This is a genomic window from Lewinella sp. JB7 (assembly GCF_024297185.1).
Classification (GTDB): Bacteria; Bacteroidota; Bacteroidia; order Chitinophagales; family Saprospiraceae; genus Neolewinella.
In genome coordinates this window covers 230,687-288,357 of sequence record NZ_JANCTD010000006.1, presented here as the reverse complement: position 1 = coordinate 288,357, position 57,671 = coordinate 230,687, and the positions used below count along the sequence as shown (strand labels likewise).

Genomic DNA, 57,671 nt, shown 5'->3' with positions numbered 1-57,671 from the left:
GGGGACGCCCCGGGAGAAAGCTTTGATCGCGGCACTCAGCAAACGGTACACGGCCGAAGCGCCGGAAGACCGCAGCCACCTCGATGAGGCCTACGCCGAAGCCATGCGTGGAGTATACGCCGACTATCCCGACGACCCGGACGTCGGTACGCTCTTCGTGGAATCCCTGATGGACCTCCACCCCTGGGACCTCTGGGACTCTACCGGGCAGTCGCGCCCCTGGACGCCCGAGATCCTGAGCAACCTCGACCGGGTACTGGAGCGCTACCCGGATCACTCCGGCGCCAACCACCTGTACATCCACGCCATCGAAGCTTCCCGTACTCCGGAAAAGGGCCTCGCCAGCGCGCGACGGCTGGACGGTGGCCTCGTACCGGGTTCCGGACATCTGGTCCACATGCCTTCCCACATCTATATCCGTACCGGGGACTACCACGAGGGTTCCCTGGCCAACATTGCCGCCGTGCGGGTAGACAGCAGCTACATCACCGCCTGTCGGGCACAGGGAGCGTATCCGCTCATGTACCACCCGCACAACTATCACTTTCTGGCCGCTACCGCTACCCTGGAGGGTAAAAGCGAGTGGGCCCTGGACGCCGCCCAGCGGACGGCCCGCCACGCGGATAACGATCTGATCGCGGTCCCCGCACTCGGGCTGCTGCAACATTTTTACACCATTCCCGACTACGTACGGGTCAAATTCGGGCGGTGGAACGACATCCTGCAGGCCATCGACGGGCGTCGTGATTTGCCGTACCCGAAGATCATCCGGAGCTACGCCCGGGGTATGGCATACCTCGGTAAGGAGGATCTCCCGCGTGCAAGGGAGGAGTTGCTGCAACTTCGCTCCTTTGCCGCCGATCCGGCCGTAGACTCGCTGATGATCGGGGTCAATTCCGCCCGCGCGGTATCCGGGATCGCCGAGGGAGTACTGGCCGGGGAGATTGCCGCCTCCGAGGAGCGCTACGCGGATGCGATCCGACTGCTCCGGGAGGCGGTAGCCGCCGAGGATGCACTGGCCTACATCGAGCCGCCCGATTGGTTCTTCTCGGTGCGCCACCACCTGGGGGCGGTACTGCTGGAGTCCGGACAATTTGCCGAAGCCGCGGAAGTATACCGGCAGGATCTGCTGACTTACCCCAAAAATGGGTGGGCCCTGCACGGGCTGCGTACCGCGTACCGGGAGTTGGGGGACCGGGCCAGGGAGGCCGACGTAGCCGGCCAACTGGACATAGCGTGGGCGGAAGCCGACATTGACCTGACGACATCCCGTATTAAGTAAGGGTGGTTGCCGCAGGACACGGCATTCCTGATGTACCCCAAAGGAAGAAGTACTCCTTCGGCTACACGTGAAGGTTAGGGGTCACCACCAATGTTCCGGTCAACCTGACGACGCGGCACCTGCGCCCCGCCGCCCCCGTTCAGTACGATAGGCGGTCGTGGCGAAGCCGCATTTCCCGCTCAAGGAAGTAGCGCCAACCCACCAGAATGAGGAAGTTGAAGCAGTGGAGCGGTAGGGTGATCAGCAGGGTCCAACGGATCCAGGCATGATCCCACAGCAGGAAATAGATGGCGGCAACGCACAACGTCCGGAGGACGAACAACGCATACTTCCGGTACCGGTAGGCCGGGGAAAGCATGGGGTGATCACCCGACGCCCAGGGCGCGCGGACAAAGCGTTGGCTATGATCGTGGAGGTTTGTATCTGGGTTCAAGACGAGAGAGCTAGAAAGCGTGTAAAAATGCGTGCAAAACAATAGGGTAGTAAAATCTGACCGAATATCGGGGTATTTCTGGAATAATCTTCGGTTTTTAACATTTAATGTTCGTCCACCTACATTGGTTGCCGGTAAAGTTGGGTAAATAATACTCAAGTTTACCGGTTATGCCAGGCGGGGCGGGGCGGTGGCTAAGGAACGATCGCCCTATCTTCGCCGCCGCTAAGCACCGATAATATGGCCGGCCGGAACAAGCTGCAGAAATTCGCCGAGAACCTCACTTTCCCCAACGTTTACGAAAGTTTCGAGCCCACTAAGCCGGAACTGACCGGACTAAACGGCGCCCTCGTAGACCTGCGGGGGCGGTGGGCCGACGAACACTTCCGCAACGATCACCCCATCACGCTGGAACTTGCCTGCGGCCGGGGAGAGTACACCCTGGACCTGGCCCGTCAGTACCCTGACCGTAATTTCATCGGCGTCGACGTCAAGGGCGCCCGCATCTGGAAGGGAGCTAAAACCGCCCTGGCCGAAGGATTGGGCAATGCCGCCTTCCTGCGTACCCGGATCGAAGTGATCAGTCATTTCTTCGCGCCCGGGGAGATCAGTGAGATCTGGATCACCTTTCCCGATCCTTTCCTCAAGAAGGGAAAGGAAAATCGCCGCCTGACCGCCCCCCAGTTCCTGCAACAGTACCGGCGTATTCTGTCGCCCGGCGGGCTCGTACACCTCAAGACCGACAGTCGCGAGCTCTACGACTGGACCCTGGAAACCTTTGCCGAGCAGCCGGCCGTGGAAATTCTGTACCACGATCACGACATCGATGCCCGCCCCTATCCGCTTCCGGAACTAGCTACCCGCACCTATTACGAAAAGATGCACCGAAACCTGGGCAAAACGATTACCTACACCCGCTTTCGCATCTGCGATGGGCAGATCTTCGGGGACAAGGGCATGCCGGTGAAGTAGTCCATCCGCGCTCCTAAAACTGGGCCGTGACCTGCGCCCGCCCTACGTGCACCACGTCCGCGGTGCCGGTCTGCCGGCCATCGTAGAGGAGGTTGAGTTGGAGGTATTCCCCTAGTTGCTGGGTCAGACTGGCTTTCCAGAGCAGGTTTCGGCCGGGCTGCAGGCCCTGCAGCAGCGCGAAGCCGACCGGGCTTCCCGAAATTCCGTTTTCGTAGTCGATCTCGATCCACTGGAAACCGACGTCGATCCAGTTCCGGTAATTGCCCTCGAAGCGGGCCTCGCGGCGCAGGGTAAACTCCCCGTCGGTCGCCGGCAGGGTGTTCTCTTCCCGGCCTACGACCAGGGTGGTGTTGAGGCTGAAGGCCCCGGGTTGCCAGTTTACGCTCGGCTCCAGGCGGTGGAAGACGAGTTTGTAGTCCTTTTCGTTGAAGCGCTCGGAATCCGACTCCCGCCGCCCGGTGATGCCGGCAGTTTCCAGACTTAGCTGGTCGTTGGGGCGGTAGCGGAAGCGCAGCTCCCATTCCTCCCGCCGGCTGCTCTCAAAACCGGTGGTGAGTACGCGGCGGTTGCGCTGCTCGTCGTTGCTCAGCTGAATATCGTATCGCGGGTTAGCCCGGTTGAAGAACAGCCCGTGACGGCGGCGGACGCTGAGGGCCACCAGGTTAGTATCGGCAACGGCCAACTGGAAAGGATTCCAGGGTTGAATGTCGTCGGCCTGCCGAGTCTTCCGGTCGATGTTAATGGCGGTGTTCAGCGCGATCCGGCGCAGGAACCCCCGCACGCCGGTCGTGCCGCGCCAGAGCCGGTCCGGATCCCAGTTGAAGCGCTGGTTGATGCCGGCGTTGTCGGTCCGGATAAAATTGTTGTTGAATACACTGACCCGAATGTAGTCGGCGATGTCGGGGAAGGGCGAAAGCTCGATCTCGTTGGGCTGGATGCGCCCGTCGTTGTTGTAGAGGCTGTCCTGCCAGATGTACTGCCCGAGGCCGGGGCCCACGTACAGGTACTGGAACTCGACCCGGGGCTCCTGACCGCTGCCGACCTGGTAAGTGGTCTGGCTGGTGAAGGCACGCTTCAGGGCATCGGCCCGCACGTCGAGGCGACCCAGGAAGGTGGCTCCGGGACGGTCTTCCACAAGCTCCTGCCCGGGTACGTCGAGCTCGCGGTAAGTGAAGTTGCCCCCGAACTGTAAATTTTGGGCGGCCTGATACTTGCCTTCCGCGGTGATCTCCCGGGCGGAGGTGCTGGGTTGTAATTCGCTGCCGTCGGGCAATTTATCGTCGCGCTGACTGGCGCTCAGGGAGAAGGTGTACCGCTCGGTCGCGGGGGCTTCGATCCCGATCACGTACTTGTCGTACTGAAAGGAGAGGGCGGAAAGGCTGTCGGTCGCCAGGGCACGCCGGACACTGCGCTCTCCCGCGTATGCCGCGCTGATTTTCCACCCCCCCAGCGTGCGAAAATTTTTGCTGATGGTGAGGCTGGGTCGCCGGAAGTTGCCGCGACTAAGGGTATCCTCATTATTCAATTGGCTGAAGACTCCGGTTACCCGCCAGTCCTCCGTATCCAGTTGGAGGAGCGCCTCGTGTCGCCGGCCCCGGTAATCGTCGCTGCGGGTGAACTGCTCGTAGTCGTAGTCGATACGCCCGACCCCCTGACGAAGCAGGCCGATACCGCCGCCCGCCAGCTGTTCCGTAGCCGCTTCGGGCCGGATGGTGCTGAGGCGATTACTCAGGTTCCAGTTGCGGTAGAATTCCGGGGAGCGGTAGGGGTTGATGAAGTTGAAGGTCTTCTCCACGATCTCGTAGCGTCCCCGCCCCGCCACGGCCCATCCGCTGCTGTCGATTCCGATGGGCAGTGTTCGGTCGGCATCGATGCGCAGGGCGTGACCAACGTCATCGCTGCTGTTGAGCCGGCTGAAGCGATTTAGATCGAGTTTGCTGCGACTACCCTCCACCCGGATGCTTCCCTCCCCCCCGAAGCGGTACTCCCCCCCCGCGGTGAAGAGTTGCTGCTGTTGGGGGGCGACCAGGTCGATCTCGGGGGCGAAACGGCCGAGGGGCACGCAGTTTTCGTCGTAGCCCACGAAGACGTAGATCCGTTCGTTAGCCGGTCGCTCGGGGTCGAGTCGGTAGGCCCCGCCCCCCTGCCCCCGGTCGGTGAAGGTGGCCACGTAGCGCCCCCGCACGGGATCGGTGGTGCTCAGCAGGTAGGTCTGGTCGACCGCGCAACCGGTGGTGGTATCCCGCAGTTCGTAGGTGGCCCGCAGTTCTTCCCGCCCGTCGAGGGTATCGATACTCGGTACGGCGATACCGCCGGGGGCGTCTCCCTCCAGGCTGAGAGCCTCGCGTTGGGCGGTCGTGAGTTCGAGGTCGCCGGTGGCCGTCTTACTGTCCTGCTGGGTGTAGAGATTCACGTAGGCCGTCATCCGGCCCCGTTCGTAGCGGCTGCTGCCGGCGGCGAGGGTGCGTAGGTAGCGCTGGTCGGCGTACTCGTATTCGGCTACGATGCGTACGTCACGGGTAATCAGGCGGCGGGTCGTGAAGGTGAGTTCCGCCAGGTTGTAGTCGATTACGTAGTCGGCGTCGAGCCCGCGCTGCAGCAACTCTCCGTCGAGGTAGATGCGTTCCGTGCCCGCCAGGACGATCAGGAAGCGCTGGGCACCGTCGCCCGTCAGTTTGTACGGTCCCTGGTTACCTTCTCCCGGCGTGATGTTCTGGCGGATGAACTGGCCGCGCGCCACGGCAATGCTGGCGCTGTTTTGCCAGGTTCCCGCGTCCCCGTCTGCTCCGGCAACGGTCGTGAAGGTGGCCCCTTCGAGCTTTTTGTAGTAGCGCATGAAGTAGCCCTCGGGGTTGCGCAGTTCGTAATCGCCGGCGGTGAGTTGGGATCGGTCCTTACGCAACTGAATAAAGATGCGGTCGAACTCCCGCAGTTGTTGGGTCGTGCCCTCGGGCTGTACGGGGAGGTTCTCGTCGGTGATGGCGGCGGCCACTTCGATGCCGTTGCCCAGTTCACCGTTAAGCTGCAGATTGAAGGCGGAGTTGAGCACCAGATCCTGGCGGTTGCCGAAGCTGACGGCCCGACTGAAACTGCCGCGCGTCTGCACCTTCGTGTCGTTATCGAGAAGTCCGGAGCGCACGTAGGGGTCGTAGGCGCCGATGACCAGACCGGCTTCCTCCCGCCGCAGCTGCGTCGAGTCGATGAGGCGCATGCGTTCGTCCAGGGTAAAGGGGAGGGCGCGGTAGCGCAGGAGCAGTGAGTCGGGAAGTTCGGTACTGAGCCAGCGCAGGTAGCGTCCGTTCAAGAGGTATGCGCTCTTCGGCACCCGTTGACCGTCAAGAGCGGTGATTTCCAAACTTTCCGGTACGACCGTCAACGAATCCACCAACTGACCGGCCGGATTTACCGCGATGATGCGCTGCCGCAGGGTCGATAAATTTTGCGCAGAGAGGTAGCCCGTCGCCAGAAAGCAAAGCAGTAACCAGTGCGTCTTTGGAATCACGTGGGGGTAACGTAGGAGGGGAAGGGGTTAGTCTCGCTCGCGGTGCTCGCTGTTAGTTGGTTAGTCTCGCTCGCGGGGCTCGCTGTTAGTCGGTTAGGACGCTCGTGGGGCTCGCTGTTAGTCGCCTTTGGCAGTTAGGGCGCTCACTGCGTTCGCTGTTAGTTGGTTAGGGCACTCGCGGGGCTCGCTGTTAGTCGGTTAGGACGCTCGTGGGGCTCGTTGTTAGTCGCCTTTGGCGGTTAGGGCGCTCACTGCGTTCGCTGTTAGTCGGTTAGGATGCTCGCGGTGCTCGCTGTTAGTCTCGCTCACTGCGTTCGCTGTTAGTTGGTTAGGGTGCTCGCTGTTAGTCGAATGCCGGCAAAATCAGGTGGCTTTCCAAGCTATTATCGGTCACTGATGTACTACAAACCACCTAACTGCCTAAACTACTAACTGCCTAACTGCCTAACCTACTAACTGCCTAACCTACTACCCGCCTACAACACCCCCTTCGTACTCGGCAACCGCATATTCTCTACGTCGCGGCGCTTGGCCATTTTGATGCTCTTGGCGAACGCTTTGAAGGTGGCTTCGATCTTGTGGTGCTCGTTATCTCCTTCGACCTTGACGTTGAGATTGCAGCGGGCACCGTCGGTGAAGGACTTGAAGAAGTGGTAGAACATCTCGGTGGGCATGTCGCCGATCTTTTCGCGGCGGTAGGTGCAGTCCCAAACCAGCCAGGGGCGACCGCCGAAGTCGATGCCTACCTGGGCCAGGGAATCGTCCATGGGTAAGTACCAGCCGTAGCGCTCGATGCCAAGCTTGTCGCCGAGCGCCTGGGCGAACGCCTCCCCCAGAGCGATGGCCGTGTCTTCAATGGTGTGGTGTTCGTCGATGTCGAGATCACCCTTCACCTTTACGGTCAGATCGCAGCCCGAGTGACGGCCAAGCTGATCGAGCATGTGATCGAAGAAACCGAGTCCGGTGTCAATGGTAGTCTGGCCGGTGCCGTCCAGGTCGAGCTCGATGAGGATGTCCGTTTCCTTGGTCGTGCGGCGAACGGTCGCGGTACGGTTTTTGAGTCGTAAGTGATGGTAGATGTCTTCCCAGTCGGTAGTGCGTAGGGCGATGGTGTCGTCAAGGTCGCCGAGTTCTCCGGAACTGAGCTCATCGTTGCCGAGTTCCGGGTCGGTGGCAATCCAGATTCCCCGGGCGCCGATATTCTTGGCGAGCTGCATGTCGGTCAGCCGGTCTCCGATGACGTAGCTGTTGGCTAGGTCATAATCTCCGGAGAGGTAGGTGGTAAGTAAACCGGGATTAGGCTTACGGGTGGGGGCGTTATCCCTGGCGTAGGTACGGTCGATGAGTTCTTCCGTGAACGCTATGCCCTCGGCGGCCAGAGCACGGCGCATAAGTTCGTGGGTGGGCCAGAACGTCGCCTCGGGATAGTCGTCGGTACCCAGACCATCCTGATTGGTGACCATTACAAATTTGTAATCCAGCTCGCGTGCGATACGTCCGAGCCAGCGAAATACTCCGGGATAAAAATTTAATTTATCGATGGAGTCTACCTGATAATCTTCGGGTTCGAGGATCAGGGTGCCGTCGCGGTCGAGAAACAGGATCTTTTGGGCCATGTGGCAAAGTTAAACACGGGGGTGCGGTGAAGGGAAACCGCCATACGTATTCGTGAAGAATGATACCAGTAAAGTGGAAGCTGTAAATAGTCCTGCTTTTTCCTCCCTTCAGGGGGGGCACCAGGGATTCTTCCGATAGAGCTATCCGGCGGCGCCTCCGCGGTACTACAATTCCCGGAGAGCGGCCAGTAACTGATCGTTTTCCTCCGGCAGCCCGGCCGTAATGCGCAGGCAATTCTTGGCGTTCGGCTGGTAACTTTGGTTGCGGACGACGATCCCGCGATCGAGGAGGTGGCGATATACCCTGTCCGAGTCCGAGAAGCGTACCAGCAGGAAGTTGGTCACCGAGGGGAAGATATAATCTACCAGGTCAGAGGTGAGGAGATCCCGTTCCAGCCGTTTCCGTTCGGAGACCAGGGTGTTTACCCGCTCGCGCATGACTTCCGGCTGCCGCAGGGCTGCCAGGGCGGTGGCCTGAGTTAGCACGTTGATGTTGTACGGCATCTTGATCGTCCGCAGCATCGTAACGATGAATTCGCTGGCGTAGGCCGCGCCGAGCCGCACACCGGCCATTCCCCAACCCTTCGACAACGTTTGGGTAATGATCAAATTAGGAAATTCATCCAGGCGGGGGAGGAAACTGGCCTCCGGAATAAAGTCGATGTACGCTTCATCCAGCACCACGATGCCGGGAAAACTGCGGATCAACTCTTCCACCACCGCGGCATCCATCAGGTTCCCACTCGGATTGTTGGGGCTGCAGAGCCAGAGAATCTTGGAGTTTTCGTCCCAGCTTTCCTTCAACTTACCGACGGGGATGGAGAAATCCGGCAACAAGGTCACGGCCCTAAACTCGGCGTCGTTGATGCCGGCGGCCACCTTGTACATCCCGAAGGTTGGCGGAAGGGCCACGACATTGTCCTTCCCCGGAATACAGAAGATCCGCGTCACCTGATCCACGATCTCATCCGATCCGTTGCCGATGAAAATCTTGTCGGGATCCACTCCCCGGATTTCCGCCAGCGCCATCCGGATATCGGTCGACAGCGGTTCCGGATACCGATTGTGCCCGTTGTCGAAGGGACTTTCGTTCGCGTCCAGCAGAATGTCCGCCCGCCCCTTGAACTCCGAACGTGCGCTCGAGTAGGGGGTGAGGTGGAGGATATTGGGACGAACGAGTGACTTGATGTCGGTGGTAGTGGTGGTGGTCATCGGGGGAGGGATGAGGGGTTAGGGGATGAGTGGATTAGTCCAGATCCGCGAGCCTTAGGCTGACGGCATTGCGGTGGGCCCGGAGGTGCTCGGCTTCGGCCATAACTTCGACGGTGGGGCCGAGATTGCGTAGTCCGGCGGGGGTGAGTTCCTGAAAGGTGATCTTTTTGGTGAAAGAATCCAGGCTGACACCGCTGTACTGGCGGGCGTAGCCGTAGGTGGGGAGGGTATGGTTGGTGCCGCTGGCGTAATCGCCCACGCTTTCCGGTGTGTGGTAGCCGAGGAAGATGGAGCCGGCGTTGCGGATACGATGCGCGAACTCCCGGGCATTTTCCATACTAAGGATCAGGTGCTCCGGCGCGTATAGGTTGACGTACTCGGCGGCTTCGTCCCAGTCACCGAACACCAGGCTGAGGCTGTTGGCAATACTCCGCGCGGCCAAGTCCTTGCGGGGTAGTTGGGCCAGTTGGGCTTCGACTTGCAGCCAGACGTCCTTTGCTCTCTCCTCGCTGTCGGTTACGAGAACTACCTGGCTATCGTGGCCATGCTCGGCCTGACTGAGCAGGTCGGCGGCAACGTGACTGGACCTTGCTCCCGCGTCCGCGCAAACAAGTACTTCCGAGGGGCCGGCGGGCATGTCAATGGCCAGTCCTTCGAGCTGAGCGAGCTGTTTGGCGACCGTCACGAAAGCATTGCCCGGGCCGAAGATCTTGTACACTTTTGGTACCGAGGTAGTGCCGAAGGTCATGGCGGCAATCGCCTGCGCGCCTCCGAGGCGGAAGATTTTGGTCACTCCGCAGAGGCCGGCGGCGAATAGGATGGCGGGGTGAATATTCCCCTCCCGATCCGGTGGAGAACAGAGCACGACTTCCCGGCACCCGGCAATTTGGGCGGGTACGGCCAGCATCAGGACGGTACTGAAGAGGGGTGCGGTGCCGCCGGGGATGTACAGACCTACCTTGTCGATGGCCCGGCTTTCCCGCCAGCACCGCACGCCGGGCATGGTCTCGATTTCTTCTCGCAAGCCTTGCTGGCTGCGGTGAAACGTTTCGATGTTTCGTTTGGCTACCCGGATCGCCTGCTGAAGATCCTCGGGCACCCGGGCGGCTGCCGCGGCAATGGCATCCTCGGGTACGGCAAGATCATCCAGCTCCACGTGGTCGAAGCGGGCGGTAAAGTCACGCAGCGCGGCGTCCCCTTCGTCCCGGACCCGGTGCATCACTTCCCGGACGGTCGCCTGGAGACTCTCCAGATCCTGCACGGGGCGGCGGGTGAGGGCTTCCCATTCCCCCCGGTTGGGCTCGACGAAAGTTTTCATCAGACGATCATTTTGGCAATGGGGACCACGAGGATGCCTTCCGCTCCGGTGGCGCGCAGGCGATCGATGATGTCCCAGAAGCGGTCTTCGGTGATCACGGTGTGCACGCTCGACCAGCCTTCCTCCGCTAGGGGCAGGACGGTGGGGGAGCGCATGCCGGGCAGTAAGGCGATGACCTCCCCGATGCGGTCGTTGGGCACGTTCATGAGGACGTACTTCTGGTTGCGGGCCGCCAGTACCGACTTGATGCGGAATATCAGCTGATCGAGGATTTGGCGACGCCCGGCATCGATGCGTGGGCTAGCGGCGATCACGGCCTCCGACTTCAGGATAACGTCCTGCTCCTCCAACCCGTTCTTGAAGAGGGTGCTGCCCGTACTGACCAGATCGCAGATGGCATCAGCGAGACCGATATTGGGGGCAATCTCCACCGAGCCGCTGATCTCGTGAATTTCGGCGTCGATCCCTTTTTGCCGCAGGTAGCCCCGCAGGCTGTTCGGGTAGCTGGTGGCGATGCGCTGTCCGTCGAGACTGTGGATTCCACCGTATGTCTTGCCCCGGGGGGTGGCCAGGCTGAGGCGGCACTTCGAGAAGCCCAGTTTGAGGACTACCTCCGCGTCTTTCTCCTTCTCGATGAGGGTGTTCTCGCCGATGATGCCGATGTCGGCGACGCCGTCCTGGATGTACTGGGGGATGTCGCTGTTGCGTAGGTAGAGGACCTCGGCGTTGAAATTGCGGGCGGGTGCTTTGAGCTGATCGCGGCCGTTATCGATCCGGATACCGCATTCCTTGAGGAGCTCGATGGACTCGTCGAGCAGGCGGCCTGATTTCTGGACGGCGATGCGGAGGGGGGGCGTTGTCGCTGGCATTGGGGAGATTGGCTAAAATGCAAAAAGGCCCACCGGGTATTTCCGGCGGACCTCTGAGCAATACGTTTGTGGAGCAGTTGGTTTATCGCACTAAACTATTACTCGCCGACGGGGCAAGACGCAGTAAAGTGATGATGATGTACTCCAAGAATCATGTGGTGTGGGGCGGAATCGAACCGCCGACACATGGATTTTCAGTCCATTGCTCTACCAACTGAGCTACCGCACCATTTGCCGTATTCTCGGGCGTTCCCGATTAAAGCGGACGCAAAGGTAATTATAAGCAGATAGAAATTGCAAGCTCTTAGCGGAAAAGTTTGGGTGCCTAGCCGTTGGACCGCTATAGCCGTTGGACGGTCCCCCACCGTCCAACGGCTATAGCGGTCCAACGGGGTGCCCGGGGGGGGGACTGCCCACTGCGGAACATCACCGGCTTATCACTCCACCTCCGGCCGCCGACCCGGTTTGAATTTTTCCCCGAAGCCGGAGTTATTTGGTGCGTATTCCCCCACGATGGTCGCATCCACCCCCGTCGCGGGGATATCCCCCTCCCGTCCCAGTGCCCAGTAGATACCGTTCAGGGCCAGCTTACGCATCGGCTCTTCCCGAAAATCGAAGGGGTGTCCCAAAGTCGTGAAGAATACCCGCGCGGGTACACCATTACTGCCGGTATAGGTTTTGGTCCAGGCTACGGGATTATCGAGGGGGAATTCATCCAGCCTTCCCTTTTCTTCGTGGTTGGAACGTAAACTATGGCCCATCAGGAGGGGGGCGCTGTCGCCGCTCAGTTTCCAGTCGCCGCCGTCCACGTGGTAAAGCCAGGAGTAAGCCTCAAAGGGCTGCACGCCACGCAAGACGGGGTGGTCCGCCTTTTTCGCCACCGGCGTTACGGACGTGAGTTTTCCGCTGCCGTCGTCGAAGTGACCGTGGTGGGTGATCCACTGCTGCCCGAACACCTTTGTCGGCCAGTCATCGTTCAGCGACATCAGGGCGCTGTCTTTCGGTTCCACGTACTTAAACGCGTGGGTGGAAGTGCGGAATCCGACGATGGGTCGACCGCTCTCGGCGTAGTCAGTAATTTTTCGGGCCAGGTCGGCGGGCAATTGCCGGTAGCGGGTGAATATGACCATCAGGTCTGCGTCCGCTAACTGGTCGAGTTGACTGATGTGGTACACGTTATTGGGGTCGATGTATCCGGCCGAATCCAGCGCGTAGCCCACGACGGTTTCCGCGCCCAGGTTACGCTCGAGGATGCGCGCCAGCATGGGCATGCTTTCCTCGGAGCGGTACTCCTCGTCGCCGGTAACGAACACGATTTTCGGGGCGGCGGAAGTCTTCGCGGCGGCTTCCGTGACGTCCGTTGTTTCGGGGGCGGGGCCGCAGGAGCCAAGCAGGCAGGCCAGGAGCAATGGAATCAGGTATAAACGCAGATTGTGGGTCACTTCTTCACTTTTAGGGGATGTTCTTCCAGCAACTCGTCGGCGCGGTACATAGCCTTCCGCCCGGCGGTGACGGTGCGTACGGCGTCGATTTGCTCGGGCTTAATCATGCTAGCCGTATTCCCGAAGGAATTACGCACGTAGGTCAGCACCGCTGCCATCTCCTCGTCGCTCATCAAGCCTCCGTAGGCCGTCATCGGTACCTGACCTTCGTAGTGCTTGCCGAGTACGTCAATGGGGCCGTACATGCCATGCATCACGAGTTTGATGAGTCGTTCGGGTGACCCGGTTACCCAGGGGGACCCGGCCAGGGGAGGATAACCAGTCGCCGCCAGGCCCTTACCGTTCTCCTGATGACAGGTCCCGCAGTAGCCCTCCTGACCGTAGATTTCCTCGCCGAGCGCGTAAGCCCGGGCGATGGGGCTATCGGGATTCTCGGCAATCTCCGCTACCGGCTCTACGTAGGGCTCTCCCCGCAGGTGGGCCCGGGCGCTGTTGAGTACCTGCCGACTGATCTCGTCGAGTTCCTGATCGGCAACGATGTCGAGAATATCGTCACCCTCCTCCGGATCCAACCACGAGGCGGCCACCATCGCTTCCATCCGCACCCGGGAGTTTGGGTCGGCGGCAAAGTTGGCCAGTCGTGTAGGCACGTCGTCCAGGCGGTGACCCAGGTAGCGGACTACCCGCGCGGCCACGGCCCGTAAGCGATAGTCACGAGCTTCACTGGCGGCATCCAGTATTTCCGCGTCCGGGGTTCCGGAACCCCAGCTTACGTAGAGGGCTTCGCGCAAGTACTGTTCGTAATTGGGATCCTGCTTATCCAGCGCGGCGACCCAGTCCCGGGTAGCCGCCATGACTTCCTCCGCCGGGTGACCACGCAGCACGCGTCGACTGCGGTAGCGCGCCCGGTACTCCGGCAACTTCAGGTTATCCAGCAGTTCGGGGATGGTGGCATCCGCTACGTTCGGCTCCGGCACCAGGGGGCGGCCCGGGTAGGTAATGCGGTAGATACGCCCGTGAACGTGGTCGCGCAGAGGGTCGCGGGCATTGTGCTGCATGTGCCCGACCAATACGTTGTGCCAGTCAACTATATAGAGGCTTCCGTCGGGCGCAAACTCCATATCCACCGGTCGGAAGTTGGGGTCGCTGCTGGTGACCAGGTCCTGGCGCCAGCGGGTGTCGAAACCGGTACCGTTGTCGAAGAGGCGGTGCTGCTTCGTACCGCGGAAGCCGATCGTGTTATTAATGAGCAGATCACCCTGCACTTCGGGGGGGAAGTGGCGACTGGAGACGATCTCCAAACCGGAGGTTGGACGCACCCGGTGAGCTTCCTCGATGAGGTCGTCGGCCATGGGACTGTTGACGCCGTAGACGTTGCGGATGGTCGACGGGAGCATCCACTGCACCCGGGGACCGCTCGTATGGGCGAAGATGGGCTGCCCCCAGTCGTCGAAAATAATGCCCCAGGGGTTCGGGATCGCGATCTGGGCGGTACGCTCCAGGTGACGGCGATCCGGGTCGAAACGGTAAAATCCGCCATTCGTCGCTCGTACTGGTCCGTAGGGTGTTTCCACGTTGGTGTGCAGGAACAGGCCCTCGCCCATGTAAATGCCACCCCCGGGGTCGGCCTCGTAGGCGCTGATGTTGTGGTGAGTATCGTGATCGTCAAAACCGCTCATGACGATCTCGCGGGTATCGGCTACGTCGTCCCCGTTAGTGTCCTGCAGGAAGATCAGGTTCGTGCCCTGGGAGACGTACACGCCCCCCCGCGCGAATTCGAAGCCGACGGGAAGGTGAAGGCTGTCGGCCCATATCTTGAGTACGTCCGCCCGCCCGTCGTCATCGGTATCCTCGAGGATGACCAATTTGTCGTTCGGCAGGGCATCCCCGGGGCGGTAGTGCGGGTAGCTGGGCATCAGGCTTACCCACAGGCGTCCCCGGTCATCCCAGTTCATTTGGGTGGGGTTGGCTAACTCCGGGAAGTCTTCCTCCGAGGCGAAGAGCTCGATGCGGTAGCCGGGGGCGGTGGTGAAGCTTTCCATCAATTCGTCGCCGTAGAGGTAGCGTACGTCTTCCGAATCCTGGAGGGCATAATTGGTCTTTACCGGAGGCAGGGGCAGGGTACGCTGGTCGGCGGCGGCCACGTCGAATTCCTCTCCGGCCAGATAGGCCCAGATGGCGGCGTCGCGGTTGCGCGTCATCTGCCGCACCTTCTTGATCTCGTATGGGTAATTATCGGGGCCGTAGGGATTATACCGACGGCCGTAGGCGTGCACCCCGTTAGGCATCTTGAAGTCAAGCAGCCAAAAGTAATTCTTTTCGTCTACCGCGGCCCGCAGCCGGGCGTCGGGTTCCGGTGCCGACTTGCCGAAGAGCTGGCGCGAGAGGTAGTCGCTTAGTTTTCGGTACCCCGCCTCATTGAGGCTGATCCCATCCGTCGTAAGGCGCTCATCTTCCATCCACTCCCGGGAGGGGGTGTAAAGATCGATGAAGGGAATGCCGTTGTCGGCCGCCATATCGCGCATGGCCTGAGTGTACCTTTCGATGTTGCGATTCTCCGCTTCGCCGTCCGGTAAGCCGAGCATACTGGAATTTTCGTAGGCCAGGGGAGATAGGAGGACGAGTTGGGGAGGAGTCGTCCCGTTGTAGCGCTGGTTTTGGGTGTACCGGATAAAACTGTCGATCTCCAGGGCGAAATTGGTCAGTCCCTCCGGACCGGCATAACTTTCGTTGAGGCCGAAGAAGGCCATCACGATATCGGCATCCAGGGAATCCAACCAATGGTCCTCCGTCGGAAAGTGGCCTTCGCTGCGGCTGTCGCGGTCTACGTCGGGATTGTAATCCTCCGCTCCCGGAAAGGCCCACGGTGATTTACGGCTGGCGTGGGGCCTGAATCCGGCCGTATTTCCCGGGTCGCACATATTTCGAATGGTGAGCTCAGCCGTCGGAAACTGCTGGTAAATAGCGGTTTCGAAGTATCCGAAATGCGCCATCCGGCTACAGAGATTATTGCCGATGAGAACGATGTTGTCGCCCGGCTGAACGGATAGTTGTACGGCGGAAGGTTCGGATTGGCAGGCATATAGCGCTAGCCATAAAAGGAATACTGGTGCTCTCTTCACGGTAAACAGTTAACCCTGTCAAGATAGAACGTTTAGACCAAACCGGCATTTGCGGTCTGGTCACCTGTCCTAGTCACGCTTTCGAAGATCACCGTATGGAGTTTGGGATACTTTTCTTTCTGCGTCTTATTAACGGGTGTACGGTAACGAAAGGCACTGCCGGAGCATCAATGACGGATTGGTCGAAGAAATTCAGGGGTCGGTCGGTCACAGAATCGGATAATCCTCCCGGGCCGCTACTTTATCTATAAAATTATTCCATCATGTTACCCGGAGGAGCCGCCGCGATCGTAGATCATCGCACCGATACCACTACCAAATTCCGCCGCGTCCGGAAAGTTCCGGGTCCACGGTCGGGGCGTCGTAAACGTGCGTCAGTTAAGGAATCCCGCCACACGCCCGACCGGTGGGTCGCCCAACTTCGGGAAAAGTACCAGGCGGAAGTCCGAGCCAACCGTCGGGTACGAATCATTGCCGTAGCGGTAGCATTGGGGGTGATAATTTTTCTACTGCTAGGTGTATAGGAAGTGGCAAAGGTGTTATAACTTACTTATGCCTTAGGGATATCACTAACCATCCTCACTATGAACACACTGAAGTACCTTTTGCTGATTATCGGACTTACCACCATGAGCACCCACCTCACCGCTCAGCAATACAAATCCGCCATCGGTGTCCGCCTGGGTTATCCCTTGTCCGCGAGTTTCAAAACCTTCGTTAGCGAATCGAACGCCGTCGAGGTGTACGTCGGTTACCGGGGGTACAGCGGCGCGGCCAACTGGGTCAGTATTAACGGCGCTTACCAGGTGCACCAGGACATCGATGCCGTAGACGGACTGGAATACTACTACGGCGGGGGTGTCGGGGCCCAGTTCTGGAGCTATAAATTCGGCGAATCCGGGTCCACGACCTTCAGCGTATCGGGATACCTGGGCCTGCAGTACACCTTCGAGGACACACCCGTATCGGTGTCCGCCGACTGGGTGCCGACCTTCTTCATCGGCGACTCGCGTTACGGAGCCTTTAATTCCTTTGGGGGCGGTTACGGTGCCTTGGCCGTGCGCTACGTTCTGGGCCGTCAGTAGAAGCCGTCCGCAGCCACTCCATCGGCAACCGCCAGCCCCCGGCGGCTGAGGCGATAAATTTGCCGATCCTGCTCGAGCTCAACGTTCCCGTTACCTACGTGCACCTGCATCTCCCGGACGAAGTGCCGGGCCAGATCAGCACCAAACCGTCGGTTCAGTTCCGCTACCGCTACGCCCTCCGTCCGTCGCAGGCTAGTCATCACGAACTCGTTGTACCGATCCCGTGGACGGAGCAATTCCTCCGTATAGAGTAGCGGCCCGGCGTCAACGAATGCATCCGCCGTAGCGATCTCCGGCCAGACCTTCGCGTAGCGGGCGTTGTTGCTGACGTTCCACCGGCGGCGAAACTGTCCGTCGAAACTGTGGGCACCCGGTCCGATCCCGAGGTAAGGCCGGCCAGTCCAGTATCCGCTATTGTGACGGCTGCGGTGGCCGGGGCGGGCGAAGTTGCTGATCTCGTACTGTTCGAAGCCGGCTGCGGTAAGGTGATCGATCAACATGCCGAACTGAACCGCGAAACGGCGGTCGCTGGTATCGGGTACGGCTCCGGTCGCCACTTGGTGTCCGAGCGCCGTTTTGGGCTCGACGGTCAGGGCATAGGCTGCTACGTGGTTCACCCCCAAGTCCGTCGCGACGTGCAGGTTGCGCGACCAAGTCTCGTCGGTGGTGGTCTGAGCGCCGTATATGAGGTCGATACTCAGGTTGTCGAAACCGGCGGCCCGCACCTTACCTACCGCCGCTAAGGCCTGCCGGGCGTCGTGAGCGCGGTTCATGAAGCGTAGGTCCGCCTCGTCGAAGCTCTGAATGCCGATACTGAGCCTGTTCACGGGGCTACCGGCCAGAACAGCGATTGCCTCCTCCGAAAGGTCATCGGGATTCGCTTCCAGCGTAATCTCGGTATCCGAATCACCATTCCAGTAGCCGGCGCCCCGGATCGCGCGGAACAGCCGGACAAGTTCCGCAGCCGACAGGATGGAGGGGGTGCCACCTCCGAAGTAGATGGACGGTACCGGCCCGTCGGGTAATTCCCCCCGCCGTACGGATAGTTCCCGTACCAGGGCATCTACGACGGCGGTCCGAAGCTTCAGATTAGTGCTGAAGTGGAAGTTGCAGTAGCTGCACGCTTGCTTGCAGAAAGGGATGTGGAGGTAGAGCAGAGGGAGGGAGAAATTTAGAATGTAAAATTTGTCATTTTTAATTGGGCTGCCGCTGTTATTTGCTCGCTGCGCTCGTCGGCCGGTCGTGGCGTATTTGCTGAGTAACTTAGGGGGCGGGATTTACCATGTACAAAGTACCAAGTACCATTTTGAATTGGGCTGCCGCTGATTCTTGCTCGCTGCGCCTGTCGGCCGGTCGTGGCGTGTTTGGGGAATGGCTTAGTGAGTGGGATTTACCATGTACAAAGTACCAAGTACCATTTTGAATTGGGGCTGCCGCTGTTATTTGCTCGCTGCGCTCGTCGGCCGGTCGTGGCGTGTTCGGTGGGTAGCTCAGTGAGTAGGATTTACTATGTACCATGTACCAAGTACCATTTTGAATTGGGCTGCCGCTGATTCTTGCTCGCTGCGCTCGTTATCGGGGCTCGCCGGCTAACTCTGTATCCGCGTATAATGTGCGCTTTAATGCAAGTAATCTGCGTTGCCACTGCAGCCCACGAGCGTCAGCGAGCGGAGACGTCGAGACGAGCGCAGCGAGCAACCCCGCCAATTTGCAATGGTAAATTCTACCGAGCACAGCGAGCATCCCCGCAAATGTTAGATTGTAAATTCAGAAATGGTAAATGGTAAATTCTACCGAGCGCAGCGAGCATCCCCGCCAATTTTAAATTTTAAATTCAGCTATTGTAAATGGTAAATTCTACCGAGCATCCCCGCCAATTTGCAATGGTAAATCTAGAAATGGTAAATGGTAAATTCTACCTCCCCTTCGGCCGCCGCCGCTTGCCGCCGCGGCTCATCATTTGGTGTCCCTGCTTGCCCATCCGCTGGGCGGCTTTGACCTGACCGGACTGTTTGAGCGCGTTGTCGAGCATGTCGATCTGCTCGACGATCTGGGGCAATTTTACGTTCGTCTCCTTGGCGGCCTTGAGGTACTTCTTGGCGGCGGGAAAATTCTTACGGTTGGCCTCGATCTGGGCGAGTTGAAGCTTGAGCATCGCCTTTTCGTTCGCGGTGGGTACGTCGATGGCATCGGCCTGCTTCAAATAGCCTTCGGCGGCGTTGAGGTCCTTGCGGCTCAGGGCAATGGTACCGCGCATCATGTAGTAGAACGCCCGGTTGGCACTGTACAGCCACTCCGGCTTCAGCGTCAGATTGAGTAACTGTTCGCCCCGGTTGAAATCCTGGGCCTGCACGGCCTGGGCGGCCGGGCCGACGGTACCGAGAAAAACGTATCCGGCCAGCAGGATCAATCCCGCAAGCAAGAAGGGGAATCCGTACCAGAACCCGAAGGCGATCCAGAGGGCGGTACCCCCCAGTATTCCTGCGGCGATCAGGGCAAAACGGATGTATGGTGGTATGATGAACATGGCTGTTTACTTAAATATACGGCGCCCGCGGCCCCGCCAGTGGCTACTTCAGTGCGGCTTCGTAGTCCTTTTGCGCACTCTTGGCCACAAAGATCGATATTTCGTACAGGGTATAGAGGGGGACGGCGATCAGGATCTGGGTCACGACATCGGGCGGCGTGAGCAAAGCCGACAATACCAGAATGCCGATCAGGCTGTGGCGGCGGTACTGCCGCATCGATTCGGCGGTCACCAATCCGAATTTCGCCAAAAAATGTACCAGGACCGGCAACTCGAAAATAAGCGCCGCCGGCAGGGTAAACATGATCATGTAGCTGATGACGGAGTCCATCTTCGGTTGGTTCACGGCCCCGCCGACCTCGAAACCCATCAGGAAGTTCGTACCGAAGGGGGCCACGATGAAGAAGCCAAAGGCCACCCCGGTGAAGAACAGCAGGGAGCAGATGACGATCACCCACCGCGTAGCTTTCTGCTCGGCCGGGTAAAGACCCGGACGCACGAACGACCAGATCTCGTAGAACACGTAGGGAAAAGCCACCACGAACCCGCCCACGAAGGCCATCTTTACGGCCGTGATGAACTGTTCGCCGAATTCCGTGGCCTGCACCAGCACGTGCGGCGGGTGAAAGCACAGGGCCCCGCCGGTGCCGAGGTAGTCGGAAAGCCGACAGAACATGCGGTAGCTCAGAAAATCCTCCCGTAGGGGCCCGAAGAGCACGTAGCGGAAATAGTAGTCGTTGAAGATAAACAGCAGTATGCCGCCCACGCAGATGGCGATGAGCGCGCGCATGACGTGCCAGCGCAGCTCTTCGAGGTGATCGACGAACGACATCTCCTTGTCGGTCTCGGGCACGGGCTTGCCGTCCGCATCGTATTCCCAAGTGTCTACGTCCTGTTGGTCGAGTGGCATAAGCGCGAAGGTACCTAGTGAATTTTATAGAAGGAAATCCCGTACGGCCGACTCGCTGTATTCCCACAGCCGCCGGGCGAGTTGCTCGTTGCGGGCGGTAGGGGAGGGCTTGACGAGGCACTGCGTCGGATTAAAGTAACGGCCCGATACCTCACGCACCTCGGGGCTGCTCGCCAGGTATACGCTGGTGTCGGCGCCGGTTTCCGGGGTGCGGGCGAAGGGTTTGTACAAGGACCAAATGGTCTTGGTGAACAGCTTGCCCTTTTTGTTGGCCAGCTGGGTGCCCACCACGCCCGGGTGCAGGCAGTTGGTCGTGAGCTCGCTGCCGTGGCGGCGGTCGAGTTCTTTCGTGAACAGCACGTTGGCCAGTTTGCTCTGGGCGTAGGCCCGCGTGCCGTTGTAGTTTTTCGCTCCCCGCTCGCCCCGCAAATTGCCGAAATCAATGCCCCCCTTGCTGTGCATGGCGCTGGCTACGTTGATGACGCGCCCGCAGATCTTGGTGCACTGCATGGCGGGAATGAGGTTGAGGGTGAGCAGGAAGTGACCGAGGTGGTTGACCCCGAATTGTAGTTCGTACCCGTTGCGGGTGAGCTCGAGTTGGTCGCAGTACACTCCGGCATTGTTGATGAGCACGTCCAGCCGGGGGTGCTCGGCCAGAAACAGTTCACTGGCGGCCCGTACGCTGCTCAGGTCGGCAAGATCGAGCGGCAGCGTATCGATGCGTTCGTTGCCCGTGGCTTCCACCAGCTGATCGGCCGTTCGTTGAGCCTTGGTCTCACTCCGGCAGGCTAGTACCAGGTGGGCCCCCTTGCGCGCAAGCCGTTCGGCGGTCGCCCGGCCGATGCCGTCGTTGGCGCCCGTGATGAGTACTGTTTTATCCTGCATAGCCTCTGAGTGGGTAAACGCGCGGGGCGGGAGAGCGGTTGTGCGCAACAAGATTCGGGCGGGGACGCGGGAGCCGGCAACGACCAATTACCAAGCCGTACTTTTGGGTCGTGCTCACGACTCACAACCTCACCTATTCGTACCCCGGCACTAATCCCGTCTTTCGGTTTCCCGACCTGACGGTCGGGTCCGCCGAGGCCTGTCTTCTCCTCGGTCCGAGCGGAGCGGGCAAGTCTACCTGGCTGCATCTGCTCGCCGGACTGCTGACCCCGGCAGCGGGCAGTACCTTCCTGGACGGTACGGACTACGCGAAACTGACGGGCGGAGCACTCGATCGCTTTCGCGGCCGCAACATCGGACTGGTGCTGCAGCGAGCCTACTTTCTGGAAGCCCTCACCGTTAAGGAAAACCTCCTCATCGCTCGGCGAAGTGCCGGACTACCGGCTGACGAAGAGGGCGCCCACACCGTACTCGAGCAGCTTGGGATCGGTCCGCTCGCGGCCCGACGACCGCACCAACTGAGTATCGGAGAGCAACAACGCGCCACCATTGCCCGCGCCCTGGTCAACCATCCGAAGTTGATTCTGGCCGATGAGCCCACCAGCGCGCTCGACAACCGGAACGCCGCCCGGGTCAGCAGCTTGCTCCGCCAGCGGGCCGCGGAATTGGGGGCGGCACTCGTAGTGGTCACCCACGATCAGCGGTTGCGGGACGATTATAGTACCGTCGTTGAATTGCAGCCATCCACTCCCCAGCAAACTTATTAGCCGGTGTCCATCTTCCACCTCGCCCTGCGGAACCTGCTTCACCGCCCCTGGACGACCGCGCTCAGTCTGATCCTGGCCGCGCTGGGTACGGGACTGATCAGCCTGATCCTGCTCCTGAACTGGCAACTGGAACAACAATTCGACCGCCATCTCGCCGGCATCGATCTGGTCGTCGGAGCCAAGGGGAGCCCGTTGCAACTGATGATGTCCAGTATGTACCACATCAGCTCGCCCACCGGCAACGTTCCGGTCGCGGGCGTGAAGCCCTTCCTTAATCCCGCCCATCCGTACATCGAAATCGCCGTGCCCCTTTCCCTGGGTGACAGCTACCGGGGACGGCGCATCGTCGGTACCCGCCAAGCTTTTCTGGACCTCTACCAGGCCGAGCTGGCACAGGGAGAAATGTGGACCCAGCCCATGGAGGTCGTCGCCGGCGCCACCGCCGCCCGCGAGCTCGGACTGAAGATCGGGGATAGCTTCCGCAGCAGCCACGGCCTCATCGAGGACGACGACCTTACCCACCGGGACGCGCCGGAGTTTTGGGTTACGGGTATCCTTAAACCCAGTGGTACGGTTGCCGACCTTATCCTCCTCACGCCCGCCGAAAGTCTCTGGGCCGTACACGATACGCACAGCCACGAAGGGGAGGAGCACGGAAAGGAACATGTGTACGACGTTACGGCCCCCCTGGGCGATTATGCCGACCGGTCGATCACCTCCGTTCTGATCCGCTTCCGGGGCAACAGCATCACGGCCCTGAACATGCAGCGCAGCATCAACGAGAATACCGAAATGCAGGCCGTGACGCCCACGATTCAGCTGGCCGAACTATACGCTACCATGGGGCAGGGGGAGAAAATCCTGCGACAGCTGGGCTACGTGGTCGTGGGGGTGAGCGTGCTCAGCATCTTCATCGGACTCTACAGCTCGCTCGACCGTCGCCGGGGAGAGTTAGCCCTCCTGCGCAGCCTGGGTGCCGGCCCGCCGAAACTTTTCGGGCTGCTGGTGCTGGAGGGTACGGTGACCGCGGTCGCCGGAGCCGTGCTGGGGCTCCTGGTGAGCCACGCGGGGCTGGCGATCATCGCCCGGTACTTCGCGGAAAATTACCGCTACGACTTCCGGACGCTGGTGTTCCTGCCCGAAGAGTGGTGGCTGCTGGCGGGGGCGTTGGTGGTAGGCCTGGTCGCGGCGGCGGTGCCGGCGTACCGGGCATCGCGCACGGACGTGCATAAGACGCTGGCGGGGTAGCGGATGGGCGCGTCTGGGTTTTAGTGGAGGTGATGCGGAGGCTGGTCCGCGCTGCCGGAGGCAGCATTGTACGGCGCTGCTGGAAGCAGCCTTGTACTTTCGCTGCTGGAAGCAGCATTGTACTTTCGCTGCTGGAAGCAGCATTGTACTTCGCTGCTGGAAGCAGCATTGTACTAGAGGGTGCCGTCTTTTTTGAGGGTCTTGTCCATGTAGTCGACGGCCCGGGCGGTCATGGCCATGTACATGATGGAGGGGTTCTGGGTGCCGGAACTAACCATGAAGCTACCGTCGGTGACAAACACGTTCGGAACGGCGTGTACCTGATTCCACTTATTGAGGACGCTGGTACGGGGATCGCGACCCATGCGGGCGGTGCCCATCTCGTGGATAGCGGCTCCAACGGCGGTGGGGTTGTTGTGAACGGTGGCGTTCTTGAATCCGGCGGCTTCCATCATCTCCTGCAGGCAGTTGACACCATCCTCGCGGAGTTTCCGTTCGTTTTCCTTTAGTCCGGCATCGAAGACCAGGGCCGGGATGCCGTACTGATCGACCTTGTCCTCACTGAGGGTCATCTTGTTCTCGTGGTAGGGCAGAAGCTCACCGAAGCAGGTGGCGCGGAAGTACCAGTCGCCCGGGGTACTGATGGCTTCCTTGAAACCGGGACCGAAGGGAGCGTCGAGGTTAGTCCCCCGGCCCATGCCGCCCTGGTAGCCGAATCCCCGGATGTAGTCCGGGCGCCGGGTCGCTTCGTTTATGTTGCGGAAACGGGGGATGTAGAACCCACCGTTCGGTTTGCGCCCGCTGTAGTACTTATCCTTCATGCCGTCGAAGGACGCGCTTCCCCCCATGCCGTAGTGGTGATCCATCATATTGTGGCCGAGCTCCCCGCTGTCGTTGCCGAGACCATCGGGAAAGCGTTCCGACTTACTGTTCAATAGGATGGCGGTGGACCCGATCGTGCTGGCGTTGCAGAAGACTACGCTGCTGAAGTACTCTTTCGTTTTCTTCGTTTCGGCGTCGATGACGTTGACTCCGGTGACCCGCTGGGTGGCATCGTCGTAAATGAGGGAATGCACGATGCTGTTGGCGACCAGCGTCAGGTTGCCCGTATCGTTGGCTACCGGAATGGTGGAAGACACGCTGCTGAAGTAACCGCCGTACGGGCAACCCCGCCAGCACCGGTTGCGCGCCTGGCACTGCCCCCGCGTGCCGTGGTGCAATTCGGGAATGTACTTCGTCAGGTTGGCGGTGCGGCCGGGGGTGATGATCCGCTCCGGGAAGGCCTTCTCCACGGCCTGTTTGAAGTGATCCTCGGCACAGTTGAGGTCAAAGGGCGGCAGGAATTCACCGTCGGGCAGGTGGGCCAGTCCTTCCTTCTTGCCCTGTACGCCGACAAATTTTTCCACGTAGGTGTACCAGGGCTCGATATCGGCGTAGCGGATGGGCCAGTCGACCGCGATCCCTTCCTTCAGGTTGGCCTCGAAGTCAAGGTCGCTCCACCGGTAGCAGTGCCGGCCCCACATGATGGACCGCCCGCCGACGTGGTGACCGCGGATCCAATCGAACCGCTGCCTTTCCTCGTAATCATACTCGTCGTCCTTGACGATCCAGGGTTTATTGTCCTGGTTGACCCACCACGAGAGGCGGTGTTGCTTGTAGTAGTGGGCGGCGATCTCCTCGCGGGGCACCCGGTTTTGGTAGCCCAGGTCCCAGGTGTCCATACTGGCCGTAGGGTATTCGCCGTGCTTCACCATGCGCCCCCGTTCGAGCATGAGGACTTTGTAGCCCTTCTTACACAGTTCCATGGCGGCGTAGCCGCCGCTGATTCCGGAGCCGATGACGATGGCATCGTAGGTGATCTCGTCCTTGCCCTGGGCGTTAAAGTTCATGGGATGGTAAGTGTAAGGTGGGTAAATAGAGGGGGCGCGCCCGGACAATTTGCATGAGGTGGACGTACACCACCGGCCACCGATCCGGGCTAACGACCAGGCAGACGGGAGCCGGAGTCAACGACTCCGGCTCCGTGCCTATTCGTAAATTCCGGGATGCCTAGATGGCCCAGGCGACACCTCCGGTAAGTTCCTGCAGGTCGCCGCAGGGAATGTATTCCCCGGGGACGGGGTCGTAAGCCAGGACCTCGGTGCCGATCGGCTCGCTGTTGAACCAGGCACCAACGATCTGCGACTTAAGGTCGAAGTAGATGTTGCGGGCTCCCGCTTCCACTTCGGGGAGGGTATCCCAGTCGGTATCGGGATTTTTGTAGTGAAGGTCCTGATCCTGTAGGTAGACCAGGGCCTGATCAGTATCAAGGGAGCGGAACCCGGCATCGGTATTGTCGGCATCCATCTTGCGCATCAGTTCCTTCAGTCCGTTCCGGAATTTGTCACGCGACTCCTCGTCGTACACCTGTCCGACCATCTTGTCGACCATTTCCGGAACGCCCACGTCGAGGGCGCCGGGGGTATCGGTGGTCGGGATCATGGTATCGGCGAGCTTGCTGATGTACTCGTACTCGTCGTTGTTGAAAAAGCCGGGCTTATAGACGGCCTCTCCGGCGGCGACGGCTTCGTCGCGCTTACAACCGGACAGGAGTGCCGAAGCTACGGGGCCGCTGACGGCGACACCCGTGATGTATGCGGTGTACCGCAGTAGTTCTCTTCTTTTCATCGTCTTTAGATGTTCATTTTTTTGAGTTCGCCGACGGCGTGATCCGCTGCACGGGCGGTAAAGGCCATGTAGGTAAGGGAGGGGTTCACGCACGCCGCGGAGGTCATAAAAGCGCCATCCGTCATGTAGACGTTCGGGGCGGCCCACAGGCGGTTGTGCTTGTCCACTACGCTGTTGTTTGGGCTGCTGCCCATGCGGGCCATGCCCATTTCGTGGATGCCGAGACCGGGGTAGGAGTGGGCGTTGTAGGTGCGCACGTTCTTCATTCCGGCCGCTTCCAGCATCTCGGCGGCGTCGTTCATCATCTCGTCGACCATGGCGTACTCATTCTCTCCCCACTTGGCGTCGAAGACGATGGTGGGCAACCCGTCCTTGTCGAGGTTATCGCGGTCGATGGTCATGCGGTTGTTGGTATCGGGCAGGGTTTCGGCGAAGGCGGTCAGGCCCATCGTCCATTCTCCGGGCCGGATCAGGGCTTCCTTCAGTTCCGGACCCACCTTCACGTTCATCTCCCGCACGGTATGGCCCCAGCCGCCGCGGCCGGCACCACCCTGGTAGCCCCAGCCCCGCAGGTAATCCTTCTTGCTGGCACGATCGCCGAGGTTCTGGTAGCGGGGAATGTAGACGCCGTTGGGTTTGCGGCCCTTCTCAATGCGGTCGCCGAACTCTTCGGTGCTGCCGGAGGCGCCCACCCGGAAGTGGTGGTCCATAACGTTACCGCCCAGCTGGCCGCTGGTGTCCATGGTTACCCCTTCCTCGTGCTCCGTATTCATGACGATGTAGGAACTCGGGATGGCCGAGGCGCACAGGAAAATAACCTTGGCGTAAGCTTCGTGGTCCTCCCCGGTTTCCGAATCACGGAACCGGACCCCCTTGGCGCGCTTGTTCTCCTTGTCGTAGATCAGGCTGTACACCGAGCTGTTGGGGCGCAGGGTCATGTTGCCCGTCTCCTGGGCCACCGGAATCGTGGACGACACGCTGCTGAAGTAGCCGCCGTAAGGACAACCCCGAATGCAGCGGTTGCGGAACTGACAGGCGCCGCGGGTACCCTTATGGACGGAGGGGTCGTAGGCCGTCAGGTGAGCCACGCGACCCGCCGTTACGACGCGGCCGTTCATGTTCTCGGCTACGCCCTTGCGGAATTTATCCTCCACGCAGTTAAGCTCCATCATGGGCAGGAACTTGCCGTCGGGCAACTGCGACAGACCGAGCAGCTCGCCGCTGATGCCGGCGAAGGTTTCTACGTAGTCGTACCAGGGGGCGATGTCGGCGTAACCGATGGGCCAGGGGGTCGCGATGCCGTCCTTGGCGTTGGCCTGGAAGTCGAGGTCGCTCCAGCGGTAGCTGTGGCGTCCCCACATGATCGAGCGTCCACCGACGTGGTAGCCGCGCATCCAGTCGAAGCGTTCCTTTTCCGCGTAGGGGTGTTCGTCGTCCTTGACGAACCAGTGCTTACTCTGCGGCTTCACGGTGTAGCCGGTGCGGTTCTGCTTCTGGTAGTGCTGCTTGATTTCCTCCGCCGGAACGTTGTTGTTCAGTTCCAGATCCCAGGTATCCAGGCTGGCGGTCGGGTAGTCGCCGTGCTTTACCATGCGGCCCTTTTCCAGTACGAGTGTTTTGAGCCCCTTTTCGCAAAGTTCCTTGGCCGCCCAGCCGCCGCTGATGCCGGTTCCAACGACGATGGCGTCGTAGGTGACTTCTTCGTCACCCTGAGAGTTAAATTTCATTTGATCGATTTTATCGTTCCCCTTCGGGGCGGTAAATTAACAACAATGTTCCGGCAATGGCCGAAATCACGTCACCTTTTCACGGTCAACCAGCTTGCAAGCAAGGAAGTATGCGGTGCGGGGCGGGGCCGCGGGAGCAAGGATGGAAGGGCGAAAGCTCCTCAACGGGAGAATAGCTGCCACCACTTTTTGGCGGGTTCCCGGTGCAGGCGGATCGTCGGATCGGGGAGGGGAGCAAAGTAGGTCCGCAGGGATTTCTGAATGTGGCGGGGCGGATGCACGGCGAGCTGCGGAGCGGGCGGACCGGGCTCGCGACTCCGCGGATCGTACGGCAGGTAAGCGTCGACGTCGTAGTAACACAGCAGCTCACCGGCGGATAGCGTGTCCATTTCTCCGCGATCGCTCCACACCAGGAGCCGGTCGACGGGAAGGTCGTGGCGCCGGGCCACCTGCCGGGCCGTGGAATCACCCTCCTCCACGGTCACTTCGTAGCGGAGGTAATACCGGTCGGCGTTGAGTTCGCCCGCCGCCAGGCGCGGATTCGTCCAGGGCAGGGCGATTTCGTCTTCCCGCATCTGGGCGGGATGCAGGGTCAGGTATTCAAGCATGGCGGGTACCACCCGGCGGGGAAGCTGGAGGTAATGACCGCCCCGCAGTCCCGGCAGGTATCCGCGCAGGTACTGAGGGTTGAGTTCTACCACGACTTCCGGCCGCAGGCCCGTGACCTGGGCTACCCGGTACAGGCTTAGCCGGCGCGTGACGGGTATCCGCTCCGTGAGCTGCCCGTCCAGGGATATCTGGGTGGCCGGCAACCCGTAGTGGTGGTGGTAGCTCATAAGGAAGATGGCCGCGATAAAGTTGGGTACGTAATCGCGAGTTTCCCGGGGCAGGAACCGCCGGAGTTTCCAGTAATCGCGGCTCCCCGAACGGCGGATGGCGCGGTTGACGTTGCCGGGACCGGAGTTGTACGCGGCCAGTGCCAGCGCCCAGTCACCGTAACGTTCGTACTGAATGCGGAGATACTCCAGGCCGGCGGCGCAGCCGAGCGTAGGGTCAAGGCGCTCGTCCAGTTCGTCGTTGACGATCAGGCCCAATTCCCGCGCCGTGCCGGGCATCAGTTGCCAGAGCCCGCCGGCTCCGACCGGACTGACGGCCCACGACCGCAACGCGCTCTCTACGATACTCAGGTGCTTCAGCTCCAGCGGCAGACCGGCGGCCACCAACTGCTCTTCGAAGATGGGGTAAAAACGCGCTGAGCGGGCCAGCATCCGTCCGCTCGAAATGGGCCAGTGCAGGAGATAATTAACGACCCGGCGATAGACCGCGTCGTCGACCTGGTAGTCGATGAGGGAGTGATCGAAGGCGCGGAGTCGATCCTCCACCTCCTCCCGGCTCAACTCCATAATCTCCCGTGCCTGTCGTTCCGCCGCGGCAATGTCGGGCGTACCGGCGGTGAGCGGACGGTCGAAGAACAGGAGGAAAATAAAGAAAAGAAAGTAAGGCAAGTGACGGGTGTGTGGTAGTAGAAGGACGATGCTGCCAAAGATAGGGAATCCGACGAAAGGAGGGCTCACCGGAAAAACAACCACTCCACGGCCTTCGGAAACTCGCTGCCCCAGCGGGCTTCGTTGTGCTGTCCCAGGGGGTCTACGGCCAGTTCGATCTCCAGTCGGGTAGTGCCCGTTTGGGTCAGTAATTGCTCCTGGAAGCGTTTCATGTTGGGCACCATGGTATTGCTCTCCGCCTCCCCGCCGTAGAGGTACATCCGCCCCCGGTACTTGTGGGTTAGGTTCAACAGGTTAAAGGGAATCTCCGGAGTCACCCATAGGCTGGGACTGAACACCATCAGGCGGTCGTACACCCGGGGGTACAGAATGCCGGCGTAGATGCTGATGAGCCCCCCCAGGGAGCTGCCCCCGATGCCCGTGTATTCGGGTTCGGGGCGGGTGCGGAAGTTGGCGTCGATGTACGGCTTGAGGCTTTCGGCCAGAAAACGCACGTAGTGACGGCCGTCGCCCCGGCCCAGGCGGGTACTGAACGAGGGGGTGAATTCACTGACCCGCTCCGTGTCCCCGTGGTCGATAGAGATGACGATCAGGTCGCCCATGCCCCTTTCGGCCAGACTGGCCATCCGTTTATCGACCCCCCAGCTCCCGTAAGGAGCGTAGTCGTCGAAGAGGTTCTGACCGTCCTGGAGGTAGAGTACGGGGTAGCGTTTATCACTGTCGTGGTAATCGTGGGGCAGGAGAGCGGCCACCCGCCGGGTACGGATCAGCTCCGGGATTTCAAAGTTTTCGTGAATGACCTTGATGTGGGGCAGAAATTCCTTTCGGTACTCCAGACCGGGACTCGCCCAGTTGCTCACCCGGTCCGGTTCGTGCCAACTGGTGTCGGTAAAGCGAAGGTGGTTGGCGGCGTTCTCCCCGTGCTCGCCCAGCTCCACGCCCTCCCAACCGCCGCGGGTGTACTTATACTCGACGCGGTGCTCCGTATCGGGGAAGCGGAAGGTGCGCCGGTACCGGCCCGGCTTAGAGTCGGGCTGCATCCGGTAGGCTTCCTCCCCGACCTGCCAGTTGTTGAAGGAACCGGCCACGTACACGGGGCGGTCGTCGTCGGTGGTCGTAATCAGTTTAAGGGTACGGTGGGGCATACGAACGATCGGATTGGGCTCGCCGACCGCGGCGCGGTCGGTGTTTTCCGAACGCAAAACTACGCAGCGCGGGTTCGGCTGACCCGATGATTCGGTGCCGATCCGCACCGACCGACGACCAAACGTCTTTACCTTCGTGTACCAATGACTGCGCGCCTTCTCTGCTCCTGCGTCCCCGCCCTGCTTCTGTTGCTGTCCTGCGGCACCACCCGACCCCCACGCAAACTGCGCCTTCCCCCCGCCATCAACGAGGCTTCCGGACTGGTGATCGAAGGAGGCCGCATGATCTGGCACAACGACAGCGGCGACGGACCCTACTTGTACACGACCAGTCTGCACGGTGAATTGGTAGCGAAGGACACCCTGGACGCCCGGGCGGTCGATTACGAAGACATCTGCGCGGATGCGGCGGGTACACTTTACGTCGGCGACTTCGGCAATAATACCGGCCGCCGGAGCCACGGGGTGATCTACCGCTACGATACCCTCACGCGCCGTACGGATTCCATCGTGTTCACCTATTCCGGTCAGCGGGGCGAGGGCCGCCTCACCCCCGGCAACTACGATTGTGAGGCCATGGTGGCGGTAGACGGTTCCCTGCACTTATTTACCAAGGATATCCTCTTCGGCCGTCGCCCGTTCTACATCCAGCACTTTCGCCTGCCGGCCCGGCCGGGTACCTACGTAGCCGAATTGGTGGACAGCCTTTACCTGCCCCGGCGCGTGGTGACGGGGGCGGCCTTTGACCCCCGGACCCGCGAACTCTTTCTGGTAGCCTACAATTTTCGCCGGCTGCTGGGGTTCTGGCCGAGCAGCTCCGCTTCCCTGATCACGCTCACGGACTACCCGGACGATCGCTTCCTGCGCGGGAAACTTCGCCGCCGGACGATCGCCTGGGCCCTGCCCACCCAGCACGAAGCCCTGGCGGTGTACGACGAGCGCTACTTATACGTAGGTGCCGAAGCCACCCGTCTGCGCCGCCACGCCATCGCACGCCGACTCAGACGCCGCTAGTCGTCCCACTGCCGGCTGCCTACGCGGTAAAAGATTACGTGCCGGCTCCCCCGGTTCGCGATGCGCGGCCACAAATGGGTAGCCAGATCGATGGCCCCCGCCCGGTCGGCAATTTCCCGTCGGATAAGGTCGTCACGGTAGAGGTACAGGCCGCCGAAGTAGGTGGACCGGTCGACCCGGTAACGGAGGGGGGTGAGCGGCGTGAAACGGCTGGTGTCCGCCAGTTCGGTGAGGTCGGGCTCGTTGATCAGGTAGGCGAGCTCACCGCGGCGGTACACGGCGGCCCAGTCGTATACGGCTACGGCCAGATCGAGGGGGAGCGGGTAGGGTGGCTGACCGTCGGTGTAGTGGCGAATAGCCGTGGTGTCGACGATGGAGTTGTCGGTTTCCCACGCCCCCAGATCACCGGTGTTATAGGCCATCAACACGGCGCGGTCGACGGGTGGTACACCCTGGCGGGTCCGGTCGCGGTACTGGTGCAGTCGAACGGTGCAACTCACCGTCTTTCCGTCGAGGGCTTCCCGTAGGTCACGTAGAAAGGTGAAGTAGGCTTCCCGGCTGCCGGCCGTCCAGTCGCAGTCGATCTGCAGCTCGGTAAAGGAGTAGGGAAACACCTGCCCGAGCAGCCGCAGCAGGTCGTGGACCAGGGAAGGGGCTCCCCGCAGAAAGACTTCGTTGGTGATGAACACGACCGGTACGACCTCTACCGAAAGACTGTCGTGGGTCTGCAGAAGAGCCGAAGGCTCGGCCCTTTCGTCGGTCCAGCTGACATCGAAGGCCCGGACGTAGAGGCGGTCGGCCGCGTATGCCGCCAGCCGATCGGGGTGGGGGGCCAACCGGGTTTCCCAGTGGTAGAAGGCGTAAAGGGGGGGCGGCGGCTCCCGGCCGCAACCAAGCAGGACGCAGAGGAACAGCGCGGCCAGTCGCATCTACAGTTCTACCTCATCGCCCAGTTTCGGGATGTCCACTTCCCGGAAGCCGGCCCGGTCCAGGCCTTCGCCGAGGGCTTCCATCCGGTCGAGGGTGCCGTGCACGAGGAATACCTTTTGGCAGGTGTCCTGCTGGCCGTTGAGAAAGTGGATGAGTTCCGATCGGTCGGCGTGGGCGCTGAAGGAATCCATGACGACCACGTCCGCCCGCAGCTCGTGGTACTGACCGAAGAGCTTCATGCCCTCGACGCCGTCCCGCAGCTTACCGCCCGGCGTGCCCGGGGCGCAGTAGCCGACGATGAAGATGGTGTTTTTGGGGTCGCCCATCGTGTTGGCGAGGTGGTGCTTGCTGCGGCCCGCGTTCATCATGCCGCTGGCGCTGATGATGATGGCCGGCCCGTCGAGAAAGTTCAGGGCCTTGCTCTCCTCGACGCTCTGAGTGTAGGTCAGGTCGTTGAAGCCGAAGGGGTTATCGTCGGTCAGCATATACGTCTGCAACTCGCTGTCGTAGCACTCCGGATGGGCACCGAATACCGTGGTGGCGTTTACGGCGAGCGGACTGTCTACGAACACCGGAATGCGCGGTAATTTTCCGCTACTTTCCAGTTGATCGAGCATGTACACGATCTCCTGGGTACGTCCCACGCTGAAGGCGGGGATCAGGAGCTTCCCCTTTTTTCTGACGCAGGTATTGTGGATCACCTGCAGGAAGCGGTCCAGCTCGTTGGGCGGCGACTCATGCTCGCGGTCGCCGTAGGTAGACTCCGAAATGAGGTAGTCGCAGTCGGGCAGTTTGTGGGGGTCGCGCAGGATAGGCCGGTCGGGGCGGCCTACGTCACCGGTAAAGCCTAGGGTGGTGGTGCGGCCGTCCTGGCGTTTAACGCGCAGGGTGACGCTGGCGCTGCCGAGGATGTGACCCGCATCCCGAAACTGGATCTCCACGCCGGGACGTAGATCGGTCCACACCCCGTAGGGGAGGCCCACGAACCGGTCCATGGTCGGCTTCACGTCGGCGCGTACGTAGAGGGGCTCGCGCCGGTCGCGGTTCCGTTTGTTGTAGTATTCGGCGTCTTTCTCCTGAATGAAGGCCGAATCGAGCAGCAGGATGGCGCAGAGGCTGCGGGTGGCGTGGGTCGCGTAGATGTTACCGCGGAAGCCGTCCTTTACCAGTTTAGGCACCCGGCCGGTGTGGTCGATGTGGGCGTGGGAAAGCACGAGGGCGTCCACGCCGGCCGGATCGAAGGGGAAGTGCTGGTTGAAATTCTCCATATCCTCGTTGCGCCCCTGGTAGAGGCCGCAGTCGAGCAGGATGCGGTATCCGTCGTCGAGGGTGATGAGGTGGGCCGAGCCCGTCACTTCGCGCGCCGCGCCGCAGAACTGTATCTTCATGGGGGGAATTTACACCGGGCGGGGCCGCAGGACCAAGGAGAAACCGGAAATAGCCGACCTACTCGGTAAGGAAGCGCGATCTCCACTCGGGGCGGGGCAGCATGCAGTTCTCCCGTTTACCGAACAGGGCGTAGCGATTGTGACCGACGACATCGTAGACGATGTCCCGCAGTGAGCGGGGCACGATCCCCAAATAGCTGAGGTAGGCCCAGGGGCCGCCCATATGCTTCAGGGTACGGAGTACGCTGTCGCTGTGGGTATAGACCCTCCCGTTCTCGTAGAGGACTACGGAATTGAGCTGTTTGGGATCAACGCCGTAGCGCGGAAGGAGCTCGGCGGCGGTGTCCGACTGCAGGCTCGCGAACCGGAGTACGCCCCGGCGGTCGTGCTTCAGGATAAACTGGACGGCGCCGTTGCACAGGTTGCAGACGCCGTCGAAGAAGAGGATGGGGTGTGATGTGTCCATGCATCCCTGAACAAGCGGGAGCGGCCTCAGGTTAGCAGCGGCCACTGACGGTCGCGCTCCGCTACCCGGTAGCCGCCTTCGATTATCGGCCATTCTATGCCGAGCGCGGGGTCGTCGTAGCGCAGTCCACCCTCGGCTTCCGGGGCGTAGAAGTTGTCGCACTTGTAGAGGAAGGTGGCCCGCTCCGACGTGACCAGATAACCGTGGGCGAAGCCCCGGGGGATGTACAATTGTCGGTAATTGTCACCACTCAAATAAATACCGTACCACTGGCGGTAAGTCGGCGAGTCGGGGCGAATGTCTACGGTAACGTCAAACACCTCCCCGGAGGTGACCCGCACGAGTTTCGTCTGGGCGGCCGACTCCCGTTGAAAGTGCAGTCCCCGCAGGACCCCCCGGGCACTGACGGCTTCGTTGTCCTGCACGAATACGGTATCGATCCCCGCCCCCGCGAAGGTCCGTTGGTTGTAGGATTCGAGGAAATGACCACGATCATCCCCGAAAATGCGGGGTTCGAACACCTGAAGTCCCGGTAGGGGCGTAGTCGTAAACGGCATGATTAACGTTTCACTTTTTGTCACTGGATTCAACCGGCGGCACCCCCCTGGCCGTTAAAGCTTTGCTCCGGGCGCTGGCAAGGTAGCAGTAAATCCACTCCTCCATGACTGACTGGGAACAAGACTTCGCCTACCAGCGGGTCCGCCACCTCATCAAAGACCGCTTTAACCGAGATACCCTGCCGGATCTTAACGCCCTATTGTTTTTGATCGGCGTGCAGGAGCTCGGTCGCTGGCAGGCCGACTTTACGAAGGAAGAAAAGCGCGATCTGATGCACGTGGCCGTTTGCCGCCTGCTCGCCGACGAGGGCCACTACCGCTTCGTTGGGCGCGATGACGACGGCTGGCCCCACTACGAACTCACGGCCAAGATCCCGCCTACTGACCTAAAGGGGCAGGAGCAACTGCTCAGGCAACGGATCATTACCTACTTCGAGGAGCTGGAGACGGAGGAGGGGATGTTGGGGTAATCCCGGTCGCCTTACCTTTATCCCATGCGTATCCTCACTCTATTCCTCTTCCTTTTTACCCTTTCCGCCTGCCAATCCGGCGGTCCTACTCACGCCGTCATCCAGACCAACCGGGGCGACGTGGAAATCATGCTCTACCCGGAGACGGAACGTCACGCCGCGAATTTCGTCAAGCTGGCCGAAGAGGGCTTTTACACCGGTACGCTATTTCACCGCGTCGTACCCGGCTTCGTCATCCAGGGGGGAGACCCGACCAGTAAGGGCGCGACGATCGACCAACCCCTCGGCATGGGCGGCCCGGGGTACGAGATCGACGCCGAGATCGGTGCCCCCCACCTGTACGGAGCCGTGGCCGCCGCCCGCACCCAGAATCCGGAAAAAAAGAGCAACGGTTCCCAGTTCTACATCGTGACGGGGGAGTTGCAAACCGACGAGATGCTCGACCAGATCGAGCGCATCAAGGGCATCAAGTACAGTGAGGCGCAGCGTGCGGCCTACCGGGAGGCCGGCGGTCGCCCCGATCTGGATCAGGACTACACGGTCTTCGGAGAGGTGGTCAGCGGAATGGATGTCGTGGAGGCCATTGCCGAGATCGAGACGGGTCCGGCCAGCCGTCCCTTAGAGGACATCGTGATCGAACGGGTGTACATTAAGTAGCAGGGCAGCGGGTAAAGGCCGACTCTTCCGTGCGGGCTCGCCCTAGTATCTACAGCTCGAATATGCGCCCTCCGGGCAATCTGCGGCGCAAACGTCCACCTACCCCGGCGTGCAACGCCCCAACTGCTAATTATAGCATACCCAACGAGCAGCTGTATACGAAGGCCGGGGGCAAATTCTTCAGGGTGAAGCTCACGGAAACATCGGTGAAGTTATCCTTGAGAAGGCCGTAGTCCTGCAGGGCGTACTGGTATTGCAGGAAGCGGCCGCGGGGGCGCAAGATCCGTTGCGACTGCCGGATGATCTCTTCCTTTACCGGCTGCTCGATCATGCTTAGGGGTAGGCTGGATACGATAAAGTCCACGCTTCCCGGCGCGAAATGTTCGGCTAAGCGGTCCGCACCCACGGGGTTCACCACCAGGCGGGGATCCCGAATGGTGCGTAGTCGCCCCACGAAGGCCGGATTAATCTCGAAAACCGCCAACTCGCTCTTCGGGTGCAGGCGATCGAGCAGCGCCCGGGTGATGCAGCCCTCTCCCGGACCGAGTTCGACGATCCGCAATGGCGTGCTCGCCGGAATGGAACCGATCAGCCGCTGGACCAGCGCGGGGGAGGCGCGTGCAATGGCGCCGGTAGAGCGAAAATTTTTTATGGCTTCCCGAAAGAAGGTCCAGTTATTCATAGAAAATCGATCGTCGAGGGAAGGACAAAGAACGACATTAAATACTTAGGAAGGCAAGGTGTTCCGTACTTCACCCGGCTTCCGGGCGTACCGGCCCGCCCCGCCGCAACCATTCGGGACTACGGATTGTAACAAACAACAAATCACCCAACATGCTACGCATCCTCCTGGTCGAAGACGAAGAGAACATCCGCGAAACCGTCAAGCTCAACTTCGAAATGGAGAACTTCGAGGTCGTCACCGCCGAGGATGGCCGCCGCGCCCTCAAACACGCCGGAGAACAGCACTTTGACGTGATGATCGTGGACGTGATGCTGCCGGAAGTCAGCGGTTTTCAGGTCGTGGAGCAAATCCGCCTCACCAACCGGGATACCCCGATCATCTTCCTCACCGCCAAGGATCAGGCGCAGGACCGCATTCAGGGACTAAAGAAGGGCGCCGACGATTACCTGACCAAACCCTTCGTGTTCGAGGAGCTGCTCCTGCGCGTTAACCGCCTCATCGAACGGACCAGCAAGTCGCCGGAGGTGCAGCCCGACCTGTTCCGCTTTGGTTCCAATCAGGTCAACTTCGCCACCTACGAAGCCCGCGGCAACCAGGGGACCTTTACCCTGACCAAGAAGGAAGCCATGCTGCTCAAACTTCTTACCGAACGGCGCGGGGAGGTCGTCAGCCGTCAGCAGATTCTGCAGTCGGTCTGGGGTTACGACGTGTATCCCAGTACCCGAACGATCGACAATTTCATCCTGTCGTTTCGCAAGTACTTCGAACAGGATCCCAAAAATCCGGCACACTTCCTGAGCGTCCGCGGCGTTGGGTATAAGTTTGTCGCGTAGTACTCATCGCTCCCGCGTCCCCGCATGCAAGACATCACCTTTGAATATCCCGTCTGGTACCTCGCGCTCTGCGCGCTGGCCGGGTTCGCGGTTTCCCTCCTCCTGTACTTCCGGGCCCCGACGCCGGGTCCCCGCCCCCTGGTGTGGACCATGGCCGTCCTGCGCTTCCTTGGGTATAGCCTGGTGGCCGCGCTGCTGCTTTCCCCCCTGCTCCGCTTCGTACGCACCGACCGGGAGGAACCCGTGATCGTGATGCTGCAGGACGTAAGCGAGTCCGTCGGACTGGAAACCGATACCACGGCCTACGTCACGGAGTGGGACAGGTTGCGTAGTACGCTCGGCGAAAGCTACCGGGTAGTCGATTACACCTTTGGTGCTGCGGTGACCGATGGCGGCCCCCTCACCTTCGGCGACAAGAAGACCAATCTTGACGCCGCGCTCACCGAAGTTGGGGAACTGTACGGCACCCAAAATCTCGGAGCGGTCATCCTGGCCAGTGACGGTATATACAACGAGGGCAGTAGCCCGGCGTACCGCGACTATCCCCTGCGGGCACCGGTGTATACCGTCGGTCTGGGCGATACTACCCGTCGCCGGGATCTGATCGTCAGTCGGGTATTTCACAACCGCATCGCTTACCTCGACGACCAGTTCTCCATTCAGGTGGACCTCAACGCCCGTAATGCCGCGGCGGCCGCCACTACCCTGACGGTGAGCCGGGTAGGGGAGAACGGCACGGCGGTCCTGCACACCGAACGGATCACGATCGATGGTCCGGACTTCTTTACCACCCGCGAGATCTTGCTGGATGCCGACCGGCCGGGGGTCCAGCGCTACCGGATCGCGGTCACCACGATCGGGGAGGAGGTGAGTACCGCGAATAACCAGCGGGACATCTTCGTCGACGTACTCGATGCCCGACAGAAGATACTGCTCCTGGCCGCCGCGCCCCATCCCGACCTGTCCGCTCTGCGGCAGTCACTTGCCGCCGGTCGGAACAATGAGGTGGAGACCGCCTACGGCAACCGGTTCACGGGCAATGTGGCCGAGTACGACCTGGTCGTGCTGCACCACTTACCGACGGCCGTGACGCGCCTATCGTCCCTGCTCGCCGGCGCCGAGGAAAATACGGTGCCCACGCTCTTCATTACCGGGCCGTCTTTGCCACCGCCCATTCTCAACGCGGCTCAGGATCTGGTCAGGGTAGAGGGCGGCGGAGCGCAGGTGCAGGGTAATGAGGTTACCGCCATCCTCATTCCTACCTTCAATTCCTTTACGCTGAGCGAGGAACTGCGGCAGGCCTTGCCGACCTTTCCCCCGCTGTCCGCCCCCTTCGGTCGGTTCGCGGTATCTCCCGCCGCCCGCACGGTCATGGGACAGCGGATCGGTCGGGTGAATACCGAATTCCCCCTTCTGGTCGTGGGGGAGAATCGCGGACGGAGGTCCGGCATACTGCTGGGATCGGGATTGTGGCAGTGGCGGCTGTTCGACTACCTTGAGCACGGAAATCACGAACGCTTCGACGAACTCGTCAGTCAGCTCGCCCAGTACCTGACGGTTCAGGATGACAAGCGGCGGTTCCGGGTCAGCGTGGCGGAGAATATCTTCGACGAGAACGAGCCCGTTCAGTTCGATGCCGAACTCTACAACAGTAGCTATGAACTGGTCAATGGCCCGGAGGCGACCCTCCTCGTCACCGGACCGGAAGGGCGGGAATACAATTTTGCATTTACCCGTACCGCCAACGCCTATGCTCTCGATGCCGGCCGACTGCCGGTGGGAAACTACCGGTACCGGGGGGTAGTCAACGACGGATCGGAAGAATTGGTGAGTGAGGGTCGCTTCAGCGTACAGGCCGTGGAACTGGAGCGGTACGCCCTGGAAGCCGATCACGGTCTGCTCCGGCAACTCAGCGATCGGTACGGGGGGGCGCTGTTGTTTCCCGCGGATCTCTCCACGCTGCCCTCCCGACTGGAGGCGGACGGAACGGTGAAACCCGTACTCTTCGAGACGGTGAACACCCGTTCGGTCGTAAATCTCAAGGCCATCTTCTTTTTGCTGATGGCCCTCTTAGCCGCGGAATGGGGGATGCGCCGGTGGGCTGGTGGGTACTAAGGGATTTTCCGGTATTTGCGGGCACGTTCAAAATTTATGTTTAGTTAAAATTTTTCGGCTAGACAATAATTTTGAATTATTGGTGAATTTCAAAACCAAGTAGGCGATTTGTGTCGTAGGTTTAGTTCCCGACTGTCGGCTCGCCGATGCGGGTCGGGCTTGGACTGCACTTTTTTCACAAACTACCTACTATGAACAACCTCTACACCAAGCGATTGGTAATGACCCTGGTATTGGGTCTTTCCTCGCTATCCTTACTTTTCGCGGCGAATATTGTCGTCACAACCAGCGCCAACAGCGGACCGGGTTCGCTGCGGCAGGCCGTGATGGACGCCGCGCCGGGCGACGAGATCACCTTCGCCGTCGCTACGAACTTCAAGAATTTCAACCTGCTCTCCGAAATCAAGATCGACAAGGATCTGACGATCCGGGGCAACGGCTGGCCCCGGACCATCCTGACCGGCAACCAGACGAACCGGGTGTTCAACATCATGGGGGGAGCCCGGGTGATCATTTCCCAGTTGCGGATGGTCAACGGATTCACGAAAGAAAGCGGGGGCGCCCTGCAGAACGTGGACGGCACGGTGTACCTCCGCCAGGTATTCATCAAGAGCAGCAGAGCTCAGGGCATGATGGTCGGTCAGGGCGGCGGAGCCATCTACAATACCGGTAAAATGTATCTCCGAGAGGTGATGCTCACCCGCAACACGGCCCTCGGGGAAAAGGGCTCGGGCGGAGCCCTCCTCAACGGTTCGGGGGGAACCCTGGAAATGGTCTCCTGCCTGGTAGCCGAAAATAAGGCCAACCGCGCCGGTGGCGGTATCGAAGATGCCTCCGGAGGGGGTACGGACGTGGTCATTTCACGGTCCCACATCAACGAAAACGTCGTATTTACCGCTCCCGGCAACGGCGGCGGCATTCACGTCGGTGGAGACGGCATCCTCAACATCGACGAGAGCGAGGTGAACGGTAACATGGCCGGTGCCGAGGGCGGCGGCATCTGGATCGGGACCGGAAAGCTGCGCATCATGGCGACCGAAGTGGACAACAACGTCGCCAAGGGCGATGACCCCGACCAGGGCGGCGGCGGATTGTACAATGATGGCGGCCATATGTACGTCGGACCCGGCACGATGGTCACCAACAACCGCGCCACCGGTAAATCCGGCAGCGGCGGCGGCATCCTGAACGCGGCGGGCGGATCGCTGGCCGTCGTGGAGGCTCACGTGATGAACAACGTGGCGAACCGGGCCGGCGGCGGCATCGAGGACGCATCCGGAGCTCCCAGCCGCGCCTACGCCGTGGATGCCATGATCGACAATAATCAGGTATTCAACAGTCCCGGCAACGGGGGCGGCGTACACGTCGGTGGCGACGGCGACTTCAGCATGCTGGGCGGCTCGGTGAGCGGCAACATGGCCGGTGCCGAGGGCGGCGGCCTCTGGAACAACGTAGGTAAGATGACCGTCCGCAACGTGATGGTACACGGTAACGTGGCCATGGGTAGCGACGCCGACCAGGGTGGAGGCGGCATCTACAACAACGGCGGTACGCTGGCCATCGGCTACGAAACGAAGATCATGAACAACCGGGCCACGGGGGCGTCGGGCAGTGGAGGGGGCGTCCTGAACGCTACGGGGGGAACCCTGCGCGTAAACGACGCCGTCGTCAGTGGCAACTCCGCCAACCGCGCCGGTGCGGGCATCGAGGATGCTTCGGGGGCCGGCACCGTGTTCTACGTCACGTACTCGGTGATCGATAGCAATATCGTCGCCAATCGGCCCGGCAACGGCGGGGGGATTCACGTCGGCAGCGACGGCGACCTCAGCGTACTGGGTGGCTCGGTGAGCGGCAACTGCGCCGGCGCCGAGGGCGGTGGCCTCTGGAACAACACCGGCATCATGACCATAATCGGGACCCGGGTACACGGCAACATCGCCCAGGGCAACGATCCGGATCACGGCGGCGGGGGTATTTACAACAACGGCGGTACGCTGCTGGTGGGCCCGCTCACCCACGTAACTTATAATCGCGCGACCGGCACTTCCGGTTCCGGCGGCGGCTTACTGAGTACCGGCGGTGACGTCGGTGTTGCCGGAGCCTACTTTGCCGATAACCTCTCCAACCGGGCCGGAGGCGCCGTAGAGGTGATTGACGGTACCTACTCTTCGGCCGAAACTCACTACGTGAACAATTCGACGGGTTCCGCTCCCGGTAACGGGGGTGCCTTTCACGTGACGGGTAACGACGCTACGGTCACCTTCGTGGGCGGATCCGTCGTCGGTAACCACGCCGCGCACGAGGGCGGCGGCCTCTGGAACCAGGCCGGCACGGAAATGAACGTCGTGGGCGTCAACATCCTGGGCAACTCCGTAACCGGCTCCGACCAGGGCGTCAGCGGTGGCGGCGTTTACAACAACGGGGGTGAACTGTTCGTCAGTTTCTCCACCATCGCGGGCAACTCGGCAACGGGCGGTCCGAAAACCGTCGGCGGGGGCATCACCAACGCTACCGGCGGCGAGTTGACCCTGATCCTGTCTACTGTCTCCGGCAACTTCACCGAAGGATGGGGCGGCGGCGTCGCCAACGCCGGCGCGGCCGATCTGGACAAGGTGACCATCACCATGAACGGCGCGGCTACCGGTGGGGGATACATGCAGCCCGTAACGGGATCGAGCCTGCTCATCACCGGAACGGCGATCAGTGACAACGTAGCGGTGGTGTACCCCGACTTCGGCGCCCCCATGGGAATGGTAAACTCCAATGGCTATAACCTAATCAGTGACGATTCCGGGAACCAGTTTCCGGCGGGACCTACCGATAAGGAGGGCATGTCCGCGAACTTTGGTCCGCTGGCCGATAACGGTGGTCCGACCCTGACGCACATGCCCATGTGCCCCAGCCCGGTCATCGACATGGGCGACCCCGACGATCGTTCTCGGGACCAAGTCGGGCACCGGGTATTCGGCGATCGCCGGGACATCGGCAGCTACGAACGGCAGTCCTACTGCGGCTCCGGACCCGCTACCCGTCCCGTGGCCGGCACGGAGGTACGTGATCGGCTGGAGGTATTCCCTAATCCGGCGACCAGTGACTTCCTCGACGTGCTCATCCCCACCCGATTCGGGGCGAACGTCACCCTGCGCATCGTGAGCGGGGAAGGGCGGACGACCAGCGAAGTTCGTACGACGACGGCCAAGCACCGGCTTGACCTGGCGGGCCTCCTGCCGGGGGCATATACCCTGCAGGTGATCGGTGACGGGGCTACCGAAAGCATGCGATTCGTGGTCGCCCGGTAGAATTTCGTGGATTTGGAGACTAGACGACCGCTTCGGTACTTAAGTGCCGGAGCGGTCGTTTTTTAGAGCGAAAGACTTATCTTTGCGCACCCTTAGAACGCTACGCCTCTACTAAATCGGTTGCATTAGTGCTGATAACTGCCAATTTTAAACCCCTCAAACCCGCGAACTCCCTCCACACGGATGATTTGCATCCGGCGGAACCTCGTTGGTTTGCCGTACGGGTGGGGCACCGCAAGGAGAAGGTAGTGGCGAAGCTGCTCCAACAGGAGGGCGTAGAGTGTTTTCTGCCGCTCCGGGATCGCCCCTTTAACTACAAATCCAAGACCGGTGTTCGGCGTATTCCACTACTGGGGGGGTATCTGTTCGTGCGGATTGTAGCCCGGGAAGCGCTCATCGTGCAACGGGTCAACTTCGTTTTTGGCTTTGTCAAAATCGGTGCGGATCGCCGGCAGGTGACGCTGCAGGAAATAGATCTGCTCAAGCGGCTCTCCTCCGACGACACCCTGGAGTGGGTGGTAGAGGAAAAACTGGGAACCCTGCACCCCGGCACCCTGGTGGAAATTTGCCGCGGACCCCTCTCCGGGGTACGGGGACACTACCTGAGTGCCAAGAATAAAAAGACCTTCATCATCTCCTTCGGTGGTCTCGATGCCCGGTTAATGACCTGCGAGGTTTCCCCCGCGGACGTGATTCCCCTCGACGATCAGACCACCGCCCAGGAAGAAAAGCCGTCGCCGACGGCAAAAAAGAAGTATTGGTAGCATTGTGTACCAAGGTGGTCAACTTGCCGCGGTTGCGACTTGGACATAGTGGTCTCGACACATGAACGGCGAAGCCCTACCGAAACGGGTCCTGATTATTTCCTATTACTGGCCCCCCTCGGGTGGAATCGCGGTACTCCGCTGCCTCAAGTTCGCGAAGTACTTGCGGCGGTACGGTTGGGAACCGGTGATTTTTACGGCCCGGGATGCTCACTACCCGACGATCGACCACAGCAACGATCGCGACCTTCCCCCCGATCTGGAAGTCATCCGCCAACCCATTACTGAGCCCTACGCCTGGTACAAGAAGTTCATGGGCAAACCGGCGGATGAGAACGTCAACAACGTTTTCTACACCGACGAAAGCGCGGGGGGCTGGAAACACCAGCTCGCGGTCTGGATCCGCAGTAACTTCTTCATCCCCGACGCCCGCGCGCTGTGGATCCGAGGTTCCGTCAAACGGCTGGTCGAATATCTGGAGGAAAACCCGGTAGACGCGATTCTGTCCGACGGCCCGCCCCACAGCAATACCCGCATCGCTACCCTGGTGAGCCGGCGGACGGGCTTACCCTGGCTGGCGGATTTTCAGGATCCCTGGACGCAGGTCGATTACTACCGGATGCTCCACCTCACCTCCTGGGGACGGCGCAGACACGAGCGGATGGAACGGGAGGCCTTCAACCAGGCTGCACGTACCACCATCGCAAGTCCGAGCTGGAAGCGTGATCTCGAGGATATTGGCGCCAAAAACGTGGAGGTACTGTACTGGGGTTACGACCCGGACGACTTCGCCGGACTTACCCGGAAACCCCACGAAAAATTTACGCTGACCCACCTCGGCATTATGGGCCACGACCGCAACCCGGAAGCGTTGTTTGCGGCCATCGCCCAACTGAAGGAAGAGGTTTCGGGATTTGCGGAGGCGTTTCAGTTGCGGCTCTTCGGACAGGTGGATCACCGCGTCCGGCAACGGATCGCGGAATTCGGACTGAATGCGCAGACCTACTACGGCGGTTCGGTGAGTCGCGCCGAGGCCCTGCAAGAGACGGTCGACAGTTACGCTCTGCTGCTGCTGCTCAACCAGCAGGAAAACGCGGCCGGTCGTATTCCCGGTAAACTCTTCGAATACCTGGCCGCGGGCCGGCCGATCGTGAACTTTGGTCCGGCCGACAGCGACGTGGCGGGCATCGTCGCCGACACCGGTAGCGGTTGCTCCCTGCCGTACGACGCTGCTCCTGCGCGTGCCGCCCGCGAACTCCGTCTGCTCTACGAACGGTACCTGGCGGGCGAGCACTCCTCGCGAAGTCGCGCATCGATCGAGGAATACAGTCACCCGGTGCTGGTCCGTCGACTGGCGGGATGGCTGGACGAAATTGCGGCATGACCTCAAAGACGATTCTAGTGACGGGTGGGGCCGGATTCATCGGGTCACACGTACTGCGGCTGCTGGTAAACCGGTATGCGGACTACAGTTTCATCAACCTCGACGCGCTGACTTACGCCGGTAACCTGGCCAATGTCGCGGATCTGGAGAAACGGGACAACTACAGCTTCGTAAAGGCCGACGTTACGGACCTGGACGCTATCCGGAAGATCTTCGCGGTGTACCCGATCGACACCGTGATTCATCTGGCGGCGGAGAGTCACGTGGACCGCAGCATTGAGGACCCCCTGGTATTTGTACGGACGAACGTCGTCGGTACCGCAACGATGCTGCAGGCGGCTAGGGAAGCCTGGAAGGGAAACTTCGGTGGGAAGCTCTTCTACCACGTCTCGACGGACGAGGTATACGGTTCGCTGGGGGAGACCGGCTACTTTACGGAAGAAACCGACTATGACCCCCGGAGTCCTTATTCAGCTTCCAAGGCGGGAAGCGATCACCTGGTTCGTGCTTGGCACCATACCTACGGACTACCGGTCGTGATCAGCAACTGCTCGAATAACTACGGGCCCTATCAATTCCCCGAAAAGCTGATCCCGCTGTTCATCAACAACATACGTCACGAAAAGCCGCTACCCGTCTACGGAAAGGGGCTGAACGTGCGGGACTGGCTCTACGTCGAGGATCACGCCCGCGCCATTGACGCGATCCTGCACGGGGGCAGGGTGGGGGAGACCTACAACATCGGCGGCGGGAACGAGTGGCGCAATATCGACCTGGCGCGGGTCATTTGCCGCACGATGGACGAAAAATTAGGGCGGGAACGCGGGAGCAGTGAGGAACTGATCAGCTACGTTCCCGACCGCGCCGGTCACGATATGCGGTACGCCATTGACGCCACGAAGGTGCGGGAGGAACTGGGCTGGGCGCCAAGCCTGCAGTTCGAGGAGGGCATCGCGAAGACCGTCGACTGGTACCTCGAGAACGAGGAGTGGCTGCGCTCCGTCACCAGCGGGGCCTATCAGGACTATTACCAGACCATGTACCAAAACCGCTCGTGAAGGGGATCGTACTGGCCGGCGGCAGTGGTACGCGTCTGTATCCCATTACCAAGGGGGTATGCAAGCAGTTGATGCCGGTGTATGACAAACCCATGGTGTACTATCCCCTGAGCATTCTGATGCTGGCGGGCATTCGGGAGATACTAATCATCACTACACCGGGGGATCAATCCGCCTTCCGCAACCTGCTAGGAGACGGGAGCGAACTCGGTTGTCGGTTCGAGTTTGCGGTGCAGGAAGTGCCCAACGGACTGGCACAGGCCTTTATCATCGGGGAGGAGTTTATCGCCGGTGACGACTGCGCCCTGATTTTGGGCGATAACATTTTCCACGGAGCCGGATTATCCCAGTTGCTTCGTGAGAGTGCCTCCCTGACCCGTGGTGCCCGGGTGTTCGCCTATCCGGTGCATGACCCCGAGCGCTACGGCGTAGTGGAGTTCGATACGACCCAGCGCGCCGTATCGATAGAGGAAAAGCCGAGAGATCCTAAGAGCAAGTACGCCGTACCCGGACTGTATTTCTACGACGATCGGGTGGTGGAAGTCGCTAAGAACGTCGTGCCCAGTGCCCGCGGTGAGTACGAAATCACCGACATCAACCAGTGGTACCTCCAACGGGGCGAACTGCAGGTAGGCATCATGCAGCGGGGCACGGCCTGGCTCGATACCGGTACTTTCGAAAGCCTGCACGACGCGGCGGAATTCGTGCGGGTGATCGAGAAGCGGCAGGGGCTTAAGATTGGGTGTATCGAGGAGGTGGCATGGCGGATGGGGTGGATTGATGATGAGCGTCTGTCGTCCTTAGCGAAAGCTATGACTAAGAGCGGGTACGGAAAGTATTTAGGAGATATATTAGTGAAGAGGTGAAAAATACGGCTAAAAAATTATTGCCGAAGCAGCTGTTTCGCTACTTCTTCTTTTTCTATAGATACCTGGGGAAAAGTATACTGTATGCGCTAGCTGCCGCGATGTTCGTCGCGATACTGGACGGAGTCGGGTTGACGATGTTTATCCCGCTGCTGAAGACCACTAGTGGAGAAGCTGGCGTCAATGACTCGGGTGAAGATCTGGGTAATATGTCCGTGGTTACGGATGCGATCGAGGGGGTCGGCGTCGTCCTTACTACGGAGAGTGTATTGTTGATCATGTTGATCTTCTTTGCTTTGAAGGGGGTAGCGAAGTTTTTTGCGGATTACTACATGGTTATCCTGCGACAGCGATTTGCGAATTTGGTGCGACTGCGCAATATGGAGTTACTGGCCGGTTATGACTACCGCGCGTTCTCGATGGCTGATTCCGGACGGATTCAAAATACGTTCAGTAATGAAGTTGAGCGATTGAATTCGGCGTTCCGGAGTTACTTTTCGATGCTCCAATTCGGGGTAATGACCTTGGTGTATATAGGACTGGCGTATACGGCTAATCCACAATTTGCAATAATCGTTGCGGTTGGTGGACTTTTGTCTAACTTGGCCTTTAATAAAATCTACCAAACTACCAAAAAGGCTTCCCGACAGATTACCGCTACGACGCACACCTTTCAAGGTTATCTGATCCAAAGCGTATCCAGCTTCAAGTTTTTGAAGGCGACCAATCTCATTCAAAAATACAAGGAAAAGATTGATCAGACCATCCGTCATGTAGAAAGGGGACAGCGAAAAGTGGGTACGATGAACAGCGTTGCCACAGCGATTCGGGAGCCGATTATAATGGCTATTGTGGTCATTGCAATATTAGTTCAGCTTAAAATCTTTGGGGCGACTTTAGGCGCTCTTATCTTAAGTTTGCTGTTTTTTTACCGGGGGCTAACCTTTCTTGTAGCCGTCCAAAGTCATTATAATACCTTTTTAGGTACTTCGGGATCTATTGAAAATATGGAGGCATTCGTAGCCGATCTGGAAGTGCATCAGGAGATTACGGGGAGTTATACGATGTATCAGGTGGACAATTCAATAGAGCTTACCGGGTTGACCTATGGATACGAAGACAATGACCTCTTACAAAAGATCAACTTAACGATCCACAAAAACGAGACTATAGGGATCGTGGGGGAGAGTGGTACTGGAAAGACAACACTGGTAAATATAATCTGTGGACTGCTAAAAGTCCCACCAGGAATGTTATGGATTAATGGAATAGATAGTCCGGGGATAGACACCTATTCGTTGCGTGATCGGATAGGATACGTGACACAAGAACCGCAAGTGTTCAGCGATACGATCTATAACAACATTAGCTTCTGGGAACCACGGACCGAAGAAACCGAGGCGCGCGTATGGGAGGCGTTGCGGCTGGCGCATGCGGATCAGTTCGTGAACGCGCTATCGCAGGGGCTGGATACCCACATCGGGATCAATGGCGTTAATCTTAGCGGGGGTCAGCGACAAAGGATCTCCATTGCCCGGGAGCTCTACCGGGACATTGACATCCTGGTGCTAGACGAAGCTACTTCGGCTCTTGACTCCCAAAGTGAAAACTTGATTCAGGAGAATATCGAAAGTCTTTCGGGAAGCTATACCATGATCGTGATTGCCCACCGGCTGTCGACCATCCGTAAGGCGGATAAGATCCTCTATCTGAAACCCGGTGGCCGGTACGAAATCGGAACGTTCGAGAGCCTATGTCAGACTTCGGAAACGTTCCAGAACATGGTTGCGCTTCAGGCGATCGGGTAAAGCGCGGCCCCTGTGATTCGTAGCATAATAAAGTTAGGGGGGATCAGCTTAATACCCGCAGCATTGTATGAGCGAACGCTGCCAACTACACCGTTCAACTTAGATTGATACTTATTACCGGCACGGCGGGGTTCATCGGCTTTCATCTTGCCGAGCGTTTGGTCCAAGCTGGCGAACAGGTCTTGGGACTCGATGTAATCAATGATTACTATAGCGTACGTATGAAGTACGCTAGATTAAGGGAGGCTGGCATCAATGAAAGCGAGATTGAATACGGGGAGATAGTTCAGAGTCACAAGCATCCGAACTACCGTTTTATTCAGTTGGATATTGCGGATCGCGACCGGATGAACGCCTTGTTCGCCGCCGAAAAATTTGCCTCCGTTATTAATCTGGCGGCCCAGGCAGGAGTACGGTATAGCTTGGTCAATCCGCAACCGTACGTAAATAGTAATATAGTCGGCTTTATCAATGTGTTGGAAGCTTGTCGTCACCACGGGGTAGAGCACCTTATTTATGCATCCAGTTCCAGCGTTTACGGACTTAACCGTAAAATGCCGCTATCCACGAGTGATAACGTAGATCATCCTATAAGTCTTTACGCCGCATCGAAGAAGAGTAACGAACTGATGGCACATACCTACAGTCACCTGTTCGGTTTGGCAACTACGGGCCTGCGGTTTTTCACGGTCTACGGACCATGGGGGCGACCCGATATGGCGTTTTTTCTATTTACCGAAGCTATAATTAAGGGCGAGCCCATTAAAGTGTTTAATCACGGCAATTCTATTCGCGACTTTACATACATCGACGACATCGTGGAGGGGATCGTACGGGCGATGGGCTCACCCCCCGCAGGGGATCCGGAATGGAACAAGTCCGACCCCAATCCCAGCACTGCCCCTGGGCCTTACCGGCTCTATAATTTGGGCAACAATCAACCCGTCAAACTGTCTGACTTCATCAGAGAAATTGAGGATCAACTGAACCTTAAAGCAGTGAAAGAATACGCGGATATTCAACCGGGCGATGTTGCCGCCACTTATGCCGACGTCGGTACCACAATCAGGGAACTAGGGTACCAGCCGAAAACTTCTCTTAGGGAGGGGATTAGTCAGTTCATACATTGGTATCGAGAATATTATGGCCTTTAAACGCGGATATTTTTACTAATTCAGAAAGGTGCCCGTTGTAGTAGGTAGGTCTGGGTGATGTGGCGAAAGATTAGTCAGGCATATAAATCATCAAAAACTAATTAGAAGGCCAGTATTGGTCTACCGCTCCCAATTTTTTACCGAGAGGCTCCGGACACGGATATTAGCAAAATTACCAATTACCCAGAATGAATCAATTTACCTTGGAAGACCGACTTTCTACTTTCAGAGATAAGACCGAGGCGATCTCCGTGGTTGGCCTCGGATACGTCGGATTGCCGTTGGCTTTATTGCTGGCCGGTAAGTATCGGGTAATTGGCTTCGACATTAGTCCGGAACGGATCAAGTTGATGCAGGCGGGAATTGATCCTAGCGAGGAGTTGGAGGCTGAAGCGTTCGCTGGGAAAGATATTGAATTTACAACTGATCCTACCCGGCTGCGGGAAGCTAGTTTTCACATAGTTGCCGTGCCGACGCCCATCAGTGCCGCCCGTGAACCTAATCTCAAGCCCCTGCTTGGCGCTTCGGAAACCCTGGGTAAAATTTTGAAGGCAGGCGATATTGTCGTTTATGAATCCACGGTGTATCCGGGGTGTACAGAGGAAGACTGCGCTCCCATACTAGAGCGAGAAAGCGGACTCACATTCAATAAGGATTTTTTTGTCGGATACAGTCCCGAGCGCATTAATCCGGGAGACAAGGTGCATACCGTGGATAAGATTCTTAAGATCGTTGCGGGAAGCAATCCTCAGACGGCAGATGTTGTCGCGGCGATCTATGGTAGTGTAGTTACGGCCGGTCTGCACCGTGCACCGAGCATCAAGGTAGCCGAAGCGGCTAAAGTAATTGAAAACGCTCAACGGGATTTGAATATCAGTTTTGTCAACGAACTTAGCATCATATTTAAGAAGTTGAGTATTGATACACAAGAAGTCTTGGAGGCTGCGGGTACGAAGTGGAACTTTCTGAAGTTTCAGCCGGGACTTGTTGGTGGGCATTGTATCAGTGTCGATCCCTACTATCTATTACACAAAGCTAAGCAGGTAGGGTACGATCCTCAAGTAATCGCGAGCGGCCGTCGCGTTAATGACGGCATGCCGGCGTTCATCGCAAAGGAGCTGACGCAGTTACTGCTTCAGCGAGACATCAATCCGAATCAGGCTAAGGTACTGGTGATGGGGGCGACATTTAAGGAGGACGTAGCCGACATCCGAAATTCGAAAATTTTTGAGGTGGTGCACGAATTAATGAATTATGGCATCAACGTGCACCTGGTGGATCCTCATGCTAATCCTAACGAAGTAGCTCGGGAATACCGTATTAGTATGCAAGATGAACCCGGAAGGGATTACGACGCGGTAATGGTGGCGGTGGCTCATCGAGAATGTCGAGAGCGTGATTTGGCTTACTTCAGAGGGTTAACGAAAGAAGGCCAACAGTTAGTTCTTTTTGATTTAAAAGCTCTCTTCGACCGCACCGAAGCAAGAGAGGGCGAAGTGATTTGGCGACTGTAGACTCATTCATGGACTTTCTTTCGTTCTTTCGTACCACCAAAACACCTCCCTTCGGCTATGCCGATCTGGGGGTGGATATGCACAGTCATGTTCTTCCAGGCATTGACGACGGAGCGTCCGACGTCGAATCCGCTGTCAACCTAGTCCGTGGTTTGGTAAATCTGGGATACCGGAAACTGATTGCCACGCCTCACGTAATGGGCGATTTGCACTTCAACACTCCCGCAACTATACGGGCGTCGTTATCGGAGTTGCGTCATGGGTTAGCCGAGGCAGATGTGGATGTGGAGGTTGAGGCAGCTGCTGAGTACATGCTTGATGAGTACTTTACCAGTTTGCTCGCCGGATCTGAGGAACTATTGACTCTTGACGGTAAAACGGTACTGGTTGAGTTCCCTCAAGCCGGTCCACCGCCGAATTGGGAAGAAGTATTCTTCAAACTTCAAACGGGGGGGTACCGTATCGTGCTGGCTCACCCTGAACGTTACCGTTATTGGGCGGGTAATCTGCCCGTGTACGAAAGGATGCGCGACATGGAAGTGTCCCTTCAACTGAATATACTATCGTTATCCGGATATTACGGTAAGGGCCCAGACCGGTGGGGTCGTGAACTTCTCCATAGCAATTTAGCGGCATATCTAGGTACGGATCTCCACCACGAGCGCCACCTGCGGGCACTCAGCGCATTTCCGTGGAAAAAGATTTGGTCAAAAAACGTTTCACGCGAATGGGCGAATGTTCGGTTGCAATGAACCAAAATACAAGGATGTGATCGCAAAGTTGATTTACCTGTTCGCCCTCTTGCTCATCCTGAGCGGTTGCGTACAGCATAAGGAATTGCTGAACTTCAGTGAAGGGCAATTCCCGGATTCCGGGGCTCTGCCACCGCCCCCGATGGTGATTCAACCCGATGATCTACTATCGATCCAGGTTATAACGCCGGATCCACTCGCTTCCGCGCCATATAATCTGTTTCCGAATAGTACCAATTTGGCGTCAGCCGCAGGCAACCGTCCACTGATTGGATACTTAGTTGATGCGACTGGCAACATCGACTTTCCGGGCATCGGAACCGTTGACGTTGCGGGACTCACCGTGGAACAACTGAAGAAACGGTTACAGGAAGGGTTAAGCAATCTGCTAGTTGACCCAGCGATCATCATCCGCTTCATCAACTTTCGTATTACCGTAGATGGTGAAGTTCGGACCCCCGGATCATACGTGTTACCCAATGAACGGGTCACCGTATTGGATGCGGCAGGTCTAGCAGGGGGACTTACGGAGTACGCCAACCGAACCAATGTTCTCGTGATACGGGAGCAGAATGGGGTGAGGCTCTTCGGAAGAATCAACCTTAAGGATCGAAGCATATTTGACTCCCCGTTCTTCTATCTAAGGCAAAATGACTACATCTATATAGAACCTTTGCCGGAACGAACCGCGACGATTCGCGACCAAACGCAACGCGTCGTACAGTGGAGCAGCCTAGGGGCATCTCTTATCTCGGCCATATTCGTGATCATCAGCAGCAGTAATTAACCGATATGCAGGCCAATCAAGAGCTAAATTATACGGATAGTTCGGAGGATCAACACTTCAGTGTCAAAGCATTTCTGTGGGGGTACTTACAATACTGGTACTGGTTCCTTCTCTCATTGGCTGTTTTCATAATGATGGCCTACCTATACCTCCGCTACACCGTGCCGGAATATGAGGCCTCCGCCAAGTTACTGATCAAGGACGGTAGCAACACCCCTTCGCTTAGTGAGGAAGCGATCTTACAGGACCTAGGCCTAGTGCGCAACAACGCCGATATTCTTAACGAGATTGAGATCATCAAGTCACGCACTCTTATGTTGGAAGTCGTCGATGAACTGAACCTCCAGATCCGGTATTTTGCCAAGGGGAGAGTTAAGGATACCGAACTTTTTCGGCATGTGCCTCTCATAGTTGACACTATGAATTTGGAGGCCGAGGCACTAATCGGGCAAAGCATCGTGGTGAAGGACATCGGTGGTGGACGCTTGGGCCGCTTGAATGGAGAAGACGTTGAAAGTGAATACAGCTATGGCCAAGAGATACCCCTTGGTCAGGGCAGCATCAGAGTTATCGCCCCCGATGACCGGGAGATCGACTCATTACTGCCGATCGCGATACACTTCAGTGACCGGTTGGGTACCGCGCGTAATTATGCGAATCGAGTTTCTATCAATCAGGTCGGTGGCGCCGCCAACGTACTTGAGCTGCGCTTGACGGACTATAACGGTTACAAGGCAGAAGCCGTAATAAATACCTTGATCAATAAGTACAACCAAGCCACCCTGAACGATAAGAACCGGGTGGGAAAGAATACCTTGGATTTTATTGAGGAGCGTTTGGTATTTCTGACAGCCGAACTTGCCGTTGTTGAGGGTGAACTCGAACAGTACAAGAGCCGCAACAATATAGGACTCGAGCTCAGCACGCGTGCGGAAGCCGTCCTAGAGCGAGTGACGGAGTACGAAAATAGTATTGCAACGCTGGAAACGCAACGGGAACTTTCCGAAGCGTTGCTCGAGCAAATGAGGGGGCAACAAGGAACTGAGAACCTACTGCCGGTCGTGATCAATGCTGATCTGCCACAGCTGAATGAACAGATCGAACAATATAATGACCTGGTCATCCAAAGAGATAAACTTCGACAAAGCGCCCGTGGCGAAAATCCGTTACTCGTACAACTCGATGATCAGATCGCGGGACTCCGGGGAATGATATTGCAAAATCTACAATCTTATTTAGGTACTATTGACCGCGAGAAGGCCAAGGTCGAGCGTAAATACAATGATCTTCGGCAAACCTTGAGCAACATCCCTCGAGCGGAGCGCGAGTTGCTGGAGCGGCGGCGGCAACAAATCATCAAGGAGAATCTGTTTTTGTATTTACTTGAGAAACGTGAAGAAACGGCACTTTCCCTGGCAGTAACGACACCTAATTCGCGCTTGATTGATCCCGCACTGGCACTTAGCAGTCCCGTCAGGCCGATTCCATTGAACGTGTACGCGCTCGCGGCATTCCTGGGACTAGTATTGCCTATAGGTGGGATTCTTACGCGGCAGATACTAGATGATAAAATACGGAGCGAAAAAGACATCCGGGAGTTTTCTGACATCCCGATTGTCGGCGGAATTAACGTCCACAATAAGTTCGAGAGGATTGTTGTATCTATAGACAGCCGTAGTGGTATTGCAGAGATGTTCCGGTTGGTGAGGACCAATTTACGGTTCATGTTTAAAAGTAACAGTGATAGTTCTCCACCGGTCATATTAGTAACTTCCCTGATGGGGGGAGAAGGAAAAACTTTTATTACGGTTAATCTGGGGATTAGTATGGCCATATCTAATTTGCGGACTCTGATAGTCGGACTGGATCTTCGAAAACCGAAGCTTGGAAACTATCTGGGACAGAAGGATACGACAGTGGGAATATCAAATTTTGTAGTTGGTGAATCGATCGATCCTAAGGATATCATTCGTGCGAGCGAATACCACGAAAATCTTGACTTCGTGACCAGTGGGCCGATCCCCCCCAACCCTGCTGAGTTGATCACGACTCAACGCATGCAGGCGTTCATGGAATATGCAAAGGAGAACTACGATTGCATCCTAATAGACACACCACCAGTGGGCTTGGTCACCGACGCTTTCCTGATTAACCAGTATGTGACGAACAGTCTTTTCGTTGTGCGCGTGGGCGTTTCGCGCAAACCGGTTGCCGCCTACATCGACAAAATTTATCGCGATAAAAAGCTTGACAACATGGCTTGCGTCATTAACGGGATCCCACGGGGTAATAGCTATGGGGGCGGCTATGGTTATGGCTACGGTTACGGCTACGGCTATGGTTATGGCTACGGCTACTACGATAATGACGAAGACGACGGAAAATGGTGGAAATTTTGGTAAAGGGATAACCTAATAAATAATAAACGTTTTAAAAAAAATATCTCATGAAAGTACGGGCGATTATACAAGCCAGAATGCTCAGTCAACGACTTCGGGGAAAGACCCTCATGGCGATTGCAGAGATTCCACTGCTTTATCGGGTCGTGAATGCCGTCAAATCCTTTCCGTTCGTAGACGAAGTAATGATCGCAACAACGCGATCGGAAGCTGACGACCCGATTGCTGCCGCAGCGAACAATCTAGGGGTTTACATTTTCCGAGGAGATTCGGTGAACGTGCTCCGGCGATTCAACGACGCAGCGGCTGATCTAGACGAGGAAGATCAAGTTCTCAGATTTACAGCCGACAATCCAATTTACCATGTCGGAATAGCTCAGCAAGCCTTTGAAGCACATGTCAAAGGAAATTTCGATTACACGCACATTGACGGTTTGTCGCACATCGTGCCGGAATTTATCAAAGTTCGTGCCCTGCGCGAGACACACTCTCTAGCAACGGAAAATTTTGATAAAGAACACGTTACTCCTTTCCTTAGAAAGCACCAAAACGACTTCAAACTCCAAACGCTTCCGCGCGATTTCGGCGGCCTACGCAACGATCTGGACCGTTATCTGACTGTAGATACAAAGGAGGATCTTCATCGTTTTGAGGAACTATTGACATCGGTAACCTACGATGGCTTCAACTTTACCAAGGTTTATGACTGGTTAGATTCATATATAGCATCTACTTTGCCTTCTCGGGACCATGGCCTTGCAATTAAGTTAGGTAACGCCTGGATAGGGGACGGATATCCCACCTTCGTGATTGCCGAGATTGGCCAAAATCATAATGGAGACGTGCAAACGGCGAAGAATTTGATCGATATGGCGGTACGCTGCGGAGCTGACGCCGTAAAGTTTCAAAAAAGGGATATCCCCTCTGAACTGACCAGGGAGGCATTTGATCGGGCATACGACAGTCCTAATTCCTTTGGAAAGACCTACGGAGAACACCGAATTTTTCTTGAACTAAATGAAGAGCAGCACCTGGAATTAAAGGAATATGCCATGTCGCAAGGAGTACCATACTTCTGTACCCCCTGCGATGTACCCTCGGTGGAAATGATGGAACGGATTGGAGTTCCATTCTACAAAGTAGCTTCTCGAGACCTGACCAACCTGCCCGCCCTCGCGGCCATGGCAAAAACCGGAAAACCGGTTATCATATCTACGGGTATGGCCAGTCATGAGGATATTGAAGACGCACTGGAAGTATTAGGAAAGGATCGGCAGGACATTGTAATCCTGCAGTGTGTCTCTCAGTATCCAGCGGATATGGAAAACGTGAATTTACAAGCGATGCACACCCTTCGGGAGAGGTACCATAAGATAACCGGCTTCTCTGACCACACGGCGGGTATCATTGCTTCGGTAGCGGCTTCCGTAATGGGCGCCGCCGTCATCGAAAAGCATATAACCTTGTCGCGGGCCATGAAGGGTAGCGATCAGGCAGGCTCTCTGGAAGAACCCGGATTGAAAAAAATGATTGAATACATCCGGCTTTCTGAAAAAGCGAAGGGCGACGGGGTGAAAGTCGTTAATCCAGCTACTCTGGCTGCGAAGGAAAAACTGGCCCGAAGTGTTACTAGTAATCGTAATATACCTAAGGGGACCGTAGTAACGGAAGATATGCTGTGCCTGAAAAGTCCTGGAACCGGACTCTCGTGGAAGAACCGTAGCCAAATAGTGGGCAAAATTTCGCAAAAAGACATTGAGGCGGATACTACTCTGTCGCCAGAATTCTTTGCATAATTTGGCCTAAAGTGTAATGGAAAACATCAAGTTGTTTATAACGGATATTGACGGTGTCTGGACGGATGGTGGTATGTACTATGATCAATCGGGGAACGAACTCAAAAAATTTAATACATCCGATAGTGCAGGCGTTTTATTCCTTAAATTACTTAATATTCCTACAGCGATAATCACCGGCGAAAACACTGATATTGTAAAAAGAAGGGCGGAGAAACTGCAGATTCGACATGTCTTTCTAGGGGTCAAAGATAAGGTTGCCGTAGCGACCGATCTGTGTAACCGCCTAAACCTGGACCTAACGGAAGTTGCCTATATTGGTGACGATATCAACGATCTGCTGTTACTCGGGCGGGTTGGTCTGAGTGCATGTCCGTTCAATGCCCCATCTTACGTAAAAAAGCGGGTCGATTGGATTATTCCAGTAAGGGGTGGGGACGGGGCATTCCGCCAATTTGTCGAACGTTACCTTGAACGCAACAACCTGCTGGATGAAATAGTCCAACGATACCTGAACCAAAATAGCTCGTTCAACCAGTGAGATCGATGAATTTTTTGATTGTCGGAGGCGGCTCCATCGGAAAGAGACATCTGCGCAATCTGCAAATTCTAGGATACCAGAACATTTGGGTACTAAGACGAAAACACGATTCCGCCTTCGAACTCGAACATCAGGTAGTAATTGTAACGTCCTTTACAGAGGCCGCCAAAATCGAATTTGCGGCCGTTTTTGTCTGTACG

General features: G+C 58.4%; 46 protein-coding genes and 1 tRNA gene (2 of these 47 running past the window's edge). 24 read left to right on the top strand and 23 right to left on the bottom strand.

Features of this window, described 5'->3' with window-relative positions; genetic code table 11:
* Positions 1-1,282 carry the 3' portion of a hypothetical protein gene (locus tag NMA52_RS12810; RefSeq protein WP_254828079.1) on the top strand. 446 nt of this gene lie to the left of the window's left edge, so the window shows 1,282 of its 1,728 coding nt (coding positions 447-1,728); the start codon falls outside the window, past its left edge; it ends in the stop codon at positions 1,280-1,282.
* A 139-nt stretch (positions 1,283-1,421) separates the two neighbouring features.
* On the opposite strand, the gene NMA52_RS12805 is transcribed toward NMA52_RS12810, so the two are convergent.
* Entirely contained in the window at positions 1,422-1,715 is a 294-nt protein-coding gene (locus tag NMA52_RS12805) for a hypothetical protein (protein WP_254828078.1), read from the bottom strand.
* Positions 1,716-1,955: 240 nt separating this feature from the next.
* Between NMA52_RS12805 and trmB the strand changes: the two genes are divergently transcribed.
* On the top strand, positions 1,956-2,687 hold the full coding sequence (gene trmB, locus NMA52_RS12800) for a tRNA (guanosine(46)-N7)-methyltransferase TrmB (RefSeq protein ID WP_254828077.1): 732 nt from the start codon (positions 1,956-1,958) through the stop codon (positions 2,685-2,687).
* 13 nt (positions 2,688-2,700) lie between these two features.
* On the opposite strand, the gene NMA52_RS12795 is transcribed toward trmB, so the two are convergent.
* From NMA52_RS12795 to NMA52_RS12760, 8 genes are all read right to left on the bottom strand, one after another.
* Positions 2,701-6,189: a hypothetical protein gene (locus NMA52_RS12795; RefSeq protein ID WP_254828076.1), complete on the bottom strand. Its 3,489-nt coding sequence runs from the start codon at positions 6,187-6,189 to the stop codon at positions 2,701-2,703.
* Positions 6,190-6,665: 476 nt separating this feature from the next.
* Positions 6,666-7,805 (bottom strand): bifunctional histidinol-phosphatase/imidazoleglycerol-phosphate dehydratase HisB, encoded by a 1,140-nt coding sequence (hisB, locus tag NMA52_RS12790; protein WP_254828075.1) that lies wholly within the window; start codon positions 7,803-7,805, stop codon positions 6,666-6,668.
* 165 nt (positions 7,806-7,970) lie between these two features.
* Positions 7,971-9,017 carry a histidinol-phosphate transaminase gene (gene hisC / locus NMA52_RS12785; protein WP_254828074.1) on the bottom strand — a complete coding sequence of 349 codons (1,047 nt, stop codon included), beginning with the start codon at positions 9,015-9,017 and terminating at the stop codon, positions 7,971-7,973.
* Between the two features lie 34 nt (positions 9,018-9,051).
* Complete coding sequence (gene hisD / locus NMA52_RS12780) at positions 9,052-10,335, bottom strand: histidinol dehydrogenase (RefSeq protein WP_254828073.1); 1,284 nt, start codon at positions 10,333-10,335, stop codon at positions 9,052-9,054.
* A complete protein-coding gene (gene hisG / locus NMA52_RS12775) occupies positions 10,335-11,204 on the bottom strand; it encodes an ATP phosphoribosyltransferase (RefSeq protein ID WP_254828072.1) in 870 nt (289 codons plus the stop codon). The genes hisD and hisG overlap by 1 nt, the downstream gene beginning before the upstream one ends.
* A 156-nt stretch (positions 11,205-11,360) precedes the next feature.
* Positions 11,361-11,433: transfer RNA gene (locus tag NMA52_RS12770), tRNA-Phe, on the bottom strand.
* 208 nt (positions 11,434-11,641) lie between these two features.
* The gene (locus tag NMA52_RS12765; protein WP_254828071.1) at positions 11,642-12,646 is read right to left on the bottom strand and encodes a ThuA domain-containing protein; all 1,005 of its coding nucleotides are present in this window, start codon (positions 12,644-12,646) and stop codon (positions 11,642-11,644) included.
* Complete coding sequence (locus NMA52_RS12760; protein ID WP_254828070.1) at positions 12,643-15,768, bottom strand: PVC-type heme-binding CxxCH protein; 3,126 nt, start codon at positions 15,766-15,768, stop codon at positions 12,643-12,645. The genes NMA52_RS12765 and NMA52_RS12760 overlap by 4 nt, the downstream gene beginning before the upstream one ends.
* A gap of 584 nt (positions 15,769-16,352) precedes the next feature.
* Between NMA52_RS12760 and NMA52_RS12755 the strand changes: the two genes are divergently transcribed.
* A complete protein-coding gene (locus tag NMA52_RS12755; RefSeq protein WP_254828069.1) occupies positions 16,353-16,853 on the top strand; it encodes a hypothetical protein in 501 nt (166 codons plus the stop codon).
* On the opposite strand, the gene hemW is transcribed toward NMA52_RS12755, so the two are convergent.
* The 4 genes from hemW to NMA52_RS12735 form a co-directional block, all read right to left on the bottom strand.
* Entirely contained in the window at positions 16,847-17,995 is a 1,149-nt protein-coding gene (gene hemW / locus NMA52_RS12750; RefSeq protein WP_254828138.1) for a radical SAM family heme chaperone HemW, read from the bottom strand. The genes NMA52_RS12755 and hemW overlap by 7 nt on opposite strands.
* A 773-nt stretch (positions 17,996-18,768) precedes the next feature.
* Positions 18,769-19,380, bottom strand: a complete 612-nt coding sequence (locus NMA52_RS12745) for a hypothetical protein (RefSeq protein ID WP_254828068.1) — start codon at positions 19,378-19,380, stop codon at positions 18,769-18,771.
* 43 nt (positions 19,381-19,423) lie between these two features.
* Entirely contained in the window at positions 19,424-20,290 is an 867-nt protein-coding gene (gene tatC / locus NMA52_RS12740) for a twin-arginine translocase subunit TatC (RefSeq protein ID WP_254828067.1), read from the bottom strand.
* A gap of 24 nt (positions 20,291-20,314) precedes the next feature.
* A complete protein-coding gene (locus tag NMA52_RS12735) occupies positions 20,315-21,175 on the bottom strand; it encodes an SDR family oxidoreductase (RefSeq protein ID WP_254828066.1) in 861 nt (286 codons plus the stop codon).
* A gap of 110 nt (positions 21,176-21,285) precedes the next feature.
* Between NMA52_RS12735 and NMA52_RS12730 the strand changes: the two genes are divergently transcribed.
* Together NMA52_RS12730 and NMA52_RS12725 are read left to right on the top strand one after the other, a co-directional pair.
* Positions 21,286-21,942 carry an ATP-binding cassette domain-containing protein gene (locus NMA52_RS12730; RefSeq protein WP_254828065.1) on the top strand — a complete coding sequence of 219 codons (657 nt, stop codon included), beginning with the start codon at positions 21,286-21,288 and terminating at the stop codon, positions 21,940-21,942.
* Positions 21,943-21,945: 3 nt separating this feature from the next.
* Positions 21,946-23,190, top strand: a complete 1,245-nt coding sequence (locus NMA52_RS12725; protein ID WP_254828064.1) for an FtsX-like permease family protein — start codon at positions 21,946-21,948, stop codon at positions 23,188-23,190.
* Positions 23,191-23,363: 173 nt separating this feature from the next.
* On the opposite strand, the gene NMA52_RS12720 is transcribed toward NMA52_RS12725, so the two are convergent.
* From NMA52_RS12720 to NMA52_RS12700, 5 genes are all read right to left on the bottom strand, one after another.
* The gene (locus NMA52_RS12720; protein ID WP_254828063.1) at positions 23,364-25,079 is read right to left on the bottom strand and encodes a GMC oxidoreductase; all 1,716 of its coding nucleotides are present in this window, start codon (positions 25,077-25,079) and stop codon (positions 23,364-23,366) included.
* A 160-nt stretch (positions 25,080-25,239) separates the two neighbouring features.
* On the bottom strand, positions 25,240-25,857 hold the full coding sequence (locus NMA52_RS12715) for a gluconate 2-dehydrogenase subunit 3 family protein (protein WP_254828062.1): 618 nt from the start codon (positions 25,855-25,857) through the stop codon (positions 25,240-25,242).
* A 5-nt stretch (positions 25,858-25,862) separates the two neighbouring features.
* Positions 25,863-27,584, bottom strand: coding sequence for a GMC oxidoreductase (locus NMA52_RS12710; RefSeq protein ID WP_254828061.1), 1,722 nt, complete (start codon positions 27,582-27,584; stop codon positions 25,863-25,865).
* A gap of 161 nt (positions 27,585-27,745) precedes the next feature.
* Positions 27,746-29,089, bottom strand: a complete 1,344-nt coding sequence (locus tag NMA52_RS12705) for a lytic transglycosylase domain-containing protein (protein WP_254828060.1) — start codon at positions 29,087-29,089, stop codon at positions 27,746-27,748.
* Positions 29,090-29,154: 65 nt separating this feature from the next.
* Positions 29,155-30,234, bottom strand: a complete 1,080-nt coding sequence (locus NMA52_RS12700; protein ID WP_254828059.1) for an alpha/beta hydrolase-fold protein — start codon at positions 30,232-30,234, stop codon at positions 29,155-29,157.
* Positions 30,235-30,378: 144 nt separating this feature from the next.
* Between NMA52_RS12700 and NMA52_RS12695 the strand changes: the two genes are divergently transcribed.
* Entirely contained in the window at positions 30,379-31,248 is an 870-nt protein-coding gene (locus NMA52_RS12695) for a hypothetical protein (protein ID WP_254828058.1), read from the top strand.
* Here the strand turns inward: NMA52_RS12695 and NMA52_RS12690 are convergent.
* The 4 genes from NMA52_RS12690 to rfbC are packed head-to-tail and all read right to left on the bottom strand — an operon-like array spanning position 31,245 to position 34,589.
* On the bottom strand, positions 31,245-32,177 hold the full coding sequence (locus tag NMA52_RS12690; protein ID WP_254828057.1) for a hypothetical protein: 933 nt from the start codon (positions 32,175-32,177) through the stop codon (positions 31,245-31,247). The genes NMA52_RS12695 and NMA52_RS12690 overlap by 4 nt on opposite strands.
* The gene (locus tag NMA52_RS12685; protein ID WP_254828056.1) at positions 32,178-33,566 is read right to left on the bottom strand and encodes an MBL fold metallo-hydrolase RNA specificity domain-containing protein; all 1,389 of its coding nucleotides are present in this window, start codon (positions 33,564-33,566) and stop codon (positions 32,178-32,180) included.
* A gap of 58 nt (positions 33,567-33,624) precedes the next feature.
* On the bottom strand, positions 33,625-34,032 hold the full coding sequence (locus NMA52_RS12680) for a thiol-disulfide oxidoreductase DCC family protein (protein WP_254828055.1): 408 nt from the start codon (positions 34,030-34,032) through the stop codon (positions 33,625-33,627).
* 26 nt (positions 34,033-34,058) lie between these two features.
* Positions 34,059-34,589 (bottom strand): dTDP-4-dehydrorhamnose 3,5-epimerase, encoded by a 531-nt coding sequence (gene rfbC / locus NMA52_RS12675; RefSeq protein WP_254828054.1) that lies wholly within the window; start codon positions 34,587-34,589, stop codon positions 34,059-34,061.
* Positions 34,590-34,693: 104 nt separating this feature from the next.
* On the opposite strand from rfbC, the gene NMA52_RS12670 reads away from it, so the two are divergent.
* Together NMA52_RS12670 and NMA52_RS12665 are read left to right on the top strand one after the other, a co-directional pair.
* On the top strand, positions 34,694-35,059 hold the full coding sequence (locus NMA52_RS12670) for a hypothetical protein (RefSeq protein WP_254828053.1): 366 nt from the start codon (positions 34,694-34,696) through the stop codon (positions 35,057-35,059).
* Positions 35,060-35,083: 24 nt separating this feature from the next.
* Positions 35,084-35,716, top strand: coding sequence for a peptidylprolyl isomerase (locus tag NMA52_RS12665; protein WP_254828052.1), 633 nt, complete (start codon positions 35,084-35,086; stop codon positions 35,714-35,716).
* 130 nt (positions 35,717-35,846) lie between these two features.
* On the opposite strand, the gene NMA52_RS12660 is transcribed toward NMA52_RS12665, so the two are convergent.
* Positions 35,847-36,398: a class I SAM-dependent methyltransferase gene (locus tag NMA52_RS12660; RefSeq protein WP_254828051.1), complete on the bottom strand. Its 552-nt coding sequence runs from the start codon at positions 36,396-36,398 to the stop codon at positions 35,847-35,849.
* A 152-nt stretch (positions 36,399-36,550) separates the two neighbouring features.
* Between NMA52_RS12660 and NMA52_RS12655 the strand changes: the two genes are divergently transcribed.
* From NMA52_RS12655 to NMA52_RS12580, 16 genes are all read left to right on the top strand, one after another.
* On the top strand, positions 36,551-37,234 hold the full coding sequence (locus NMA52_RS12655; protein ID WP_254828050.1) for a response regulator transcription factor: 684 nt from the start codon (positions 36,551-36,553) through the stop codon (positions 37,232-37,234).
* A gap of 24 nt (positions 37,235-37,258) precedes the next feature.
* Positions 37,259-39,349, top strand: coding sequence for a hypothetical protein (locus tag NMA52_RS12650; RefSeq protein ID WP_254828049.1), 2,091 nt, complete (start codon positions 37,259-37,261; stop codon positions 39,347-39,349).
* A gap of 191 nt (positions 39,350-39,540) precedes the next feature.
* On the top strand, positions 39,541-42,648 hold the full coding sequence (locus tag NMA52_RS12645) for a T9SS type A sorting domain-containing protein (protein ID WP_254828048.1): 3,108 nt from the start codon (positions 39,541-39,543) through the stop codon (positions 42,646-42,648).
* Between the two features lie 128 nt (positions 42,649-42,776).
* Positions 42,777-43,412, top strand: a complete 636-nt coding sequence (locus NMA52_RS12640; RefSeq protein WP_254828047.1) for a transcription termination/antitermination NusG family protein — start codon at positions 42,777-42,779, stop codon at positions 43,410-43,412.
* Positions 43,413-43,473: 61 nt separating this feature from the next.
* Positions 43,474-44,796, top strand: coding sequence for a glycosyltransferase (locus NMA52_RS12635; RefSeq protein WP_254828046.1), 1,323 nt, complete (start codon positions 43,474-43,476; stop codon positions 44,794-44,796).
* On the top strand, positions 44,793-45,854 hold the full coding sequence (rfbB, locus tag NMA52_RS12630) for a dTDP-glucose 4,6-dehydratase (RefSeq protein ID WP_254828045.1): 1,062 nt from the start codon (positions 44,793-44,795) through the stop codon (positions 45,852-45,854). The genes NMA52_RS12635 and rfbB overlap by 4 nt, the downstream gene beginning before the upstream one ends.
* On the top strand, positions 45,851-46,720 hold the full coding sequence (gene rfbA / locus NMA52_RS12625) for a glucose-1-phosphate thymidylyltransferase RfbA (RefSeq protein ID WP_254828044.1): 870 nt from the start codon (positions 45,851-45,853) through the stop codon (positions 46,718-46,720). Before rfbB ends, rfbA begins: the two co-directional genes overlap by 4 nt.
* Positions 46,717-48,528: an ATP-binding cassette domain-containing protein gene (locus NMA52_RS12620; RefSeq protein ID WP_254828043.1), complete on the top strand. Its 1,812-nt coding sequence runs from the start codon at positions 46,717-46,719 to the stop codon at positions 48,526-48,528. The genes rfbA and NMA52_RS12620 overlap by 4 nt, the downstream gene beginning before the upstream one ends.
* A gap of 104 nt (positions 48,529-48,632) precedes the next feature.
* Positions 48,633-49,682: an NAD-dependent epimerase gene (locus NMA52_RS12615; protein ID WP_254828042.1), complete on the top strand. Its 1,050-nt coding sequence runs from the start codon at positions 48,633-48,635 to the stop codon at positions 49,680-49,682.
* Between the two features lie 188 nt (positions 49,683-49,870).
* Positions 49,871-51,196, top strand: coding sequence for a nucleotide sugar dehydrogenase (locus NMA52_RS12610; RefSeq protein WP_254828041.1), 1,326 nt, complete (start codon positions 49,871-49,873; stop codon positions 51,194-51,196).
* An 8-nt stretch (positions 51,197-51,204) separates the two neighbouring features.
* A complete protein-coding gene (locus NMA52_RS12605) occupies positions 51,205-51,948 on the top strand; it encodes a tyrosine-protein phosphatase (protein WP_254828040.1) in 744 nt (247 codons plus the stop codon).
* 16 nt (positions 51,949-51,964) lie between these two features.
* Positions 51,965-52,735 carry a polysaccharide biosynthesis/export family protein gene (locus tag NMA52_RS12600; RefSeq protein WP_254828039.1) on the top strand — a complete coding sequence of 257 codons (771 nt, stop codon included), beginning with the start codon at positions 51,965-51,967 and terminating at the stop codon, positions 52,733-52,735.
* Positions 52,736-52,740: 5 nt separating this feature from the next.
* Positions 52,741-55,137 (top strand): tyrosine-protein kinase, encoded by a 2,397-nt coding sequence (locus NMA52_RS12595; RefSeq protein WP_254828037.1) that lies wholly within the window; start codon positions 52,741-52,743, stop codon positions 55,135-55,137.
* A 44-nt stretch (positions 55,138-55,181) separates the two neighbouring features.
* Positions 55,182-56,930 (top strand): N-acetylneuraminate synthase family protein, encoded by a 1,749-nt coding sequence (locus tag NMA52_RS12590; protein WP_254828036.1) that lies wholly within the window; start codon positions 55,182-55,184, stop codon positions 56,928-56,930.
* A 16-nt stretch (positions 56,931-56,946) separates the two neighbouring features.
* The gene (locus NMA52_RS12585; RefSeq protein ID WP_254828035.1) at positions 56,947-57,471 is read left to right on the top strand and encodes an HAD family hydrolase; all 525 of its coding nucleotides are present in this window, start codon (positions 56,947-56,949) and stop codon (positions 57,469-57,471) included.
* A gap of 5 nt (positions 57,472-57,476) precedes the next feature.
* Positions 57,477-57,671 carry the 5' portion of a Gfo/Idh/MocA family protein gene (locus NMA52_RS12580; protein WP_254828033.1) on the top strand. The gene runs 789 nt beyond the window's last position, so the window shows 195 of its 984 coding nt (coding positions 1-195); it begins with the start codon at positions 57,477-57,479; its stop codon lies off the right edge, out of view.

Coding starts and splice junctions, on each gene's coding strand:
- NMA52_RS12700 (WP_254828059.1), bottom strand. CDS start 30,234: ATGCCCCACCGTACCCTTAAACTGATTACGACCACCGACGACGACCGC.
- hisB (WP_254828075.1), bottom strand. CDS start 7,805: ATGGCCCAAAAGATCCTGTTTCTCGACCGCGACGGCACCCTGATCCTC.
- NMA52_RS12645 (WP_254828048.1), top strand. CDS start 39,541: ATGAACAACCTCTACACCAAGCGATTGGTAATGACCCTGGTATTGGGT.
- hisC (WP_254828074.1), bottom strand. CDS start 9,017: ATGACCACCACCACTACCACCGACATCAAGTCACTCGTTCGTCCCAAT.
- NMA52_RS12715 (WP_254828062.1), bottom strand. CDS start 25,857: ATGAAAAGAAGAGAACTACTGCGGTACACCGCATACATCACGGGTGTC.
- NMA52_RS12595 (WP_254828037.1), top strand. CDS start 52,741: ATGCAGGCCAATCAAGAGCTAAATTATACGGATAGTTCGGAGGATCAA.
- NMA52_RS12665 (WP_254828052.1), top strand. CDS start 35,084: ATGCGTATCCTCACTCTATTCCTCTTCCTTTTTACCCTTTCCGCCTGC.
- NMA52_RS12720 (WP_254828063.1), bottom strand. CDS start 25,079: ATGAACTTTAACGCCCAGGGCAAGGACGAGATCACCTACGATGCCATC.
- NMA52_RS12690 (WP_254828057.1), bottom strand. CDS start 32,177: ATGCGACTGGCCGCGCTGTTCCTCTGCGTCCTGCTTGGTTGCGGCCGG.
- hisD (WP_254828073.1), bottom strand. CDS start 10,335: ATGAAAACTTTCGTCGAGCCCAACCGGGGGGAATGGGAAGCCCTCACC.
- rfbB (WP_254828045.1), top strand. CDS start 44,793: ATGACCTCAAAGACGATTCTAGTGACGGGTGGGGCCGGATTCATCGGG.
- tatC (WP_254828067.1), bottom strand. CDS start 20,290: ATGCCACTCGACCAACAGGACGTAGACACTTGGGAATACGATGCGGAC.
- NMA52_RS12755 (WP_254828069.1), top strand. CDS start 16,353: ATGAACACACTGAAGTACCTTTTGCTGATTATCGGACTTACCACCATG.
- NMA52_RS12590 (WP_254828036.1), top strand. CDS start 55,182: ATGAAAGTACGGGCGATTATACAAGCCAGAATGCTCAGTCAACGACTT.
- NMA52_RS12660 (WP_254828051.1), bottom strand. CDS start 36,398: ATGAATAACTGGACCTTCTTTCGGGAAGCCATAAAAAATTTTCGCTCT.
- NMA52_RS12695 (WP_254828058.1), top strand. CDS start 30,379: ATGACTGCGCGCCTTCTCTGCTCCTGCGTCCCCGCCCTGCTTCTGTTG.
- NMA52_RS12745 (WP_254828068.1), bottom strand. CDS start 19,380: ATGTTCATCATACCACCATACATCCGTTTTGCCCTGATCGCCGCAGGA.
- trmB (WP_254828077.1), top strand. CDS start 1,956: ATGGCCGGCCGGAACAAGCTGCAGAAATTCGCCGAGAACCTCACTTTC.
- hisG (WP_254828072.1), bottom strand. CDS start 11,204: ATGCCAGCGACAACGCCCCCCCTCCGCATCGCCGTCCAGAAATCAGGC.
- NMA52_RS12710 (WP_254828061.1), bottom strand. CDS start 27,584: ATGAAATTTAACTCTCAGGGTGACGAAGAAGTCACCTACGACGCCATC.
- NMA52_RS12685 (WP_254828056.1), bottom strand. CDS start 33,566: ATGAAGATACAGTTCTGCGGCGCGGCGCGCGAAGTGACGGGCTCGGCC.
- NMA52_RS12650 (WP_254828049.1), top strand. CDS start 37,259: ATGCAAGACATCACCTTTGAATATCCCGTCTGGTACCTCGCGCTCTGC.
- NMA52_RS12605 (WP_254828040.1), top strand. CDS start 51,205: ATGGACTTTCTTTCGTTCTTTCGTACCACCAAAACACCTCCCTTCGGC.
- NMA52_RS12670 (WP_254828053.1), top strand. CDS start 34,694: ATGACTGACTGGGAACAAGACTTCGCCTACCAGCGGGTCCGCCACCTC.
- rfbC (WP_254828054.1), bottom strand. CDS start 34,589: ATGCCGTTTACGACTACGCCCCTACCGGGACTTCAGGTGTTCGAACCC.
- NMA52_RS12635 (WP_254828046.1), top strand. CDS start 43,474: ATGAACGGCGAAGCCCTACCGAAACGGGTCCTGATTATTTCCTATTAC.
- NMA52_RS12680 (WP_254828055.1), bottom strand. CDS start 34,032: ATGGACACATCACACCCCATCCTCTTCTTCGACGGCGTCTGCAACCTG.
- NMA52_RS12735 (WP_254828066.1), bottom strand. CDS start 21,175: ATGCAGGATAAAACAGTACTCATCACGGGCGCCAACGACGGCATCGGC.
- NMA52_RS12655 (WP_254828050.1), top strand. CDS start 36,551: ATGCTACGCATCCTCCTGGTCGAAGACGAAGAGAACATCCGCGAAACC.
- NMA52_RS12585 (WP_254828035.1), top strand. CDS start 56,947: ATGGAAAACATCAAGTTGTTTATAACGGATATTGACGGTGTCTGGACG.
- NMA52_RS12610 (WP_254828041.1), top strand. CDS start 49,871: ATGAATCAATTTACCTTGGAAGACCGACTTTCTACTTTCAGAGATAAG.